Raw genomic sequence first — 56,622 nt, 5'->3', positions numbered from 1 at the left:
GACCCGCAGCTCCATGCCGGGGACGGCGGGGATGCGCAGCGACCCCAGGTCGACCCGGGGCACGCCGTCCTCGGGCGCGTCGGCGGCGTCCCAGGGGCCGGTGGTCTCCTCGCGGTCCCGCTCGCGGACCTGCGGCTCGGGCGGGACGCCCCGCTCCCGCACGCTGCGCTCGATCCGGTTGCGCCGTCGTCCGAACGGCATCTCAGGCCTGCCCCTCTGTCGTGGTGGTGGTCGGCCCGTCGGGGCCGTGCCCACCGGTGGATCCGTGCCCCGCGGTGCCGCGGGTGCTGGCGGGCAGGTCGGCCACCGGGGCGAAGACCACCTGCACGACCGGCTGCACGACCAGCTGGGCCACCCGGTCGCCGCGGCGGAGCCGGATGGTCGTCACCGGGTCGGTGTTCACCAGGTTGACCTTGATCTCGCCGCGGTAGCCCGCGTCGATGGTGCCCGGGGCGTTGACCATGCCCAGGCCGAGCCGGTGGGCCAGCCCGGAGCGGGGGTGCACGAACCCGGCATACCCCTCCGGGATCGCCACCGCCACCCCGGTGCCGACCAGCGCCCGCTGGTGCGGGGCCAGCTCGACGTCCTCGGTGACCACGAGGTCAGCACCGGCGTCCCCGGGCAGCGCGTACGCGGGGAGGACGGCGCCCTGCGCCAGGGTGACCGGGATCTCCAGCGGGTTCGGCACGGGGCGAGGCTAGCCCCGGCCGGGGGCGCGGAGACCGGTGGCACGGAGGTCGGCGAGCACGGCCTCGGCGAGCTGGCCGGTGGCCTTGCGGTTGCTGCGCGCGGCGAGACCGGCGCCCAGCAGCAGCGGCGCGGCCGAGGACACGTTGCGGGCCAGCCGGCGGGTCACCCGGCGGCGCAGCGCGTTGACCCCGGCGCTGCCCAGGGTGGCGATCAGCCCGCCGCCGCCGGGACCGGACTCCACGGCGCGCTGCCGGGTCCAGCTGGTCAGGTAGGCACCGGCCCGGGCCCGGGCGTCGCCCTCGGCGGGCCGGCCGTACAGCTCGTGCAGCTCGCCGATGAGGACCACCTCGACGGCGGCCACCAGCACCGTCTCGGCCCCGAGCTCCAGCGGCAGCGCGACCATCGACGGCGGGGCGAACCACTGCGCGGCGGTCAGCCCGCCGGTGGCCGCACCGATGCCCGCGGTGATTCGGGCGTACCGGGTGACCAGGGCGTCGGCGATCGCGGCCTCGTCCTGCCCGGGGTGGGCGGCCCGCAGGCGGGCGCCGTCCCGGATCGGCAGCCGGGGGGCCGCGGCGTGCAGCAGGTCGGTGAGCACCGTGCCCGGGTGCCAGCCCGAGCCCGAGCCCGAGGCCTTGCCCGTCTCGTCGGTGCCACCGGCGCCGCGGGCCGCGGTGCCGACGGCGGTGACGACGTCCCGGAGCACTGCCCCGGCCCGGCCGCCCTTGCCCGCCGGCTCCTCGCCGTCGGGCCGGTCACCCAGCAACCCGCCCACCGCGTCGGCCACCGACCGCGCGGCCCGCGCCAGCGGTCCGGTGGTCGGCTCCGGCTCGACGGGGCGGGGCGGCGGGACGTCCCGCGGCGGCAGGGTCACCTCAGGCGCAGTCGCGGCAGATCAGCCGGTCGCCCTTGGTGCTGGCCAGCCGGCTGCGGTGGTGGACCAGGAAGCAGCTGGAGCAGGTGAACTCGTCCTCCTGCTTCGGCAGCACCCGGACGGTGAGCTCCTCGTTGGACAGGTCCGCCCCGGGCAGCTCGAGCGCCTCGTTGAAGTCGGTCTCGTCGACGTCGACGGACGAGGACTGCGCCTCGGCCCGTCGTGCCTTGAGCTCCTCCAGCGAGTCCTCGCCGAGCTCGTCGGACTCGTTGCGTCGTGGGGCGTCGTAGTCGGTGGCCATGGTGTGCCCCTCTTCCTTCGTCGTCCGGGCCCTCGGCCCGGGGTGCTGTGTGCCGCCGTCCCGGCCACCGTGGTCTGGGGCCGTCCTGGACGGGTCCCTGCGGTCGGTGCCGCGGGGACTCCGGCAGGGCCCCCAACGTGGCGGACCCCGGGTTTGTGCCCGGACCGGCGACCGTCACACACCGCGGCCGGACCGAACCGGTGAGTGCTGCCGCACAGCCCTGGCGCAGGGGTGTCCGGGGCAGGGGCGGCAGAGGTTACCCTGCGCCGATGACCGCCACCGTGGGTGCTGATCCAGGGGTCGTCGGCCCCTACCTGGCCACCGTCCTCGACGACGACCGGTGGCGCGAGGTGGACGTCGACCTCATCGCCGCGGGCATGTCCAACCTGACCTACGTGGTGACCCCCCGGGGCGGCCGGCCCGAGGACGCGGTGATCCTCCGCCGACCGCCGACCGGGGCCGTGCTGGCCACCGCGCACGACATGGTCCGCGAGCACAAGGTGATCAGCGGCCTGGCCGGGACGCCGGTCCCGGTGCCGCGCACCCTGCACCTGTGCACCGACGAGGCGGTGCTGGGCGCCCCCTTCTACGTGATGGAGCGGGTGGTCGGCGTGCACGTGGTCGACGAGCTGCCCGCCGGCTACGCCGACACCGAGGCCGAGCGCCGGGCGCTGGGCGACGGGCTGGTCGACGTCCTCGCCGACCTGCACACCGTGGACGCCGCCGCGGTGGGCCTGGGCGACTTCGGCCGGCCCGAGGGCTTCCTGGCCCGCCAGGTGCGCCGCTGGACCACGCAGTGGGAGGCGACCCGGGACACCGACCGGCCCGGCCTGGACGCCCTCGCCGCCCGGCTGGCGGCGACGGTGCCGACCACCGCGCGCAGCGGCATCGTGCACGGGGACTACCGGATGGACAACTGCCTGCTGGACCCCGACGTCCCGGGTCGGGTGCGCGCGGTCCTGGACTGGGAGATGTCCACCCTCGGCGACCCGCTGACCGACCTGGGCATGCTCTTCGTCTACTGGCCCGAGGCCGGCGAGGAGCGCGGCGTGGCCCTGTCGGCGGTCACCGCGCTGCCGGGCTTCCCCACGCGGGCGCAGGTCGCGCAGCGGTACGCCGAGCGCACCGGCACCGACCTGGGCGACCTGTCCTGGTACGTCGGGTTCGCCTACTTCAAGTTCGCCGCGATCCTGGCCGGCATCGTCGCCCGGTCGGCCGCCGGAGCGATGGCCGGCAAGGACAGCACCGGCTACGCGGACAAGATCGGTCCGTGCGTCGAGCTGGGACGCGCCGCGCTCGAGGACGGTGCGGTCTGACCCCGGCGACCGCCACTAGGATCCCGGCTGCCCCCGTCCCTCCCCGAGTGGAGCGCAGTTGAGCGAGACCAGCGACCGGCGACCGCCGCGCACCAAGCGGGACCGACGGCCGATGATCCCGGTGATCCTGCTGCTGGTGCTGGCCCTGGCCGCGCTCGGCGTGTGGTGGAACGTCTTCCGGGACGCCGAGGCCATGGCCCAGGACACCGCGGCCGCCTGCAGCACCGCCGCGGAGGCACCGCCGTCGCTGGACCCGACCACCGTCGAGCTCCGGGTGCTCAACGCCACCGACACCGCGGGGCTGGCCCAGACGGTGGCCACCACGCTGCAGTCGCGCGGGTTCGTGGTCACCGAGATCGCCAACGACCCGACCGGCCGCGAGGTCACCGGGGTGGGCGAGCTCCGGTTCGGCGCCCGGGGGGCCTCCACGGCCAACTACGTCGGGCTGTACCTGCCCGGGGCCACGGACTACCCGGACACCCGCACCACCGCGGTCGTCGACGTCGTGATCGGCCCGGAGTACGCCGACCTGGCCACCCAGGACCAGGTCGCCGCAGCCCTCGGCGCCGAGGTGAGCGCCTCCGCCGCCTGCTAGGCCTCCTGCTCGTGCGCCGAGCGGACCAGGTCCAGGAACGGCCCGGCCACCGACGGCGCCGCGGCCAGCACCAATGGGTCACCGGCCCCGAAGCCGGTGAGCACCTCGACCTGCAGGCCCGCCTCGGCGGCCACCAGGTCGGCGGCCAGGTGGTCCCAGGGCTTGAGGTCCAGCTGGAAGTAGGCGTCCACCCGGCCCGCGGCGGCCAGGCAGATCTCCACCGCCGCGGAGCCCCAGCGCCGCACGTCCCGGACCTCGGGCAGCACCCGGGCCAGCACCCGACCCTGCCGGGCGCGGATGTCCCGGTCGTAGGCGAACCCGGTGGCCACCAGGGTGTGCTCCAGGTCCACCGGCGCCGAGCAGCGCAGCTCGGTCCGGACGCCGTCGCGCAGCACCCAGGCACCACCGCCGCGCACGGCGGCGAAGGTCTCCCCGGTGGGGACGTCGGCGACCACGCCCACCTCGACGACGCCGTCCACCTCGGCGGCGATGCAGACGGCGTAGGAGCCCAGCCCGTAGAGGAAGTTCACGGTGCCGTCGATCGGGTCCACCACCCAGCGCACCCCGCTGGTGCCGGTCCGGGAGGCGCCCTCCTCGCCGAGCACGCCGTCGTCCGGGCGGGCACCGAGCAGCCGGTCGACCACCAGCCGCTCGCTGGCCTTGTCCACGGCGGTCACCACGTCGACGGCGGTGGTCTTGCTCTGCACGTCGTCGGCGGCCCCGGCCGCGCCGGCGGCGACCAGCGCGGCCGCCTCCCCGGCGGTGGCGAGGGCGAGGGCCAGCAGCTCGTCGACGAGGGACGCGGGGGCACCGGGTGCGGGGGTGGCGGTCACCCGGGTGATCCTGCCGGTGCCGCTGCGGACACCGACCGCATACCCTGCCCGCGTGCAGGGCTTCGGAGTGGACGTCGGCGGCAGCGGCATCAAGGGATGCCTGGTGGACCTCGATCGGGGTGAGCTCATCGGGGAACGGGTCCGGATCCCCACCCCGCAGCCGGCGTTGCCGGACGCGGTGTGCGACGTGATCGGCGAGGTCGTCGGCCAGTTCGGCTACGAGGGACGGGTCGGGGTGACCTACCCCGGCGTCATGAAGAGCGGCGTGGCCTACACCGCCGCCAACATGGACGCCTCGTGGATCGGCACCGACATGGCCGCCTCGGTCGAGAGCCGGATCCCCGGCACCGTGCAGACCCTCAACGACGCCGACGCCGCGGGCCTCGCCGAGATGGCCTACGGCGCCGGCAAGGGCCAGCGCGGCCTGGTGCTGATGCTGACCTTCGGCACCGGCATCGGCAGCGCGCTGTTCATCGACGGCCACCTGGTGCCCAACACCGAGCTGGGCCACATCGAGGTCGACGGCAAGGACGGCGAGAAGGCCGCCTCGGCCGCCGCCCGCGAGCGCGAGGACCTCTCCTACCCCGACTGGGCCAAGCGGGTCGACCGGTACCTGGACACCCTCGAGCGGGGCATCTGGCCCGACCTGATCGTGGTCGGCGGCGGGGTCAGCAAGAAGGCGCACAAGTGGGTGCCGCTGCTGTCCACCCGCACCCGGGTGGTGCCGGCCGAGCTGCTCAACGACGCCGGCATCGTGGGTGCCGCACTGGCCGCCGAGCAGCGCATCGGGCAGTAGCCGGCGCACCGCCCCGCTTCCGGGGCGGTGCCGTGCCGGATACCCGGGGAGCCGGGGGTGACCGTCGCTACACTGACGGCGCTCCCCTCCGCCACCGGCCCGGGGGACGCGACGCTGCACGGGAAGGAACTCGAGTGCCCGCTGTCAAGCCCACCGCCGAGGTCGCCGAGGCCGGCGCCCGCACCCCCGCGCCCCGCACCGCCGCGGGCAAGCGCCCCACCCGGAGCAAGCCGACCANGCACCAGCCCACCGCCGAGCAGCAGCCGGCCGACGAGCCCCCCGCACCCGAGACCGCGGCCCTGCCCCCCGTCGACGACACCTGGACCGCCGACGAGACCCGCGTCGACGACCTGCCCCACGACGACCGCGCCGAGCCCGTGGCGGCACCCGCCGCAGACACCCACCTCGGCGCCACGGAGCAGCCCACCCGCAGCCGCTGGCGCCGTCCCGCCGTCCTGGTGCCCGCCGGGCTGCTGCTGGTGCTGGGCGTCGCCTACGGCGCCGACCTGCTGGTGGCCGGCGACGACGTCCCCCGCAACACCGTGGTGGCCGGCGTGGACATCGGGGGCCTGTCCCCCAGCGCCGCCGCCACCGAGCTGTCCGACCAGCTCGCCCCGCGGGTCACCGCCGACCACGTGCTGGTCGCCGACGACGTCCAGGGCGTGCTGTCCCCCGCGACCGCCGGCATCACCCTGGACGTCGACGGCACCGTGCAGGCCGCCTCCGGGCAGCCGCTGAACCCGTGGACCCGGCTGGTGTCGCTGTTCGGCGAGCGCGAGGTCGAACCGGTCATCACCGGCGACGAGACCGCGCTGACCGCCCAGCTCGACGCGTTCGCCGAGACCGTCGACCGCGCCCCCGCCGATGCCGGCATCGCCGTCGAGGGCACCACCGCCACCGTCGTCCCCCCGGTGACCGGCCGCCAGCTCGACCGCACGGCCGCCGCCGACGCCGTGACCGAGGCCCTGGCGTCCGGCGGGGACCCGGAGACCCCGATCGAGCTGCCGGTCGACACCGTCGACGTCCAGGTGGACGAGGCGGCCGCCCAGCAGGCGCTGGACGACGTGGTCACCCCGGCGCTGGCCGCCCCGGTCACCGTGACCGGGGACGACGGCACGACCGCCGAGCTGGACCCCGAGGGCATCGCCGGCGCGCTGGTGTTCGCCGCCGGCGACGGCGGCGCCCTGGACGTCAGCCTGGACCCGGGCGCGCTGCAGACCGCGCTCGGCGACCAGCTCGGCGACTTCGGCACCCCCGCCGAGGACGCCCGGTTCGAGGTCTCCGGCGACGCCATCGCCGTCGTCCCCTCCGTGGACGGCACCGGCGTCGACCCGAACGCGCTCGCCGCGTCCCTGCTGCCGGTGCTCCAGCAGCCGGCGCCCCGCGAGGTCACCGCCAGCCTGGGCGCCGTGCCGGCGGACTTCACCACCGACGAGGCGAACGCGCTGGGGATCGTGGAGCAGGTCAGCTCGTTCACCACGAACTTCACCAGCGGTGCCAGCGGCACCAACATCCGCGTGGTGGCCGAGTTCGTCGACGGCGCCGTCGTGCTCCCCGGCGAGACGTTCAGCCTCAACGGCTACACCGGTCCGCGCGGCGAGGCCGAGGGCTACGTGCCGGCCGGTGTGATCAACAACGGCGAGTTCACCCAGGCCGTGGGCGGCGGCATCAGCCAGTTCGCCACCACGATGTTCAACGCGGTCTTCTTCGCCGGCCTCGAGGACGTCTACCACAAGCCGCACAGCTACTACATCAGCCGCTACCCGGCCGGCCGCGAGGCCACCGTCTACTACGACTCGATCGACCTGCAGTGGCGCAACGACAGCCCGACCGGGATCTACGTGCAGACCGAGTGGGTGGCCGGCGGGTCGATCACGGTGACCTTCTGGGGCACCAAGCGCTACGAGATCGAGTCGGTCAGCAGCGACCGGTACAACGTCCGGACGCCGGTCGTGCAGGAGAAGCCCGACGACGGCAGCTGCAACCCGCAGGGCGGCGCCAACGGCTTCGACATCACCGTCACCCGCATCTTCGAGGACCCGGTCAGCGGCGCCCAGATCAGCACCGAGGACTTCCAGACCCGCTACGCGGCCGAGCCGGTGATCCGCTGCGTGCCGGTGGAGGCGCCGGCACCGTCGGGCACCGCGCCGGGCGCCCCGGCCCAGCCGACCGGTCGCCGTCCGTCCCGGGTGGGTCGGCCCTGGCGAGCCGCCTGACCCGTTCGGGTGGGCGTGTCGACACGCCGGGCCCGGCGCTCCTGCACACTGGCCGGGTGGCGACCGTCCTGCCCTCGGGCTCCCCGGCACCGGCCGGTGACCTGACAGGGGACGGCGGGGCCTCCGGCGACGACGACCCGACCAGGGACGACGAACCCGCCGGCCCCGCGGGCACCGCTGTCCCGGTGGCCGACGACGACCCCGCCCGGGACGTCGACCCGCCCGAGCCGCACCGCGGCTGGCGCCCCGGCCAGGTCGTGGCCCGGCTGCCCACCGTGCTGCGGGTGCCCCTGCAGGTGCTCGGCCGGACCCTGGCCAAGGCGTGGCAGGACCGCATCCTCGGGCTGTCGGCCGAGGCGTCGTTCTGGCAGGTGCTGTCGGTCCCGCCGCTGCTGATCGGGTTGCTGGGGTCGCTGGGGTACCTGGGCTCGTTCATCGGGCAGGAGTCGGTCACCGAGATCGAGGACCGGCTCGTGCAGCTGGCCTCGGAGGGCCTGACCGACACCGTCGTCCAGACGCTGGTGCAGCCCACCCTGACCGACATCCTTGGCTCCGGGCGGCTGGACGTGGTCAGCCTGGGTTTCCTGCTGTCGCTGTGGGCTGGGTCCTCGGCTACCGCGACGTTCATGAACACCACGGTGATCGCCTACGACCAGCGCGACGTGCGCGGCCCGATCCGCACCCGGCTGATGGCGCTGGGCCTGTTCGTGGTGGCGCTGGTGATCGCGGTGCTGTCGCTGCCCCTGCTGGTGCTGGGCCGCACGTCCCTGGTCGCGCTGCTGCCCGAAGGCATCCAGGGCACCGCGACCGTGCTGGTCAACGCCGTCTACTGGCCGCTGGTGCTGGTCATGCTGGTCCTGGCGCTGACGAGCTTCTACCACGTGACGCTGCCCCGCCGGCTGCCGTGGCTGCGGCACCTGCTGGGTGCGGCCTTCGCGGCGGCGTTCTTCCTGACCGCGGCGCTGCTGCTGCGCTCCTACGTGGCCGACGTGCTCACCACCGCGCTGCCCTACGGTGCGCTGGCCGCCCCGATCGCCGCCCTGCTGTTCTGCTTCTTCCTGGGCATGGCGATCCTGCTGGGCGCCGAGCTCAACGCCACCGTCGAGGCCCGCTGGCCGGCCGCGCAGCGCCGGCACGACCGCCGCCGTCGCCGCCGCCGCGCCGCCAAGATCGAGCTCGAGGCCCGCAAGCTCGGGCTGCGCTAGCTCACTTCTTCAGCTGGGCGTAGACCTCTTTGCAGGGCTCGCAGACCGGGCTGCCCGGCTTGGGGCTCTTGGTCACCGGGAAGACCTCGCCGCACAGGGCCTCGACCATCGTGCCCATGACGGCGCTCTCGGCGATCTGGTTCTTCTTGACGTAGTGGAAGACCTCCGGCGGCTGCGAGGTGGTGTCTTCGCGGACGTCCGGGCGTTCCAGGGTCTCGGTGCTCACGCCTCCGAGTCTATGACCCGCCCGCTGCCGGCCCGGCTCTCCAGGATGCGGTCCGGGGCGGGCACCTGGTACCGGTTGACGGCGAGCTTCTTCTTCGGCGGCCGGTCGTTGGCCATGACCACGGCGACCCACGGCAGCACGGTGCCCAGGACGGCGAACACGGCCATCAGCCAGATGGTCTGGTAGAACGCCGCAGCCAGCAGCAGGCTGACCATGCGGATCAGCATGGTCACCACGTAGCGCTTCTTCCGCGCGGCGTGCTGGTCGCCGAGGCTGGGTTGCGCCTCGGTGATCAGCACCGGCTCGTTGCGGGGGGATGGCTCCCGGCTCGACGTCACCCCCGCCATGGTGCCACCGTCTGGGCAGCGGGGGGCGGTCGTGGACGGAAATACCGTTTCAGCTGCTGGAGCTCGCTTTCGCGGCCGCCTTGGCCTGCTGCTTGAAGGCCCGGACCTCGGCCAGGCTGGTGGGGTCCACGACGTCGGCGACCGAGCGGCGGGCGCCGTCCGTGCCGTAGTCGCCGGCTGCCTCGCGCCAGCCGGACGGCGTCACGCCGTACTGCTTGCCCAGCAGCGCGACGAGGATCTTCGCCTTCTGCGCGCCGAACCCCGGCAGCTCGCCGACCCGGCGCAGCAGGGTGGTGCCGTCCGGCACGTCGGCCCACAGCTGCTCGGCCCGGCCGTCGTAGCGCTCCACCAGCAGCCGGCAGACCGCCTGGGCGCGCTCGGCCATCGACCCGGGGTACCGGTGGACGGCGGGCGGGCCGGTGAACGCCTCCTTCAGCGCCGCGGGGTCGGCGTCCGCGATGGCCTGGGCCGACAGCGTCTGCACCCCGAGCCGCTGGGCCAGCAGGGCCGGCCCGGCGAACGCGCGCTCCATCGGGAACTGCTGGTCCAGCAGCATCCCGAGCACGAGGGCGAGCGGGTCCCGGCCGAGCAGGTCGTCGGCGGCGGGGTCCTGGGCGATGCGGATCTGCGGCACGCCGGCAGTCTGCCGCACCTCCGTCAGGCGGTGGGCCGATCGGGCCCGCCCGGGGCCAGGGCGTGCAACGACCGGCGCACCGTGGTCAGCACGCTGCCGGCGACGAACAGGTCGTGGCCGGTGCGCTCCCGCTCGGCCCGGAGCTCCCGGGCCAGGTCGTCGACGGCGTCCTGCGCGCTGCGCGCCTGCTCGCGGTCGTCGTCGCGGTCATCGGTCCGGTCGTCGGTCCGGTCGTCGGTCCGGTCGTCGGTCCGCACCACGCCGGCCAGCGCCGCCAACGCGGTCGCGGTGGTCGGCCGCAGCCGGGGGCCGAGGGCGACGTCGTCCCACCCCGCCGCCGCCGTCTCGTGCTCGCGCAGCAGCTCGACCAGGTCCACCACGAGGAACGCGAGGCTCTCCAGGGCCCTGGCCCGTCGGTAGAGCCGGTCGGCGGCGCCGGCGTACCACCGGGCCCGACGGTTGCCCCGGCGTCCCTGGTCGGCGAGGGCGACGGCGTCCCTCATCCGGGACAGCACCGGGTCGACCGACCGCATGCGGGCCCGCCACCCTGCCTCGTCCGGCGGCGACGCCCGGCGCAGGGCGTCGACCAGGTCCTCGAGCTGGTCGGCCAGCAGGTCGCGCAACCGGTCGAGCTCCGCCTGGGCCGGGACCATCGGCAGCGGCGGGAAGGCGGCGGTGACCGCGAGCCCCACGAGTGCGCCGAGCAGGGTCAGCCCGGCGTAGCCGGCCACGTAGCCCACCGGGTCGGCGTCCCCGATGATCAGGGTGAACAGGGCCGAGGTCGGCACCCAGGTGCCCGACGTCCCGAGCGCGGACCACCCGGCCAGCGCGACGCCGGCCGCGACGACGACCGCGATGGTCACCGCGTTCGGGTAGCTGAACCCGTCCACCACCAGGGCGACGGCGGCACAGAGGCCGGTCGCCCCGACCGTCTGGGTCGCCTCCCGCACCGACCGGGCCAGGGTCGCCGACGTGGCGACCACCGCACCGAGCGGGGCGTAGTAGGGGTAGTCCCCCGCCGCACCCGGGACCAGCTGGACGAGCGCCCAGGCCAGCGAGGCGGCCACCGCCGCCTTGACCACCATGCCCCACCGGGGGTGCCTGACCCAGGCCCGCACCACCGAACCCGGCAGACCGTCCGCTGCCACCGACCCATCCTCCCGGTCGGCGGGGAGACCGGCAGCCCCGCGTCGGGCTCGGACATCATCGTGTGCCTGCAGGCCGGGGTGGCCGAGCAGGTGGGCACCGAGGAGTCGCCCCGGGAGGTGGGCACCCCGATCGCCACCGCCCGGCCCCGGTCCGTCGGCTGACCGTCGGGCACGATCGGCGGCATGCGCGCAGTCGTCAGCCGGGTCGCCAGCGCCTCGGTGACCGTCGAGGGTGCCGTCGTCGGCGAGATCGGCGCCGGGCTGCTCGCCTTGGTGGGGGTCGCCCGCACCGACGTCGAGGACGGCGCCGCCCGAGCCCGCGAGCTGGCCCGCAAGGTGCACGAGCTGCGGATCTTCCCCGGCGAGGACGGCGAGCGCTCCGCCGCCGACCTCGGCCTGCCGGTGCTGGTGGTCAGCCAGTTCACGCTGCACGGCGACACCCGCAAGGGCCGGCGTCCCTCCTGGACCGCCGCCGCGCCGGGTCCCGACGCCGAGCCCCTGGTGGACGCGGTCGTGGCCGAGCTGCGGGCCCGCGGTGCGGTCGTCGCCACCGGCGTCTTCGGGGCGTCCATGCAGGTCGCGTCGGTCAACGACGGCCCGTTCACCCTGCTGCTGGAGACCTGAGCAGGAGATCTCGGCCACACCGCGGCGGGCAACGGCGCCCGGACGGGGTATCGGAACCTGCACGTGGCCTGTGAGACGGAACGGTCAGGAACACCAGGGGCGGTCCCGTCCGTTGTGCAGGACGTACCACACGGGACGACGGATCCCGCGGAGGGGCGACCGGCGATCCCGGACCTCCTCCGGCACCGAAGACGCCCGGGTGACGGCCAGCACGACCGGCGGCCATCCGACCCCAGAGGCAAGGACGAAGACACATCGTGACGCTGACGCAGTCCTCCCCCACCGACACCCTGAGCGTGCGCGCCCCGCGCCGCACGCCCGACACCAGCGGCCTGGTGTCCACGGACCTGGTCCGCGTCTACCTCAACACCATCGGCAAGACACCGCTGCTCACCGCCGAGCAGGAGGTCGACCTCGCCAAGCGCATCGAGGCCGGGCTCTACGCCGGCCGGCTGCTGGCCGAGAAGAAGCTGACCCCGGCGGTGAAGCGCGACTACACGCTGCTGGCCGCCGACGGCAAGGCCGCCAAGCAGCACCTGCTGGAGGCCAACCTCCGCCTCGTCGTGTCGGTCGCCAAGCGCTACACCGGCCACGGCATGACGTTCCTGGACCTCATCCAGGAGGGCAACGTCGGCCTGATCCGCGCGGTCGAGAAGTTCGACTACGCCAAGGGCTTCAAGTTCTCCACCTACGCGACGTGGTGGATCCGGCAGGCGATCACCCGGGCCATGGCCGACAGCGGCCGCACGATCCGGCTGCCCGTCCACCTGGCCGAGCAGGTCAACAAGGTGGTCCGCACCCGCCGCCGGATGCACCAGGAGCTCGAGCGCGAGCCCACCGCCGAGGAGCTCGGCCTGGAGCTCGACCTCACCGAGGAGCGGGTCGTCGAGCTGCTGGAGTACAGCCGCGACCTGGTCTCCCTCGACCAGACCGTCGGCGCCGACGAGGACTCCCGCCTGGGTGACTTCATCGAGGACTCCGACGCGGCCGTCGCCGAGGACGCCGTCGCCTTCCAGATGATGAAGGGCGACGTCCGCACGGTGCTGGGCACCCTGGAGGACCGCGAGCGCGACGTGGTCATCATGCGGTTCGGCCTGGACGGCGAGCAGCCCCGCACGCTGGAGCAGATCGGCAAGCGCTTCGGCCTCTCCCGCGAGCGGGTCCGCCAGATCGAGCGCGAGACGATGAGCAAGCTGCGCGCGCCCGACCGGGCCGACGCCCTGCGCGACTACCTCGCGTGAGCCGTGCCGAGACCCCCGACCTGCCGCCCGGCGGGTCGGGGGTCTCGTCGCGTCCCGGCAGGATGACCGCCGTGGTCGATGCCGCCCGCCCCGCCTGGTTGCGCCGCACGCCGGGTGAGCACCGGTGGCCGGCCACCCTCGCGCTCGTCGCCACCATCGCGCTGCCGGTGCTGCTGCCCGACCGGCTGGCCCCCCAGCTCGGCCTGGTGCTGCCCGCGGCCCAGCTGCTCGTGCTGGCCGGGCTGGTCGTGGCCAACCCGCTGCGGATCGACCGGGAGTCCGCCGTGCTGCGGCTGCTGTCGCTGGGGCTGCTGGGCCTGATCGTGCTGTCCACCGGGTGGTCGGCGGTGCTGCTCGTCCGGGAGCTGGTCTCGGGCCGGGACGTCGCCGCGACCACCCTGCTGGCCGCCGGTGCCGGCATCTGGCTGACCACGGTGCTGACCTTCGCGCTGGTCTTCTGGGAGCTGGACCGGGGCGGGCCGGCCGCCCGGGCCGCCGGCACCCACGAGCACCCCGACCTGGTGTTCGCCCAGATGCAGACCCCGGGGCTGGCCCCCGCCGACTGGGAACCCCGGTTCGGCGACTACCTCTACCTGGCCTTCACCAACGCCACCGCGTTCAGCCCGACCGACGTCCTGCCCCTGACCCACAAGGCCAAGGCGGCGATGGCCGCGGAGTCGACGATCACGCTGGTCGTCGTGCTGCTCGTGCTGGCCCGGGCGGTCAACGTGCTGGGCTGACGCCCCTCAGGTGGAGAACATCCGGCGCGGACCGGGGTCCACCCGGGCGGTCGGCGGCCCCACCCGCACCGCGGCGCCGGCCACCACCAGGGACCGGCCGCCGTGCCACGGGTCGGCCGGGCCGACGATGACCGGCTCCAGCGACAGCGCCAGCACCTCGGGCAGGTCGTCGGCCAGCCGGGCGACCCGCAGCAGCAGGTCCTCCAGCGCGGCGACGTCGACCGGCTCGCTGCCGCGGTAGCCGTCCAGCAGCGGCCAGGCGCGGGGTTCGCGGACCATCTCGCGGGCGTCGGTGTCGGTGAGCGGCAGCGTGCGGAACGCCCGGTCGCCGAGCAGGTCGGTGGCCACGCCGCCGACGCCGAAGCTCACCAGCGCGCCGAACGAGGGGTCGTCGACGACCTCCACCACCGTGGTCACCCCGGGGGCGGCCATCTCCTGCACGATCACCGGGTCGTCGGAGGGGATCGCCTCGAACCCGGCCCGCACCGCGGCGGCGTCCCGCAGGTCCAGCCGGGTGCCGCCGAGGTCGGCGCGGTGCCGCAGCCACGGCGCCGTCGACTTGAGCACGACCGGGTAGCCGACCTCCTCGGCCGCGGCCACCGCCGCCTCGGCGTCGTCGGCCCGGCGGGTGCGCAGCAGCGGCACCCCGTAGGCGCCGAGCAGTGCGATGACCTCGTCGTCGGTGAGCTCCCGGCCCCCGCCCTCGGCCAGCGCGCCCAGGACGACGTCCTTCGCCGCGGCCTCGTCGACGCCGGTCAGCTCCGGGACCTCGCCGGCCGGACGGCGGCGCCAGTCGGCGTACTCCGACACCCGGGCCAGCGCGATGACCGCCCGCTCCGGGGTGGAGAACGACGGCACCGACCCGCGGGCGGGCATCCCGTCCTCGCCGCGGACCACCAGCTCGTCGGGGATGCCGTCGGCGGACAGGAAGTTGGCCACCACCGGCTTCTCCGCCCGGGCCGAGATCTCCCGGAGCACCCGGCCGTAGGGCGCGGTGTCGTGCACCAGGGCCGGGAGGTAGACCGCGACGACGGCGTCCACGCCCTCGTCGTCCAGCGCGGCCTGCAGCGCGGCCCGGAGCTCCTCCGGCGGCGCGGCGGTGCCGATGTCGACCGGTCGCTCGTGGGCCAGGGACAGCCCCTGCTCCAGGACGGCGTCGGCCACCAGCACGCCGACGGCGGTCGAGTTGCCGACGATCGCCACCCGGCCACCGGCCGGCAGCGGCTGGTGGGCCAGCAGGGTGCCCACGTCGAACAGCTCGGCCAGCGTCTGCACCCGGATCACCCCGGCGGAGGCGAACAGCGCGGCGACCGACTGCTCGGTCACCGCGACGCTGGTGCCGGCCAGCCCGGCGGTCATGCCCACGTGCCGGCCGCTCTTCACCGCGACGACGGGCTTGGTGCGGCCGACCCGGCGGGCCAGCCGGGCGAACTTGCGCGGGTTGCCGAAGCTCTCCAGGTGCAGCAGCACGACCTCGGTGGCCGGGTCGGTCGCCCAGTACTGCAGCATGTCGTTGCCGCTGACGTCGGCCCGGTTGCCGGCCGAGACGAAGCTCGACAGGCCGATGCCGCGGTTGCTGGCCCGCTCGAGCAGCATGACGCCGAGCGCGCCGGACTGGGCGAAGAAGCCCATCCGGCCGCGGCCGGGCACCCGGGGCGCCAGGCTGGCGTTGAGCCCGACCGCGGGGTCGGTGTTGACCAACCCCAGGCAGTTGGGGCCGACGACGCGCATGCCCGAGGCCCGGGCGGAGGCGACCAGCGCCCGCTCGGCGGCGCGGCCCTCGGGGCCGGTCTCGCCGAACCCGCCGGAGATGACGACCAGGCCCTTGACCCGCTTGCGCCGGCAGGCCTCGACCACCCCGGGCACCTCGGCGGCCGGGACGGTGAGGACGGCCAGGTCGACGTCGTCCGGGATGTCCTCGATGGAGGCGTGCGCGGGCACCCCGGCCACGTGCCGGACGGCGGGGTTGACCGGGTAGATCGGCCCGGCGAAGCCCTGGTCGAGCAGGTGCCGGAGCACCGCGTGGCCGATCTTGCCGCGGTCGTTGCTCGCGCCCACCACGGCGACCGAGCCCGGGGTGAGCAGCCGGCCGATCGACCGGGACTCGCTGCGCTGCTCGCGCTCGTAGGTCACCGCCAGCGCCTGCTCGGTGGGCGCGATCGGGAAGGTGAGGTGGACGACGCCGTCCTCGTAGGAGCGCCGCGCCTCGTAGCCGGCGTCCAGGAACACCCGGACCATGCCGGAGTTCTGGCTGAGCACCTCGGCGACGAACCGGGTGATGCCCCGCTCGCGGGCGGCGGCGGCCAGGTGCTCCAGCAGCACCGAGCCCAACCCGCGGCGCTGGTGGGCGTCCTCGATGAGGAAGGCGACCTCGGCGTCGTCGGTGCCCGGGTAGCGGTCGTAGCGACCGACACCGACGAGCTCCTCGCCCAGCAGCACGACGAAGGCCACCCGGTGGTCGTGGTCGACGTGGGTGAACCGGTAGAGGTCCTTGTCGCTGAGCCGCTTCATCGGCCCGAAGAACCGGTAGTACCGGGTCTGGTCGGAGCTGCGCTCCATCAGCCCGACGATGCCGTCGGCGTCCTCCGGGGTGATCGGGCGCAGGTGCACGGTGCCGCCGTCGGCGGCCACCACGTCGGCCTCCCACCCGGGCGGCGGCACCGAGTGCGCCGGCACCGTCGGGTCGTCGGTCGGGGGGCTAGTCACGGGGGTCGTCCGGGTCCAGGCCGAACAGCGGGTAGGCGGCGTTGCGGGTGCGGGTGACCGCCCGGTCGACCCGGTTCTCGGTGAACGGGTCCCAGTGCTGGAACCCGGTCCACCCGCCCTCGGTCATCGAGCCCGGCGGTTCGATCCGCAGGCCCTTGGACAGCACGTCCTGCGCCCAGGAGTCGGGGATGGCCGTGCCGGGGGGCACCGGGGTGCCGGCGGCCTCGGCGATCAGGTGGGTCCAGGCCCGCGGCACGCAGCGGACCAGGCCGTAACCACCGCCGCCGAGGGTCAGCCAGCGGCCCTCGCTGACCTCGTGGGCCAGCTCGTGCATGGCCTTGTAGGCCGCGCGCTGGCCGTCGACGGTGAGCCCGAGGTCGGCCATCGGGTCCTCGTGGTGGGTGTCGCAGCCGCACTGGGTGACCAGGATCTGCGGGGCGAAGGCCCGCACGACACCGGGGACGACGGCATGGAAGGCCCGAAGCCAGCCCGAGTCGTCGGTGCCGTTGGGCAGCGCCAGGTTGACCGCGGACCCCGGTGCCTTCACCGGGTCCCCGGTCTCCTCGGGGTAGCCGGTGCCCGGGAACAGGGTGAGCGGGGTCTGGTGGATGCTCACCGTCAGCACCCGGGGATCGCTCCAGAACGCGGCCTGGACGCCGTCCCCGTGGTGGACGTCGAGGTCGACGTAGGCGATCCGCTCGTAGCCCTGGCCGAGCAGCCAGGCGATGGCGATCGCGGCGTCGTTGAACACGCAGAACCCGCTGGCCGCGTCCCGCATCGCGTGGTGCATGCCGCCGGCGATGTTCACCGCGTGCTGCGCCTTGCCCTCGTGGATCAGCCGGGCGGCGGTCACCGACCCGCCGGCGATCAGCGCCGAGGACTCGTAGATGCCGTCGAAGACCGGGTTGTCGGTGGTGCCCAACCCGTGCCCGACGCCGGTGGGGTCCGAGGGGGCGCGGCGGACGGCGGCCAGGTAGCCGGGGTCGTGGACCAGGGTCAGCAGGTCCTCCCCCGCCGTCTCCGGCCGGACGACCTGGACCCGGTTGCCCGACAGCACCCCGAGGGTGTCGGCCAGCCGCATGGTCAGGTCCAGCCGCACCGGGTGCATCGGGTGGTCCCCGCCCCAGGTGTAGCCCAGGTAGGCGTCGTCCCAGACGACGCTGACCGCGTCGCTCATCGTGTGGTGCCCGGAGCCGGCCTCATCGCCTGTTCACCCGCGGGACGCTACCGCCCGGCCGGGCTCGTCGCGCCCCCTCGGGGTGGCGGAGCACCCGTACGCTGGGCGGAGACGCCTGCGCGAGGAGCCTGCTGTGAACGACCTCATCGACACCACCGAGATGTACCTGCGGACGATCTTCGAGCTGGAGGAGGAGGGCATCACGCCCCTCCGCGCCCGGATCGCCGAGCGGCTGCACCAGAGCGGCCCCACCGTGAGCCAGACCGTCGCCCGGATGGAGCGCGACGGACTGCTCAGCGTCGAGGGCGACCGCCACCTGGCCCTGTCCGACGAGGGCCGCGCGCTGGCCACCGCCGTGATGCGCAAGCACCGGCTGGCCGAGTGCCTGCTCGTCGACGTCATCGGCCTGGACTACGCCGACGTGCACGAGGAGGCCTGCCGCTGGGAGCACGTGATGAGCGAGGCCGTCGAGCGCAAGCTGCTGACCCTGCTCGGCAACCCGCAGGTCTCCCCCTTCGGCAACCCCATCCCCGGCCTGGCCGCCCTCGGCGCGACCACCACCGACCAGCAGGACACCCTCACCCTGCTGTCCACCTCGGCCACCCCCGAGGGTGCCCCCGTGGTGATCCGCCGGATCAGCGAGCAGCTGCAGGAGGACACCCGGCTGCTCCGTTCGCTGGCCGACCAGGGCGTCCGGCCGGGCATGACCGTGCGGGCCTCGCTGGCCAACGGCGCGGTCAGCGTGGACGGCACGGTCCTCGCGCCCGGCGTGGCCCAGCACGTGTTCGTCTCCCCGGCCGAGGAGGTCGAGCCGGTCCCCGCCGGCTGATTCCTTCGCACGGCTCACGATCTCGCGGCTAGGCTGGCCGCCGTGCCCGAGTCCCCGCAGGTGCCCACCCCGTTCGCCCGCCCGGCCGACGTCATGGCCGTCCCCCGCCTCGGCGGCCTGGCGCTGTCCCCCGACGGTCGCCGGCTGGTCACCTCGGTGGCCACCCTGGCGCCCGACAAGAAGACCTGGCGGACGGCCCTGTGGGAGATCGACCCCGCGGGCACGGCGGCGGCCCGGCAGCTGACCCGCAGCGCCCCGGGTGAGTCCGCCCCGGTCTTCGCCCCGGACGGGACGCTGCTGTTCACCTCGGCCCGGCCGGACCCCGACGCCGGCAAGGACGCCGGCGAGCCCAAGCCCGCACTGTGGGCGCTGCCCGCGGCCGGCGGCGAGGCCCGGCTGGTCCTGGCCCGGCGCAACGGCATCGGCGGGGTCACCGTCGCCGCCGACAGCGGGGACGTCGTGGTCGTCGCCTCGACCACCCCCGGCGCCGCCGACGACGAGGCCGACGCCGCCCGCCGGGACGCCCGCAAGGACGCCGGGGTGACCGCGATCCTGCACGAGAGCTACCCGGTGCGGTTCTGGGACCACGACCTCGGTCCCGCCGTGCCGCACGCCTTCTGGGTGGGCCGGCTGCCGGCCGAGGGCACGCAGCCGGAGTGGCGCGACCTGACCCCGGACGCCCTGCCGCCCAACGGCGCCGGGTCCGACGTAGCGCTGTCGCCGGACGGCCGCTGGCTGGCCCGGGCCGAGGAGGTCCCCGCCGAGCGGGCCTCCCGCCGCAGCCGGCTGGTGCTGACCGACACCGCGAGCGGTGAGACCCGGGTGCTGGTCGACGACCCGGCCGCCGACGTCGGGTCGCCCGCCTGGTCGCCGGACTCGACGCGGCTGGTGTGCACCCGGGAGTCCGAGACCACCCAGGCCGAGCCGCCGGACTACACGGCCCTCGTGGTGGACATCGCCTCGGGCGAGGTCACCGACCTGACCGCCGGCTTCGACCGCTGGCCGTCGGCCCCGCAGTTCGACGCCGCCGGCGAGTCCGTCTACTTCCTGGCCGACGACGACGGCCGGCACGCCGTGTTCCGGGTGCAGCCGGGCCAGGCACCGGTGCGGATGACCCGGGACGGCGCCTACTCCGACCTGCAGGTGGCTCGCGACGGCTCCGCGCTCTACGCGCTGCGCTCGGCGTTCGACCACCCGGCGGCCCCCGTGCGGCTGGACCCGGTGGCCACCGACCAGCAGCCCGAGCCGCTGCCCAACCCGGGCACGATCGCCGAGCTGCCGGGCACGCTGCGCGAGCTGCGCGCCACGGCGGCCGACGGCGTGCAGGTGCAGTCCTGGCTGGTGCTGCCCGAGGGCGCCTCCGCGGACTCCCCCGCCCCGCTGCTGCTGTGGATCCACGGCGGCCCCCTGATGAGCTGGAACTCCTGGTCCTGGCGCTGGCTGCCCTGGGTGATGGCCGCGCAGGGCTATGCGGTGCTGCTGCCCAACCCGGCGCTGTCCCAGGGCTTCGGCCAGGACTTCGTCCGCCGCGGCTGGGGCAGCTGGGGCGGGGCGCCCTACACCGACCTGATGGCCGCCACCGACGCCGCGGTCGAGCTGCCCGAGATCGACGGGAGCCGGACGGCGGCCATGGGTGGCTCCTTCGGCGGCTACATGGCCAACTGGGTAGCCACCCAGACCGACCGGTTCGACGCGATCGTCACGCACGCCAGCCTGTGGCACCTCGACGGGTTCATCGGCGCCACGGACGCGGCGTTCTACTGGGAGAAGGAGTTCGGCGACCCGCTGACCTCGCCGGAGCGCTACGAGCAGAACTCGCCGCACCGGTACGCCGACGCCATCACCACGCCGGTGCTGGTCATCCACGGCGACAAGGACTACCGGGTGCCGATCGGCGAGGGCCTGCGGCTCTGGTACGACCTGCAGAAGCGCGGCGTCCCGTCGAAGTTCCTGTACTTCCCGGACGAGAACCACTGGGTGCTGACGCCGGGCAACGCGACGGTCTGGTACGAGACGGTGCTCGCCTTCCTCGCCGAGCACGTGCAGGGCCGGGACTGGTCACGCCCCGAGCTGCTCTGAGCGGGCACCCGGGTCGCCGGCCCGGGTCAGCAGGTCGCGGACGGCCGCGGGCGGCAGGCCCGCGGCCAGCCCCTGGTCCAGGAGGCGGGCCAGCGCGTAGGTGGGCTGGCTGTCCAGCGCGCGGTCCAGCGCGATGCCGGCGGTCGTGCCGTCCCCGCGCGCCCAGGCGGTGGCGGCCAGCAGCGTGGCCGGGGCGGCGTCCAGCGGTGGCGGCAGCCGCCGGACCAGCTCGGTCCACAGCGCCTCCGCGGCCGGCCCGGTCGGGCCGGTGCCCAGGCCCATCGCCTGGTCGCGGACCTCGAGGTCGGTGAGCGCCCAGCCCAGCCGGGCGACGTCCTCGTCGGTGAGCGGCCGGGGCGCCCGGCTCCCCGCGTCCGCGACGGCGTCGCGCACCAGCCGCCACGACCGGTCGGCCAGCGCCTCCCAGCCGTGCCGGTGCAGTGCGTCGGCCTGCACCGCGCCCACCACGGCGCAGGCCCGGCCCACGGCGACCGCCGCCGGGCCGGCGACCGGGGCGAGCCGGGCCACCAGCTCGGCGCGGTCGGCGGCCACGACCTGGCCGCGCACCACCGCGGCCGCGGCCAGCTCCGTCGTCCCGCCGGGCAGCAGCTGACCGGCACCGGGGTCGCAGCAGGGCTCCGCGCAGTCGTAGTCCCAGCACCGGCCGGCCCGCACCAGGGACGCCGCGAGCAGCGGCACCCCGGCCGCGGCGAGGGCTCCGGCCACCGCGCTCACCACAGGGCGGCCGGGGAGGTCGAGCCCGGCGGTGCGGAGCAGCCGCAGGCCCACCGGGTCCAGGTCGTGCAGGCGCCGGTCGAGCAGGTCCCCGGGGTCGTGGTCGCCGTCCTGCACGTCGGGTGCCTCGGTGACCACCAGGGCGACGACGGCGGCCGGCGGCTCGTGCCCCAGGCGGGCGACCGCCGCCGCGGCCAGCGCCGGGGCGTCGGCGGGGTCGGGCAGGTCGACCCGCAGGGTCACGCCGACCCGGGCTGCGGGGCTGCCGGTGAGGGCGACCAGGACCAGGGACTCCGAGGGCACGAAGCCCAGCAGCTGCGGGAGCGCCGCAGCCAGGTCGGGACCGGTGCCGAGCCGGACGGCGGGGATCTCGTCGAGGGGCATGCACCCACCCTGGCGGCCGTCCCGGCCTCCCGGCGGGGGCCGGCACGACCTGTGGACCGGGGTGCCCGGTGTGGACGGCGGCGGGCAGCGCGCCGGCCGACCTGCTAGTCCAGCGCGTCGGCCTGGTGGTCGAAGGCCTCCTGCAGGAGGTCGCCGAACGCGACCGGGTCGACCGTGCCGCCGAGGCTGGTGCTGACCAGGGTGAGCAACCGGTCGCCGTCCACGGCCACGCCGATCAGCGCGGGCACCGAGATCTGGGCGCCGTCGGGGCCGGTCACCGTGGTCGTGTAGGCCAGCCCGGCCGAGCCGTCGCCGAGGTCGGGGACGTCCAGCACGGAGAAGGTGAGGGTCGCCGTCCCGATCTGGGGCGAGCTGATGGTGGCCTGCGGGCAGGTGCCGGCCGACGCGGTGAGGTCGGCGACCGGGTCGCCCGGCGTCCCCACGGTCAGCAGCTGCGCAACCACGGTCGTGCCGGTGGTCGCCGACTGCGCGGCGAAGTCCTCCAGGTCGTCGACCGAGGGCTGGCTCTGCTGGATCGCCTGGGCGCACGACTCGGGGGTGATCGTGGCGCCGTCCAGGTCGGCCCCGACCGCGGCCCCGGCGCGCACGTCGGCCTCGCTCACCGGTACGACCTGGGCGCCGGGCCCGAACGCGTCCTCCGGGAGGAGGCCGGCGGCCAGCCCGTCGGGGTCGTCGGTCCCGTCCGGGGTGGCGGTGGACTCCGGGGCGGTGGTCGGCGAGGGCGTCGCCGTCCCCTCGACCGTGGAGGTGCAGCCGGCCAGCAGAAGCGAGGCGGCGGCCAGGGCGAGGGGCAGGCGACGCGGGAGGCTCACACCCGCCATCCGACCACGGGCCCCGCCCGGTGGCTCAGCCGAGGGTGTCGGCGGCGTGCTGCTGCGCGCCGGCCAGCAGGGCCTCGAAGGCTGCCTGGTCCGGGACGGTGGTGCCCACCGCGCCGGTGGCCAGGGCCAGCAGTCGGTCGCCGTCGGAGACCAGGCCGAGCAGGGCGGAGCCGCCGCTGACCGGGCCGCCGGACAGCGTCACCGAGACCGGGACGACGACCGCGTCGTCGCCGAGGTCGGGCCGGGTCACGGCGCCGAAGGTGACCACGGCCTGGCCCCGGTCGGTAGCCAGGGTCGCGGTCGGGCAGGCGGCCACGGCGTCGGCGAGCGTGCCGACGGCGGTCTGCGCGGGCCCGCCGGTGCTGAGCAGCTCGGCGGTGCCGCCGAAGCCGACCTGGGCGTACTGCCCGGCGGCGTCGTCGACGTCGGCCGGGTCGCCGAGCGCGGCGCGGGCGGCGTCCAGCGCGTCGGTGCACGTCGACGGGGTGATCGTCACCTGGCCGGGGTCGTGGCCGGCCGCGGCGCCCAGCGCACCGGCCAGGTCGTCGGCGGTGACCCCGGTGACCGTGCTGCCGGGGGCGAACTGCTCGGCCGGCAGCAGACCGTCGGCCAGCGCCGGGGCGTCCTGCGTGGCCGCGGCGGGGGCGACCGGGGGCGCGGCGTCGCTGGTGGCCGCGCCGCAGCCGGCGAGGAGGAGGGAGGCGGAGGCGGCGGCGAGCAGGAGCGGGGTGCGGCGCATCACCCCACGGTAGGCGCTCGCACGGACCTGTCACCCCCGCTGGATACAGTCCGAGCCATGGGACGGTCGCTGCGCATCGCACTGCTGTCCTACCGCTCCAAGCCGCACAGCGGCGGGCAGGGCGTCTACGTGCGGGCGCTGTCCCGCGAGCTGCGCGAGCTCGGCCACCGGGTCGAGGTGGTGAGCGGCCAGCCCTACCCCGAGCTGGACGACGGCGTCCCGCTCACCCGCCTGCCGAGCCTGGACCTGTACCGCGAGCCCGACCCGTTCCGCCGCCCGCACCTGCGTGAGTTCCGCGACTGGGTCGACGTCGCCGAGTACGCAGCCATGTGCACCGCCGCCTTCCCCGAGCCGCTGACCTTCTCGCTCCGGGCAGCGCGGTGGCTGCGCGGGAACCGGTTCGACATCGTCCACGACAACCAGTCCCTGGGATGGGGCCTGCTGCGCACCGGGTTGCCGACGGTGGCGACCATCCACCACCCCGTCGCGATCGACCGCGACCTCGAGCTGGCCGCCGCCTCGTTCCGCCGGTCCCTCACGCTGCGCCGCTGGTACGCGTTCACCGGCATGCAGGCCAAGGTCGCCCGCCGGCTGCCGGCGATCACCACCGTCTCCACCAGCTCGCAGCGCGACATCGAGCGGCTGATGGGGGTGCCCGCGGCGCGGGTCGAGGTCATCCCGGTGGGCATCGACCCCGACGACTTCACCCCGCCGACCGCCCCGCGGGACGCCGACCACGTCGTCGTCACCACGTCGGCCGACGTCCCGCTCAAGGGGCTGGTTCCCCTGCTCGAGGCGGTCGCCAAGCTGCGCACCGAGCGCGAGGTGCGGCTGACCGTCGTCGGGTCCGCCAAGGCCGGCGGACTGGCCGCGACCGCGGTGGAGCGGCTGTCGCTGCACGGCGCGGTGACGTTCACCGGCCCGCTCCCGCAGGCCGACCTCGTCGCGCTGCTGCAGCGCGCGACGGTCGCCGTCGTCCCCTCCCTGTACGAGGGGTTCTCGCTGCCGGCGGTCGAGGCCATGGCCTGCGCGACGCCGCTGGTCACCACCGACGCCGGCGCGCTGCCCGAGGTCGTCGGCTCGCACGCCGCGGTGCAGGTGCCCGCCGGGGACGTCGACCGGCTGGCCGGGGCGCTGGCCCTGGTGCTCGACCACCGGGGTCTGCAGGAGCAGCTCGGCCGGGCGGGCCGCACCCGGGTGCTGGAGAACTTCACCTGGCGGTCGACCGCCGTCCGGACCGCCGACTGGTACGAGCAGGTGCTGGCACGGTGCTGACGATCGACTACGACCAGCTCGACGTCCGGGCCGGGCACAAGGTGCTGGACCTGGGGTGCGGCGAGGGCCGGCACGCCTTCGAGGCCTACCGGCGGGGGGCGGACGTGGTCGCCCTCGACTGGGGCACCGACGAGGTGACGACGACGCAGCACTGGCTGGGTGCGATCGGGGCCGCCGGCGAGGCACCGGTCGGGGCGTCCGCGACCGCGGTGCGCGGCGACCTGCTGCACCTGCCGGTGCCGACGGCGTCGGTGGACCGGGTGATCGCCTCCGAGGTGCTCGAGCACATCCCGGACGACGCGACCGCGTTCGCCGAGATCGCCCGCGTCCTCCGGCCCGGCGGGCGGGTCGCGGTGACCGTGCCGCGCTTCGGGCCGGAGGCGGTGTGCTGGGCGCTGTCGGACAGCTACCACGCCAACGAGGGCGGTCACATCCGGATCTACCGGCAGACCGAGGTCCGGGCGAAGCTGGCCGCCGCCGGCCTGGTGCCCGGGGCCAGCCACCACGCGCACGCGCTGCACGCGCCGTACTGGTGGCTCAAGTGCGCGGTCGGCGTGGACCGCTCCCCCGCCGTGGTGCGGGCCTACCACCGGCTGCTCGTGTGGGACCTCACGGAGCGCCCGTGGGTGACCCGGGCGGCCGAGCGCGTGCTGGACCCGGTGATCGGCAAGAGCCTGGTGGTCTACGCGACCAAGCCCTGGTCGTGAGCCTGCTGCCGGAGGTCCCCGGGGTGCTCGGCGGGGCGGAGGTGGCCGCGACCGTGGCCGCGATCGCCGCCGAGCAGGGGTCCGACGGGATGCTGCCGTGGTGGCGGGGCGGTCAGCTGGACGCCTGGGACTCCGTCGAGGCGGCGATGGCGCTGACCGCGGGCGGGCGGCCGGACGCCGGGGCCGCCGCGCTGGACTGGTTGTGCGCCCGGCAGCTGCCCTCGGGTGGGTTCCCCTCGCAGTGGCGGTCCGGCGCGGTGACCGAGCCCGGGGTCGAGAGCAACCACGCCGGCTACCTGGCGGTCGGGGCGCTGCACCACGCGCTGGTCACCGGCACCTCGGGCGGCCGCTGGTGGGCAGCGGTGTCCCGGGCGCTGGACCTGGTCTGCGCCATGCAGCTGGGCACCGGCGCGATCGGGTGGGCGCTGCGCCCGGACGGGACGGCGGACGACGTCGCGCTGGTCACCGGCTCGTCGTCGCTGCTGCAGGCGCTGCGCTGCGGGGTGGGGCTGGCCGCGCTGGTCGGCGAGGAACGGCCGCGCTGGACGGCGGCGGTGGACGCCCTGCAGCAGGCGCTGTCCGCTCGCCCGGAGGCGTTCGCCGACCGGTCCCGGTTCTCGATGGACTGGTACTACCCGGTGCTGGGCGGGGCGCTGACCGGCGCTGCGGCCCTGGACCGGTTGGCGTCGTCGTGGGACGCCTTCGTCGTCCCCGGGCTGGGCGCGCGGTGCGTCGCCGACCGGCCGTGGGTGACCGGGGCGGAGACCTGCGAGCTGTCGATGGCGCTGGCCGCGGCCGGGCAGACCGACGCGGCCACCGAGCAGCTGGCCGCGATGCAGCACCTGCGGGCCGAGGACGGCGGGGACTGGACCGGCTACGTGTTCGCCGACGACGCGATCTGGCCGGGCGAGCGCACCACGTGGACGGCGGCCGCGGTGGTGCTGGCCGCCGACGCGCTGTGTGGTGCGACCCCGGGAGCGCTGCTGTTCACCGACCCCGCCGGGCTCGTGACCGAGCGGTGAGGGCCGCGCTGTCCTGGTTGCTCCGGGACCGCACCGCGACCGGGGACCGCTGGGTGGTGGCGCAGTGGCCGAACACGTCGGCCTGGACGTTCGTGCTGCTCACGGCCCTGGGGTGGGTGGTGCCGGGCGACCCGGTCTGGCTGTACGCCGGCACCCGGGCGGCGCTGGCCTGGTGGGCCGTCGACGAGGTGGTCCGCGGGGTCAACCCGTTCCGCCGGCTGCTGGGCGCCGTCGTCCTGGTGGTGGCCGCCGTCGGGGTCGCGCAGCGGCTCTGAGGGTTCTCAGGCGGAATCGAGGACGGCGGCCACCGCCTCGACCTCGACCAGCTGGTCGTCGTAGCCGAGGACGGTGACGCCGAGCAGCGTGCTGGGGACCTCGTGCTCGCCGAAGGCGTCCCGGACCACCTCCCAGGCGGTCACCAGGTCGCTCTGCCGGGTGGTGGCGACCAGGACGCGGGTGCTGACGACGTCGGTGAGGCCGGCCCCGGCAGCGCGGAGGGCGACCTCCAGGTTGGCCACGCACCGGGCCGCCTGGGCAGCGACGTCGCCCGGTGCGACGGTGGCTCCGGTGTCGTCCAGCGGACACGCCCCGGCCGGGAACACCAGGCGCGCGCCGGGCGCCACGGTGGCGGCGTAGGCGTACTCGGCGACGTCGGACAGCCCGGTCGACCGGACGAGGTGCACGGCAGGGTCCACGGGCCGATCCTGCCCCGTCGGTCCGCCCGGGTTTGTCGACGTGGCCGATCCGGGCACCCCGCGGGAGGTCCAGAGCGAGGCCGCCCCGCGCCGTCCCTGCGAGGTCGTCCGTGCCGCCCCTCCCCTCCATCGCCGATCGTCCCGTCGCCGAGCTCGGCGGACCGGGCAGTGTCCTGTCGCGCCAGCGGGCCGACCACGTCGAGCTCGACCGGCTGCTGCACGAGCTGTCCGGCACCACCGGCGCCGAGCAGCGTCGGGTCCTGCGCCGCATCGACCGTCTCGTGTTCAGCCATGCGTTCGCCGAGGAGACGGTGCTCTGGCCGGTCCTCCGGCGGGTGCTGCCCGACGGCGAGGACCTGACCACGCAGGTGGAGCGGGAGCACCAGGAGGTCAACGACCTGGTCAGCTCGCTGGAGGAGATGTCCGACGACGACCCGGCCCGGGCGGCGCGGCTCGACCGGCTGACCACCGTGCTGCGCGAGGACGTGCGGGACGAGGAGGACGAGCTGTTCCCCCGCCTGCGCGAGCGGCTGGACGACGCGGCCCTCCGCCGACTCGGCCTGGCGTGGGCGGTGGTCAGCCGCGTGTCGCCCACCCGACCGCACCCGACGGTGGCCCGACGACCGCCCGGCAACGCCCTCTCGGGTCTGCCGCTGTCCGTCCTCGACCGGAGCAGGGACCACTTGGACGCCCTCGCCGACGCCCTCGCCGACGCCCGGGCCGGTCAGCGCCCGGGGCTGGTCGCCCGGACGCTGTCGGCGGCGCTGGCCCGGGCCGCGGGGTGGATCGAGCGGACGCCGCCCGCCCGGCACGGGGACACCCCCGCCACGCACCGCTGACCTCCGCACGGGCCGCCTGTGGTCAGGCGTGGTCGATGCAGGTGCGTGCGGCGGGACGGGCCTGCAGGCGGGCCTCCCCGATCGGCGCGCCGCAGACCTCGCAGCGGCCGTAGCTGCCGTCGGCGACCCGGGACACCGCTGCGTCGAGCTCGGCGAGGCGGGTGCGGGCCTGGTCCAGGACCGCGCCGAGCTGCGCGCGCTCGAAGCCGATCGTCTGCCCCTCCGGGTCGTGCTCGTCGTCGGCGTTGGAACCCCGGGAGGCCTCGACGACGGCCTCGTAGTCCGCGGTGAGCGCCGCGATCTGGGCTCTGGTCTCCGTGCGGGCGTGGCACAGCAGCTCCTCGGGCGTGGTCACCCGCTCATCCTGCCCACCACCTCCGACATTCGCACCAGACCTTGTGGACGAGGCGCTGAGCTGCGGATTCACCTTGCCAGTCCGCTCAGGTGCCGCTAGACTTCGAACACACATTCGAACGGCGCGAGGCGGTGACAGCGGTGCAGCAGCAGGCGGTCGAGACCCGGATGGGGCTGTCGGTGGGCATCGCCCAGGTCGAGGTCTTCGCATCGGCCGCCGCCCGCGCAGCGGTGCTGGAGGCCGAGCAGGCGACCCGCATCGCCGCCGGCCTCGCGCCCGCAGGCGCCACCCTGCGACCGACCCGACTGTCCGAGCTGCTGGTCACCCCCGACACCGGCCGGGCAAGAGTGCACGCGGTGCTGCGTGACGTCGCCGACGCCCAAGCCCAGCTGCACGCCCTGCAGGCCGCGGCCATCGCCCGCCTGGCCGAGCTGCAGCCGGCGCAGGAACCGCTGCCCGGCGCCCGCCGCGATGATCCGGCAGATCGCGACCGTCCCGATGACTGGGTGGCCGACGAGGTCGCCGTCGTGCTGGGGATCAGCGTCGGGTCCGCCTCCTCGCTGGTCGCCAAGCAACGAGCACTGGTCGAGCAGCTCCCCCAGGTGTGGGCCGCCGCGGCCGACGGGGTGATCGACGTACGCCGCTGCCAGGTGCTCGTGGACACGCTGGCCGACCGCAAGCAGTCCGCCGGCGGCGGCCTGGCCGACGACCTGGTGGACACCATTGCCGCTCAAGGCCTCGGCTGGATCGCCGAGGGCATCGGTCCGACCCCGTTGGCCGACCGGATCGGCGGCGCGGTGATCGCCGCGGACCCGGCCGAGGCGGCCAGGCGGGCCGAGCGCCGCAAGCGCAGGCAGAACGTCACCACCATCGGGCAGGGCGACGGCCTGGCCTCCCTGCGGACCGACCTGGCCGACGCCGCCGACGTCGCCCAGGAGATCGAGGTCATCGACGCCCTGGCCGCNAGGCGGGCCGAGCGCCGCAAGCGCAGGCAGAACGTCACCACCATCGGGCAGGGCGACGGCCTGGCCTCCCTGCGGACCGACCTGGCCGACGCCGCCGACGTCGCCCAGGAGATCGAGGTCATCGACGCCCTGGCCGCCACCATGCGCAAGGGCGGGGACGAGCGCGCCATGGGCCAACTGCGGGTCGCCGCCCACCACCAGCTGGTGACCCGCCCCTGGGAGCCCCTGCCCGCCGAGGTCGCCGCCGCCCGCTGGCACCTGACCCTACGAGCCGACCTCGACGACCTCGGCCCGCTGACCAACCCGCCCACAGACCAACCCCCGACAGACGCCGACGACGTGGACGAGGCGACTGACGCCGACGGCGTGGACGACGCGATCGACACCGACCGGCCCGACACGACCCTGGACGGAGCAGCTGCCGGCTCTGGTGTGGGTGCGATCGGTGGGCTGCCGGTGTCCCCGGTCGCGGTGGCCGAGCTGCTGGCCCGCTACGACGCGCTCCTGGCAGTCGGTGCCCGTGGCCGGGTCCAGGGCGGGGACGTGTGGTTCGAGATCCTCGACGCCACCGGCCGACTCCGGGCGATCACCTCACCGGCCGAAGCCCGCGCCGCCCTCCGCCGCGGCACCGGTCTCGGACCACCACCCCGGATCGCCGACTACGAACCGAACGCAGCACAGACCCGGTTCGTGAAAGCGCGGGACCGGCACTGCCGGTTCCCCGGCTGCAGCAGACCCGCCGAGTACGTCGACCTCGACCACGCGATTACCTATGACCACGACGACCCGGCCGCCGGCGGACCGACATGCGTCACGAACCTCGTGTGCTTGTGCCGACGGCATCACCGGCTCAAAACCCATGCACCGGGCTGGACCTTCGCCATGGACCCCGACGGCACCCTGCACGTCACCCCACCCGGCGGACGCACACGCACCACACGACCCGCGGGCATCGCCCAGGTCGACATGTCGACACCCACCAGTCTCGATGTCCTCACCGACCTCCTCGGACCCACCCCGAAGCGGTTCCGCAGCCCAACGCCCGAGCAGCGGGCTGCCAGACGAGCCGCCACCGCCGACCGCGCCCGCCTGGCCGCCGAGATCGAGTCCGAACTCGACGCAGCCCTCGCACGCCGGACCGGCGCGCAGACCGACGACCAGACCGCAGCCGGTGCCGCTGACCAGACCGGAGCAGGGACGTCAGCAGCGGGCGACGACCCCGAGGACGACCCACCGCCCTTCTGACCGCAGGGGGGTACAGGGAGCAGCCCAGCAGAGGGCGTCAGCGCGTGTCAGCGGCTCGTCACCGCGACGTCAGCGCCGGCGCGCACGGTGGCTCCCATGACATCCGACTCCCCCGTGATCGAGGCGCACGGCCTCAGCCTGAGCTACGGGTCCACCCGTGCCCTGGACGGTGTCGACCTCACCGTCCCCGCCGGCACCGTCCTCGGCGTCCTCGGACCCAACGGCGCCGGCAAGACCACCGCCGTCCGCGTCCTGTCCACGCTGCTCCGACCCGACGCCGGCACCGCCCGCGTCGCTGGCTTCGATGTCCTCGCCGACCCGCAGCAGGTCCGCCGCCGGATCGGCCTCACCGGCCAGTACGCCTCCGTCGACGAGGACCTCACCGGCTCCCAGAACCTCACCATGATCGGCCGCCTGCTCGGCCTGCCGCGGCCGGCCGCCCGCGCCCGCGCCGCCGAGCTGCTCGCCGGCTTCAGCCTCACCGACGCCGCCGAGCGCTCCGCCAAGACCTACTCCGGCGGCATGCGGCGCCGCCTCGACCTCGCCGCCAGCCTCGTCGGCCGACCCAAGGTCCTCTTCCTCGACGAACCGACGACCGGACTGGACCCGCGCAGCCGCACCGAGGTCTGGGACGTCGTCCGCCGGCTCGTCGCCGACGGCACGTCGGTCCTGCTCACCACCCAGTACCTCGAGGAGGCCGACGAGCTCGCCGACGACATCGTCGTCTTCGACACCGGCCGGGTCGTCGCCCACGGCACCAGCGACGAGCTCAAGCACCGCACCGGCGCCCAGACCCTCACCGTCCGCCCCCGCGACCGCGCCGACACCGCCACCGTCCTGCAGGTCATCGAGCAGGTCACCGGCGCCGTCCCCACCCTCGACGGCCACGGCACCGCCTCGGTCGCCGTCCGCAGCGAGACCGTCCTGGGCACCGTCCTGGACCTCCTCAGCACCCAGGGCATCGCGCTCTCCGAGCTCGCCGTCCGCCTCCCCAGCCTGGACGAGGTCTTCCTCGCCCTCACCGGCCACGCCACGCAGTCCGAGAACGAGAAGGAGGCCGTCGCATGACCGCCGCCACCGCCACCCCGACCATGAGCGTCCCCGAGATCAGCACCACCCCGAAGCTGCCCGCCCTGCAGCAGTCGCTCACCCTCGCCTGGCGCAACGTGGTCAAGATCCGCCACCAGCCCGAGGCGCTGATGGACGTCAGCCTGCAGCCGATCATCTTCACGGTGCTCTTCGTGTTCGTCTTCGGCGGCGCGATCGCCGGCGACTGGCACGACTACCTGACCTACCTGGTCCCCGGGATCCTCGTGCAGACCCTGATGTTCGCCACCGGCGGCATCGGCGTCGCGCTGAACAACGACATCGCCAAGGGCGTGTTCGACCGGTTCCGCAGCCTGCCGATCGCCCGCTCGGCACCCCTGGTCGGCGCGGTCCTGGCCGACGTCGTCCGCTTCCTCACCGCGATCGGCGTCCTGCTGGCCTTCACCGCCCTGCTCGGCTTCCGCACCACCCAGGGCCTGCCGGCCGCCGCCCTCGCCGTCCTGGTCGCCATCGGGTTCGCCATGTGCCTGTCCTGGGTGTTCGTCTGGATCGGGCTCACCGTCCGGTCGGCCGGCGCCGTCCAGGGCGTCGGGTTCCTGGCCACCTTCCCGCTCACCTTCGGCAGCACCGCCCTGGTGTCGGCGGACACGCTGCCCGGCTGGCTGGCCGCCTTCACCCGCAACAACCCGGTCACCCACGTCATCGACACCGTCCGCGGCCTGCTGCTGGGCGGCCCGGTCGCCGAGCCCCTGGCCTGGACGGCGGGCTGGTCGGCCCTGCTGCTGGTGGTGTTCGTGCCGCTGGCCATGCGCGCCTACCGCCGGCGCGTGTGAGCCCGTGGACCCGCTGACCACCACCCTCGCCCTCGCCGTCCTCGCGGTGCTCGTCGTCGTGGCCGCCTCGGCCCTCGGCGAGCGCCTCGGGGTCGCCGCCCCGCTGCTGCTGGTGGGGGCCGGGGTGGTGGCCAGCCTGGTCCCGGGGTTCCCGTCGTTCGAGGTCGAGCCCGAGTGGGTGCTGGCCGGCCTGCTCCCGCCGCTGCTCTACTCCGCCGCGGTCTCCGTCCCGGCCATGGACCTGCGCCGCGAGCTCGGCGCGGTCAGTGGTCTGTCGGTCGTGCTGGTGGTGCTCAGCTCGGTCGCCCTCGGCGGCTTCTTCGCCCTCGTCGTCCCCGGGCTCGGGCTGGCCTGGGGCGTCGCGCTGGGTGCCGTGGTCAGCCCGACCGACGCCGTGGCCACCTCGATCGCCCGCCGGCTCGGCGTCCCGGCCCGGGCGGTGACGATCCTGGACGGCGAGGGACTGCTCAACGACGCCACCGCCCTGGTCGTGCTGCGCGCCGCGATCGCCGCCGCGGCCACCGGGGTCTCGCTGTGGGGCGTGGCCGGCCGGTTCGTCTGGGCCGTCGCCGGCGCGGCGCTGATCGGCGTGCTGGTCGGCCGGGCCGGGCTCTGGGTGCGGTCGCGGCTGCGCGAGGTCCCGGCCACCACCGCGCTGTCGTTCGCCGTCCCGTTCGTCGCCGCGATCCCCGCCGAGCTGGCCGGGGCCTCCGGGCTGGTGGCCGCCGTCCTCGCCGGGCTCACCACCGGGTGGCGCGCGCCCAAGGTGCTCTCCCCCGGCGCCCGGCTGTCCGACGCGCAGAACTGGTCGACCGTGGAGATGCTGCTGGAGGGCGCGGTCTTCCTGCTCATGGGGCTGCAGCTGGTCGGCATCGTCCGCGACGTGCAGGACGAGCACGCCGGGGTCGGCACCGCCCTGGCGATCGCGGCCGGGGCGCTGGTGCTCACCGTCGCCGTCCGGGCGGCCTACGTCTCATTGCTCCTGCTCGGCCAGCGCCGCGGCGCCGGGCGGACGACCGAGCGCCGGGACACCTTCGCCCGGCTGCACGCCGGTGAGGACGTCGGGCACCGCAGGAGCAGGCGCACGCCGACGGAGCGGCAGCTCGAGCAGTTCCGCACCCGCGTCGCCCGCGCCCTGGCCGACCTGGACCACCTGCTCGCGCACCCGCTGGACGCCCGGCAGGGCACGGTGGTCGTCTGGGCCGGCATGCGCGGGGCGATCACCCTGGCCGCCGCGCAGACCCTACCCGCGCAGACCCCGGCCCGGCCGCTGCTCCTGCTCGTGGCCGTCGCGGTGGCGGTGGGCTCGCTGCTGCTGCAGGGCACGACGCTGCCCTGGCTGGTCCGCCGCCTGCTGCCGGCCACCCCCGCCGGCCCGGCGCAGGACGCACAGCGGGAGGTGGTCCGGCAGCGGTTGGTCGAGGCCGCCGCGACCGCCGGGACCGCCGACCCGGTCGCCGTCCTCACCGCGCAGCGCGCCGCCCTGCTGTCCGAGCGCGACCTCGGGCGGCTGGACTCCGCGGTGCTCACCGCGGCGCTGGCCGAGCTGGACGCCGACCAGATCGCCCTGGAGGTCAGGAGCCGGACGGGCTGACCACCTCGGCCCCCACCTCGGCCAGCGCGGCGACCCGGCCCACCGCGACCCCGGCGGCGACCGCCTCGTCGACGGCGGCCGGTCCCAGCGCGGCCACCAGCCTGGCCCGCAGCCCGGTCGCCAGCGGGTCCCCGCGGTCGGCCCGGCCGCGGACCGCCTCGGCCAGGCCGAGCATCCGCGCCGACCCGGCCGGGTCGCCGGCCGCCTCGGCCAGCACCGCCCGCCCGACGAGCACCACGGCGAGCACCGGCATGTCGCCGCGCTCGTGCATCGTCTCGCGCTGCGCCTGGTCCAGCAGCTCCTCGGCCTCCGCGAGCACCGCCGCGTCCACGGCGTCCCGACCGGCCAGCACCTGGGCGCGCACCGTGCGCACCAACGCGCTCATCTGGTCCGGCCCGCTGCCGCCCCGGCCCAGCCGGACGACCGCGGCGCCGCTGGTCAGCTCGGCCAGCTCGCGGTCGCCGGCGAGCAGGGCCACCTGGGCCCGCGCGGACTCCGCGAAGGCCAGCACCGGCCCGCCCAGTCGGGTCAGATGGACCAGCACGTCGTCCAGCTGCGCCGCGGCGTCCGCCACGTCGCCCGCCGCGGCGCGCAGCAGGGCCACCCGCACCCGGAGCATCGGCGAGTCGTCGGAGGTGCCCAGCTCGTCGGAGCAGCGCAGCGCCTGCGCCACCAGCTCCGCCGCCCGCGGCAGGTCGCCGTCCTGCGCCGCGAGCTGGCCCAGGCCGGCGGAGGTGATCGAGATGCCCCACCGGTCCCCCAGCTCCAGGAACGCCGCGCGGGCCGCCGCGAGGTCCTCGGCGAGGCTGTCGAACCGTCCGTCGTTCTCCGCCGCCAGACCGGTCGCGGCATGGACCACTGCGCGGACCCACGGGTCGGGGTGCGTCGCGGACACGGCCAGCCGGTCTGGCTCGCCGAGGAACACCACGGCCAGCGCCCAGCTGACCACCGCCACCGGCTCGTCGGCGGCCGCGCCGAGCTCGTCGGGCAGCGCCACGACCTCGGCCAGCACGTCCCGCACACCGCCCCAGCCCTGCTCGTCGGCCGCGGCCAGCGCGGCGAAGGTCAGGCAGACCGTCCGCATCGGGCTGGGCGTCACCGGCAGCCGGGCGACCTCGGCGAGCTGCCGCGCGGCCGCCGTCTGCTGGCCCGACAGCAGCCAGAACCAGGCCATCCGGCCGGCCAGGTGCACCGCGGCCTCCCCGCGGCCCGCGGCCACCTCGCGCTGCAGCGCCGCCACCAGGTTGTCGTGCTCGGCCCGCAGCTCCCGCAGTGCGTCCAGCTGGTGCGGTCCCCGCAGCAGCGGGTCCACCCGGTCCAGCAGCGCGCGGCACCAGGCGGTGTGCGCGGCCTCCGTCGCGGCCCGCTCCCCCGCGGCGTCCAGCTGCTCGGCGCCGTAGGCCCGCACCGTCTCCAGCATCCGGTACCGGACGCCGTCCCCCTCGGGTACCGCGGTGAGCAGCGACTTCTCCACCAGCCCGGCGACGGCGTCCAGCACGCCGGGCCCGCAGAGCGCCTCGGCGGCCTCCAGCGTCGCGCCGTCGGCGGGCACCGACAGCCGCCGTCCGACCTCCTGCTCGGCGGCCCCGAGGGACTCCCAGCTCCACTCCACCACCGCGCGCAGGGTCTGCTGCCGGGGCAGTGCCACCCGGCTGCCCCCGGTCAGCAGGGCGAACCGGTCGTCGAGCCGGGCCGCGATCTGGGCCAGGCCCAGCGTGCGCAGCCGGGCGGCGGCCAGCTCCAGGGCTAGCGGCATGCCGTCCAGCCGCCGGCACACCTCCAGCAGCAGCGGCAGCGTCGCCGGGGTGACCGCGAAGGACGGGTCGGCCGACCGCGCCCGGTCGGCGAACAGCCGCACCACGTCGGCGTCGGCCGCACCCGGGTCGTCGGCCTCGGGCACCGGCAGAGGGCCGACCGGCACGAGCGCCTCGCCCGGGATGCCCAGGGCCTCCCGGCTGGTGGTCAGCACGACCAGGCCCGGGCAGGCGGTCAGCAGGTCGTCGGTCAGCCGGGCGACCGCGTCCACCAGGTGCTCGCAGTTGTCCAGGACCAGCAGGCCGCGCCGGGAGGCGAACACCTCGCGCAGCCGCGCGCCGGCCTCGACCACGGTGGGCACCCGCTCCAGCGTCGTCGCGGTCCGCTGCCCGACGGCGGTCAGGACGGCGGCCGGCAGCTGGCGCGGCTCCCCGACCGGCGCGAGCTCCACCCACCAGACACCGTCGGAGGTGCTCGCCTCCCGCTGGTGGGCCACCTCCAGCGCCAGCCGGGTCTTGCCGGCGCCGCCGGGGCCCAGCAGGGTGACCAGCCGCCCGCCGGCCAACCGGTCGGCCACCAGGTCGAGCTCGGCGACCCGGCCGCGGAAGCTGGTCAGCGCCGTCCGCAGGACCGGGCGCTCCGGCTCCTCCTCGCGCAGCACCGCCAGCTGCGCGGCCCGCAGCGCCGGGCCGGGGTCCAGGCCGAGCTCCTCGGCCAGCCGGCGGCGGGTCTGCTCGTGGGCGGCCAGGGCGTCGGTCGTCCGCCCGGCCCGGTGCAGCGCCAGCACCCGCAGCGCGACCAGGCCCTCGCGCAGGGGGTGCTCGGCGACCAGCCGGTCCAGCTCGGGCAGCTGCGCGGCGCCGGCCCCGGCCAGCCGGCGCTCGGCCGCGACCAGCCGCAGCTCGGCCCAGCGGGCGGCCGGTGCGGCGGTGAAGGCCAGGTCGCGCAGGTCGGCCAGCGGCTCGCCGCGCCACAGCGCCTCGGCCGCGGCCGGGTCCGTGGTCGCCAGGTCCTCGAGGCGGCAGGCGTCGACGGCGTCCCGGGGCAGGTCGAGCAGGTACCCCGGCGCCCGGGCCACCAGCGGCAGCCCCGGCACGGCCCGGCGCACCCGGGAGACCACGGCCTGCAGCGCGTTGGCCGGCGCGGCGGGCGGGGCGCCGTCCCAGAGCGCGTCCACCAGCGCGTCGACCGACACCACCCGGCCCGGGTCCAGGGCGAGCCGGGCCAGCAGCGCCCGGGCCCGGACGCCGAGGTCGGCCGGCACGCCGTCCACCCGGACGACGACCGGCCCCAGCAGCTCGACGACGACGGTCATCGGTCGCGGCGCAGGACCCGGAGCGAGCCGGTCCCGGGCAGCTCGGTGAAGTCCCCCGACGCCAGCACCCGGGTGTAGACGCCGAAGGGCGCCTGCCCGCCGTCGGCCGGGTCGGGGAAGACGTCGTGCACCGCCAGCGTGCCGCCGACGGCCAGCTTCGCCACCCAGGCGTCCTGGTCCCGGCGGGCGGACTCCTCGGTGTGGCTGCCGTCCAGGAACAGCAGGGCCAGCGGGGTCGACCACAGCGGCGCCAGGGTCTCCGACCGGGCGACGACGGCGACCACCAGGTCCTCGGCCGGGTGCACGGTCGCCCGGAACGAGGGCAGCGTGTCCAGCTGCCCGGTCGCGGCGTCCACCAGCTCGGGCTGGTGGTACTCCCAGCCGGGCTGGTGCTCCTCGGAGCCACGGTGGTGGTCGACGGTGACCACCTGCCGACCGGTCTCGTGGGCCGCGGCGGCCAGGTAGAGGGCGGACTTGCCCATCCAGCTGCCGATCTCCAGCAGCGGACCGGGGACCGGCACCGCGCGGGCCGCCGCGTACAGCGCGAGCCCCTCGTCGGCCGGCATGAAGCCCGGCGCCGCCGCGGCCGCGGCCAGCAGCTCCTCGGTGCGGCTCACCGGGCGAGCCGGGAGAGCAGCTTGGGCGCCGGCCCGTCGCCCGCGGCCTTGGCGAAGAACGCACCCACCGCGGTCGTCACCGGGACGGCGAGCACCAGGGCGATGGCACCGACCAGCGTGCGGATGACCTCCTCGCCGATCTCGGTGCCGGTCAGCACCACGCCGATCGGGCGGCCGTAGATCTCGATGAGCAGCAGCAGCGGCAGGGCGGCACCGGCGTAGGCGAAGACGATCGTGTAGACCGTCGAGGCGATGTGGTCCCGGCCGACCTGCATGCCGCGGGTGATGAGCTGACGGGCGGTCATCGTCGGGTCGACCTCGTGCAGCTGCCAGATCGCCGACGCCTGGGTGATGGTGACGTCGCCGAGGATGCCCAGCGCGGCGACGGTCAGCCCGGCCAGCACCAGCCCGGAGAAGTCCAGCGTCGGGTCGTAGGTGCCCAGCTGCACGGTGGTCTCGCTGGAGAACCCGGTCAGCTTCGCCGCAGCCACGGCCACCGCGCCCATCACCGCGACCAGGACCAGGCCGAACAGAGTGCCGATCAGCGCCGTCGTCGTCCGGGTGGTGAACCCGTGCGCCAGGTAGAGGACGACGAACATGATCGCCGAGCTGCCCACCAGCGTCACCAGCGTCGGGGACCCCGAGCCGAGGATGCCCGGCAGGATGAACTGCAGCAGCACGAAGAAGGCGAACCCCAGCCCGACCAGCGCGGCCAGCCCCCGCAGCCGGGCGACCAGACCCACGACCACGACGAAGACCAGCGCGAGGACGACGATCGGCGTGGTGCGCTGGAAGTCGGAGAAGGAGTAGCTGGGGTCGCCGCTGCCGCCGTCCACGGCGCGGGTGAGCACGAACCCGTCGCCGACCTGCACCCCGGAACCGACCACCTCCGGCGGCAGGTCGACCGAGACGAAGTCGCCCTCGCCGTCCCCGTCGGTCACCTCGACCACCGCGGTGCCGCAGGTCAGCTGCTGACCCGACGCGGACCCGTCCGAGCAGTCGTAGGTCTCCAGCGACTGCACCGTGGCGTCGGGGTAGGAGGTGCCCGGTGGCTGGAAGGTCTCGGCCGCCTGCTGCGCCCGGCTGGGCTCCCCCGACGGCCACAGCGCGACCAGGCCGATCACCGTGGCCAGCCCGATCGGGACCAGCACCAGCAGCATCAGCCAGGTCGCCCGCCGGCGCCTCGTCACGATCTCCGGGGACGGCGGGGTCTCGTCGGCGGTCGAGTGCGAGTGGGAGTGGGCCGGCACCCGGACAGGCTAGGCGTCTCCCATCTCCGCCCCCGCCAGGTAACCGGCCAGCAGCGCCGCCGCCACCTGGCCGACCGTCTCGTCCCCGGGCAGGAAGCGCGGGGCGTGCAGGCCGGGCCGCCGTCCCGCCGCGTCCGCGGGGCCGCCGTCCACGCCGAGGAAGAGCATCAGCCCGCGCGCGTCGGCGCAGTAGTGGCTGAAGTCGTCGGCGCCGAAGGACCGCCAGGTGTCGTCCACCTCGACCCCGCCGCGGGCCAGCCACGGCACGGCCGCGCGCGCGAGGTCGGGGTCGTTGGCCAGCACCGGCTCGTTGCTCTCGGTGTGCACCTGGGCGGTGCAGCCGTAGGCCGCGGCGGTGTGCTCGGCGACCTCGGTCAGCGCGGTCAGCAGCGCCGTCCGGTCGGACTCCCGCATCACCCGCAGCCCGCCGCGGGCCCGCGCGGTGTCGGGGACGACGTTGAAGCTGCTGCCCGCGTCGAGCTGGGTGACCGCGAGGACGGCGCCCACGGTCGGGTCCACCCGCCGGCTGACCAGCTGCTGCAGGTTGACCACCACCGCGGCCAGCGCGAGGACCGGGTCGTGCGTGGTGTGCGGGTAGCCGCCGTGCCCGCCGTGCCCGGTGACGGTGATCGTGAACTCGTCGGTGGCGGCGTTGACCGGGCCGGGGGTGGCGTTCACGACGCCGGCGGCCAGCTGCGGCTGCACGTGCGCGGCCACCACGGCGACCACCTGCTCCTCGCCCAGCAGCCCGGACTGCGCGATGTCCCGGGCCCCCGAGGGCGCGGACTCCTCCCGGGGCTGCAGCAGCGCCAGCAGCGGGGCCGGTCCACCCACCCGGGCCACCGCGCGGCAGACCGCGACCAGCCCGGCCAGGTGCGCGTCGTGCCCGCAGGCGTGCATGACCCCTCCGGCCGAGGCCCACTCGACGCCGGTCTGCTCCAGCACGGCCAGCCCGTCGAGCTCGGCCCGCAGCGCCACGGTCGGGCCGGTGGCGGTGCCGATCCGGACCAGCCGGCCGGTGCCGGCCACCTCGCGGCCCTCCCCCGCGCCGAGCGCCGCGACCACCGCCGCGGTGGTGTCGGCCTCGTCGCCGGAGCGGCGCGGGTCGGCGTGCAGCGCGTGCCGCAGCTCCACCGCGGCGGGCAGCTCCTCCAGGACGGCGGCGTGCAGGCGCTCGTACCAGCTGTCCAGGTCTGTGCTCACCCGGCCAGTCTCGCCGAGCCCCGTTGCCGGCAGGTCACAGGCGGTAGGCCCGGCGGGCGTTCCCCGACCCGATGAGCTCGGCCACCCGCTGCGCGTCGGCCGCCGTCCAGGCGTCGTCGTCCACCCCTGCGGCCAGGTAGCTCCCCAGGCCGCGGCGGAAGAGCACCGTGCCCAGCAGGTAGAGCTCGGCCAGGCCGAACGCGTCGGAGGAGAACAGCACCTTGCCGAACGGGGCCAGCTCCAGCAGCTCCTGCACCAGGTTCGCCGACCGGGCGCCCAGGTTGTGGGTGGCCAGCCCCACGTCGGCGAACACGTGCCCGAAGACCTGGGCCAGGAAGCCGGCGTTGCGGTGGAACGGGTAGGTGTGCAGCAGCATGATCGGCACGCCGTGCGGCTCGGTGGCCCGCAGCAGGTCGGTCATCAGCAGTGGGTCGCCGCGGTGCAGGTCCGTGTCGGCGTCGCCGTAGCCGACGTGGAACTGCACGGGCATCTGCAGGTCGATGCCGGACCAGACGAGGAACTCGTGCAGCACCGGGTCTGCCACCCGGGTGCTGCCGGTGACAAGCAACCGGTCGGCGGCGGCGACCACCTGGGCGTCGGTGGGTCGCTGCCCGCCCAGGGCCAGCCCGGCGCGGTAGGCGGCGATCGACTTCACCCCGACGGCGGTGGCGCAGCGGCGTCCCAGCTCGGTCCGGAACGCCTCGGGGAACCCGCCGGCGCCCGAGTGCTCGAGCACCTGCGCGGCGACCAGCTCCAGCCGGACGATCTCGTGGCCCCGGCCGCCGGTGAGGGCGGCCAGCTCGTCGGGGGTGGTGATCGGCTCGGGCAGGTAGCCGGTGTCGACCAGGAAGGTCTGCGTGCCGGTCGCGGCCAGCATCCGGCGGTTGACCTCGGCGGCGCCCAGCTCGGCCCGGCGGGCGAGGTAGGTGTCGGCGTCGGTGTGCGGCTCCAGGTCCAGCACCGGCGGGCAGAACCGGCGCAGCGCGAAGCCGATCTGGGAGTCCAGCAGCGAGCCGCCCAGCGCGCTCGGCGCGGCGGCCTCGGTGAGCAGCGACTCGAACTCGGGGCGGTCGAGGTCCCGGGTGATCAGCCCGTGGCAGTGGTGGTCGACGAGGTCGAGCTGGGAGAGGTCCACGGCGGCATCCTCCTACCGTGGCGGCATGAGCACCCCGTGGAGCACCGCCGACATCCCCTCGCAGGCCGGGCGCACCGCCGTGGTCACCGGTGCCAACTCGGGGCTGGGCCTGGCCACCGCCCGGGCGCTGGCCGCCGCGGGGGCGCACGTAGTGCTCGCCGTCCGGGACACCGCGCGCGGCGAGACCGCCGCGGCGGCGATCAGCGGGGACGTCGAGGTGCGCCGGCTGGACCTGGCCGACCTGTCCTCGGTGCGGGGGTTCGCCGCCGGGTGGACCGGTGACCTCGACGTCCTGGTGAACAACGCCGGGATCATGATGGTGCCGCAGGGCCGCACCGCCGACGGGTTCGAGCTGCAGTTCGGCACCAACCACCTGGGCCACTTCGCGCTGACGAACCTCCTGCTCCCGCACATCACCGACCGGGTGGTCACCGTCTCCTCCGGCCTGCACCGCAGCGGCACGATCGTGCTCGACGACCTGGGCTGGGAGCGCCGGCCGTACTCCGACACCGGCGCCTACGGCGCGTCGAAGCTGGCCAACCTGCTCTTCGCCCTCGAGCTGCAGCGCCGGCTGACCGCCGCCGGGTCGACGGTCCGCTCGATGGCCGCGCACCCGGGCTACGCCGCGACCAACCTGCAGTCGCACACCGAGAACCGGCTCAAGGACCTGGCGATGAAGCTGGGCAACCGGTTCATCGCGCAGTCCGACGCCGACGGCGCGCTGCCCACCCTCTTCGCCGCCACCGCCGACCTGCCCGGCGGCAGCTACGCCGGTCCGTCGGGGTTCCAGGAGGGCCGCGGCGCCCCGACGCTGGTCGGCCGGTCCCGCGAGGCCTCGGACGTCCAGCTGGCCCGCGACCTGTGGACGGCGTCCGAGCGGCTGGTGGGCGCCACGGCGGACTGACTGCCGCAGCGGCGTCCTCCGGGGTACGGTCCCTGCGTCGGTAGGATTTCCGGACCGACTCCCGGCGGACCAGGCGGCGCGATGACCACGGACACCACCCAGCAGGCACCCGCGGCACCGCCGACCGACCGGCAGCTCCGGCTGCTGCTGGCCGTGGTGTCGGCGGCGACGTTCCTGGCCAGCCTGGACCTGTTCATCGTCAACATCGCCTTCCCGACGCTGGCGGTGGCGTTCCCGGACGCCGGGTCGTCGCTGGCCTGGGTGCTCAACGGCTACACGATCACCTTCGCCGCGCTGCTCGCGCCGGCCGGCCGGCTGGCCGACCGGTTCGGCCGCCGCCGGGTGTTCCTGCTCGGGCTGGCCGTGTTCACGCTGGCCTCGGTCGGCTGCGCGGTGGCCTGGGACGTGTGGTCGCTCGTCGCGTTCCGGGTGCTGCAGGGCATCGGCGGCGCGATGGTCACCGGGACCTCGCTGGCGCTGCTGCTGCACTCCTTCCCGCCCGCCCGCCGGGGCACCGCGATCGCCACCTGGGCCGCGATCGGCGCCGTGGCCGCGGCGCTGGGCCCGCCGCTGGGCGGCCTGCTGGTCGAGCTGAGCTGGCGCTGGGTGTTCCTGGTCAACGTGCCGGTCGGGCTGCTCGCCGTCGTCGTCGGCCTCCGGGTGCTCACCGAGTCCAAGGACGCCACCGAGCGGCGCCGGCCCGACGTGCTGGGCACCGTCGTGCTCATCGCCGCGGTGGCCGCGCTGTCCTACGCGCTCATCCAGGCACCCGACAGCGGCTGGGCCAGCGCGACCACGCTGGGCTGGGGCGCGGCCGCGGTGCTGATGACCATCGCTGCGGTGCTGCGCTCGGCGAAGGTGGGCCCGCAGCTGGTGCCCGCCCTGTCGCTGCCGCTGTTCCGCAGCCGGCCCTACACGCTGAGCAGCGTGGCGATCGCGGCCTTCTTCGGGGCGTTCGGCGCGATGCTGCTGCACAACGTCTACTGGCTGACCACCGGCTGGGGCATGTCCACGGTGCTCGCCGGCATCGCGCTGACCCCCGGCCCGGTCGTGGCCGCGGTCGCCGCGCTGGCCGGCGGCAAGCTGGGTGCCCGGTTCGGCCACGGCGCCGTCGCCGCGGTCGGCGGGCTGTCCCTGGCGCTGGGCGTGCTCTGGTGGGTGGTGCTGGTCGACACCACCCCGGACTACCTGGTCGCTTTCCTGCCCGGCCAGCTGCTCACCGGGCTGGGCGTCGGGTTCACCATCGCCAACCTGTCCACCTCGGCGTCGGCGTCGCTGCCCCCGCAGTGGCTGGCCACCGGGACGGCGACCTTCAACGCGGCCCGCCAGCTCGGCGCCACCCTCGGCGTCGCCCTGCTGCTGGCCGTCGTGCCGCTGGACGAGAGCGGCGGGCTGGCCGCCGCCGACCGCGGCTGGTGGCTGTCCATCGGGCTGGCGCTCACCGCGTCGGTGACCGCGGCCTTCATCCGGCGGCCGGCGCCAGCCGGCTGAGCACTGCCCGCCACTCCCCCGTCGCCGGGTCCCCGGCCCAGGCGACGTAGCCGTCGGGGCGGACCAGCAGCCCGGGGCCGTCGTCGGTCCGCCGGACGGCGGGCAGCCCCTCGACGTCGGCGGCGCCCCGCGGCAGCACCAGCACGAAGCCCGCGGTGCGCTGCACCTGCGCCAGCCCGGGGACGACGGCGCGCGTGCCGACCAGGCCCGGGCCCGGGTAGCGGATGTCGATCCCGGACAGCTGGCCCGCGCCCCGCCGGACCACCGGCGGCACCCGCAGCAGGCCGCGCAGCACCGCCGCGCGCAGCAGCCGCCCGCGCACCCCCGGCACGGTCATCAGCCGGATCAGCGCACCCGAGGAGCGGAGCACCGCCGTCCCGACCGGGTGCCGTTCGCGCTGGTACCCGTCGAGGCCGCCGCCGGTCAGCCGCCAGCCCAGGCCGAACGCGTCCTGGATGCCGGTGTTCATGCCCTGCCCGCCGGCCGGGGAGTGCACGTGCGCGGCGTCCCCGGCCAGGAACACCCGGCCAACCCGGTAGGCCGGCGCCTGCCGCTCGTCGCTGGCGAACCGGGAGCTCCATCGCACCTCGCCCATCGGCAGGCCGAAGACCCGCTGCAGCAGCCCGGCGACCTCCTCGTCGCCGACCGGCTCGTCGGTGCCGACCTGTCGGCGGCGGTCCCAGCCGATCAGCCGGAACCAGCCGTCGCCGAACGGGGCGAGGAACCCGAAGCCGTGCTCGTCCACGTCGACCCGCAGGTCACCGGGGTCCAGCGGCAGCCGGACGTCGGCCAGCACCACTGAGCTCAGCACGGTGCGCCCGGGGAAGGGCACGCCGATCAGCTGCCGGACGGTGCTGCGCACGCCGTCCGCGCCGACCACGTACCGCGCCCGCCACTCCCGGTCGCCAGCCAGCACCGTCACGCCGTCGTCGTCCTGCGCGAGGCCGGTCACGGTGACCCCGCGCTCGACCCGGGCGCCGGAGTCGACGGCGTGCCGCTCCAGCAGCCGGTCGACGTGCACCTGCGGGGTCATCAGCACGAACGGGAACCGGGTCGGCAGCCCGGACAGGTCGATGCCGGCGTCGCCGACCAGCTGCAGCCGGCCGACCGGCGTGCCGGTGGCGATCAGCTCGTCGGCCAGGCCGCGGCTGTCCAGCAGCTCGAGGGTGCGGGCGTGCACGCCGAAGGCCCTGCTCAGCGGGCTCGGCGCCGCGTGCCTGTCGAGCACGACCACCCGGCCGCCGGCGCGGGCGACCTCCCCGGCCACCGCGCAGCCGGTCGGCCCGGCACCCACCACCACGACGTCGTCCACGGCTGCCTCCTGGGTCATCGACTGATGACTTGGAACCTACCGATCCTGTCAACGGCCGATGACTTACGCTGGTGGCCGTGTCCACGAGCGATGACATGCCTGGTCGGGTCCGCGACGCCGCTGCGACGCAGGCCGAGCTGCTGGCCGCCGCCCGCCGCCGGTTCGGCACCGACGGCTACGAGCGGACGACGATCCGGGCGGTCGCCGGCGACGTCGGCGTCGACGCCGCGCTGGTCATCCGGTACTTCGGCAGCAAGCAGGGGTTGTTCACCCGGGCCGCCGACCTGGACCTGGGCATCCCCGACCTGACCGGGGTGCGCGCCGGCGACCTGTCCAAGGTGCTGGTCGACCGGTTCTTCGCGGTGTGGGAGGACGACGACACGTTCCTGGCCCTGCTGCGGGCGGCGGCCACCAGCGAGGTGGCCGCCGAGGCGATGCGCGACGTGTTCGCCGGCCAGGTGGGTCCGGCGCTGGCCGCGGTCACCGACGACCGGGCGCCGGAGCGGGCGGCGCTGGTCGGCGCCACCGTCCTGGGCTTCGCGCTGGCCCGCTACGTGCTGCGGCTACCGCCGCTGGTGGACATGACCCGCGACCAGGCCCAGGCCTGGCTGGGGCCGACGTTGCGTCACTACCTGCTGGACTGAGTACCCGTCACCAGCTGCAGGAAGCTGCGGAGCTCGGCGACGAGGAGGTCGGGGACCTCGACGGCCGGGAAGTGACCGCCGCGCGGCAGCTCGGACCAGGAGACCAGGTTCGTCGCCGCCTCGACCACGTGCCGGACCGGCCGGTGCAGGTCGTGCGGGAACACGCTGACCCCGGTGGGCACGGTGGCCGACCAGGTGTCGTCGGGGTGCTCGCGGCGCTCCCAGTACAGCTGGGACGACGACCCCGCGGTCCCGGTGAACCAGTAGACGGCGATGTTCGCCAGCACCTGGTCCACCGTCTCGGGCCCCAGGACGTCGGACGCCGGGTCGGTCCAGTCGCGGAACCGCTCGGCGATCCAGGCCAGCTGGCCGGCCGGGCTGTCGGTGAGCGCCGGGGCCAGCGACAGCGGCTTGGTCGCCTGGGTCTTCATGTAGCCCGACAGCTCCTGGGCGTACCGGGTCGCCCGGGCCGCCGCCCGCTCGTCGTCGGGGTCGGCCAGCCCCATCGTCATGGTCACGTGCAGCCCGGCCACCCGCTCGGGCTGCAGCACCGCCAGGTCGCGGGCCACCCGGGAGCCCCAGTCGCCGCCGTGCACGACGTAGCGCTCGTAGCCGAGCCGGGCCAGCAGCTCGGCGACCGCGGCGGCCATCCGCTGGGAGGTCCAGCCGCCGTCCGGGGTCGGGCCGGAGAACCCGTACCCGGGCAGCGAGGGGACGACGACGTGCGCGATCTCCTGCAGGGGCGCGATGACCCGCTGGAACTCCACGACGCTGCCCGGCCACCCGTGCAGCAGCACCAGCACCGGCGCGTCGGCGGTGGTCGACCGGGCGTGGACAGCGTGGATGCGGGTGCCGTCGATCGTCGTCGTCACCTGGTCGTGGGCGTTGAGCGCGGCCTCGTGCTCCCGCCAGTCCCACTCCCCCGCCATGCGCGCGGCGAGCTGCTGGGTGAGCTCCAGCGGGATGCCGCGCTCGCCGTCCAGGGCCTGGTCGGCCGGCCAGCGGGTGCGGGCCAGCCGGTCGCGCAGCTCGTCCACCTCGGCCTGCGGGATCTCGACGCGGAACGGGACGACGTCGGTGTCGGTCATGGGAGCCCCATGCCCGCCCCCCGCCCGGCTCCCCCTGCTCGCCCGGCCCCCGGCTGCCCAGCTCGGCGGCCATCGGCGCCTGGCCGGCCCGCCGCGCCACCGCCGGCATCGCCAGGACGGCGACCAGCCCGGCCAGCAGCCAGACCCCGGCGACGACCGGGAACCAGAACGCGGCGCCGTCGGCGTAGGCCGGGTAGGGGAACACGTTGCGGACGATCGTGTAGCCGAGCACCACGAGCGCGGCGATCGGGATGACGATCTGCCACATCGGCACGCCCGGCAGCTTCTTCTGCACGAACACCAGCCGGATCGCCCCGATCGTGGTGAGCACGTAGGCCACCAGCAGGATCAGCGTGCCGATCGTCCCGGACCAGAAGAAGGTGTCCTCGGCCTGCGCCCCGAAGAACAGCGCGCTGACCAGCACGATCAGCGCCATGACCACGGTCGAGGCCAGGGCGGCGCGGGCCGGCACGCCCTCGCGGTTGACCGCGGCCAGGCCGCGCTCGGACCGGCCCTCGGGCGCGGTGTCCCGGGCGAAGGCGAACACCAGCCGGGAGGCCCCGACCACGCAGGCCAGGCAGCAGCCGAAGGCGCTGATCGCCGCGCCGAGGGTGATGATGTCGCCGATCCAGGAGCCGATGTACGCCGTCCCGATGTCGCCGAGCAGCGAGGGCGAGGCGGTGAACGCGGCCACCCCGGCGTCGTCGGTGCCGAAGGCCATCATCTCCACCGCGGTGACGACGACGAAGTAGACGCCGCCGAAGATCGCAGTCCCGAGGATGGCGCGCGGGATGTCCCGGCGCGGGTTGCGGGCCTCCTCGCCGAGCGTCGCCGCGGCCTCGAAGCCGGCGAAGGACAGGAAGCCGAACACGACGCCAAGGAAGACCGCGGACAGGTCGGTGCCCGGGGCCACGCTGAACACGTCGAGGGTGAACGAGCCGCCGGCGAACGTGCCGCTGTCCGGCGTCGAGCCGCCCAGCAGCCGGACCAGGACGACGGCCACGATCAGCAGGATCAGCGCCACCGTCACGCCCTCGACGGTCAGCAGCACGCTGGTGCCGCGCTTGGCCGGGACCACGGTGAGCAGGTAGGACGCGACCAGCGCGACGGCGACCAGCACGAACGGTCCCCACGACGGCGGGTTCGGCCAGATGCCGACCTGCTGCAGGAACGCCGTCCCGAAGATGCCGGTGGCCGAGGAGGTGACCACGCCGTAGAAGCAGTAGGTGCCCAGCAGGCCGAACCCGGAGAACAGCCCGGCCCGCGGGCCGAGGGTCGCGCCGACGAAGGCGTAGACCGACCCGGCGTGCTGGAAGTACTGGCACAGCCGGACGAATCCGTAGGCCACCAGCAGCACGCCGACCGCGGCGAGCAGGAAGGCCAGCGGCACCGCCCGCCCGACGGTGGACGCCGTCCCCTGCGGGTTGATGTTGGCCGCCATCGACGGCGCCATCAGCGCCACCGACAGCCCGATCGCCTGCCAGACGGACAACGACCGGCGCAACCCGCCCGTCGATGGGGTGTCCCGTACTTCGGCCACTGCACTCTCCTCGCCCAGTCGTTGCGCGGGGCAACGTCGAACCCGTGCGGGGAGTGTGCGGCCTAGACCGTGTCGGTGGTGTTTCCGGCGCGCTGCTGCTTCGCGGCGTTGGCCAGCCGGGCGAGCTCGTCGATCAGCGGCGGGGTGTCGTCGGCGTCGAGCACGGCCCGCACCACCCGCATCCGCCCGGTGTCGGCGAACGCCTCGGCCAGCGCGTCGACCAGCTCCTCGCCGGTGCCCGCGTCGGCGTAGCCCGCCCGGCCCCCGGTGAAGCCGGCGACCAGGGCGCGCCAGTCCCAGGCGGCGACGTCGTTGTAGACCGCCCGCGGCGACTGCAGCGCGCGCTCGATCGTGTAGCCGCGGTTGTCCAGCAGCAGCACGACCGGGGCGAGGCCGGCGGCGGCGATGCTGGACAGCTCCTGCACGGTCATCTGCGCCGCGCCGTCCCCGATCACCAGGACCGGCCGGCGGCCGGGCTCCGCCAGCCCCTGCCCCAGGACGGCGGGCAGCGCGTAGCCGATCGAGCTCCAGATCGGCTGGCCGGAGAAGACGGTGTCCGCGGGCAGCGGCATGCCGAGGGCCCCGTAGTAGGCGGTGCCGGTGTCGGCCAGCAGCGCGGTGCCGGTCGGCAGCACCCCGGCCAGCACCGACCACAGCTGCGCCTGGGTCAGCGGGCCCGCGAGCTCCACGACGGACGCGGGGACGGCGGCCGACCGCTCGAACCGGGGGCCGGTGCGGGCGTCCAGCGCGCGGTCCAGGGCGGCCAGCGCGTCGCGGAGGAGCACCCGACCGACCGGGGTGGCGCCGAAGCCGGCCTCCGCCGCGGCCAGGAACGGGGTGTCGGCGTCCGGACGGCGGTGCGAGCCGAACCCGGTCAGCTCGGCGGTCAGCGCGGTGCCCACGTGCACGACGACGTCGGCGGCCTCGACCAGCTCGGCGGTGCCGTTGGCCAGCATCGCGCCGGCGTGGTCCCCGGCGAAGGCGGGGTGGCCGGGGTCCAGGACGCCGCGGGCGGACAGCTGGGTGACCACCGCGATGCCGTGCCGCTCGGCCAGCTTCGCAAGGTCGTCCGAGGCACCGAACCGCGGCACCAGCTGGCCCACGACGAGCACCGGCCGCTGCGCGGTGGCCAGCAGCTCGGTCAGCCGGGCCTCGAAGGCGGCCAGCGCGTCGGCGTCGGAGTGCGCGACCAGCGGCCGGGCCAGCGGGGCGGCGTCGACCGGGGCCAGCGCGAGGTCCTGCGGGACGGCGAGGTAGCCGGGCTTGCGGTGGGTGACCGCGGCCAGCAGCACGGCGTCGACCTGCTCGGTGGCCCGCTCGGCGGTCACCGTCTCCGCGGCCACGGCCACCTCGGCGGCGGCGCGGGAGAAGTGCCCGAAGTCGCCGTCGGCGAGCGTGTGGTGGATCAGCGCGCCGGTCTGCACGGCGGCGCGGCGCGGGGCGCCGACGACCTGCACCAACGGCACGTCCTCGGCGGCGGCGCCGGCGAGGGCGTTGAGCACCGACAGCTCCCCCACGCCGTAGGTGGTGACCACGACGCCCAGGCCGCGGCTGCGGGCGTAGGCGTCGGCGGCGTACCCGGCGCCGAGCTCGTTGGGCGAGCCCACCCAGGCCGGGCCGTCCACCGCGAGGCCGTCGAGCAGGTCGAGGTTGAAGTCGCCCGGGACGCCGAACAGGTGCTCGACGCCCAGCTGCCGCAGCCGGGTGCCCAGGTAGGCGGCGAGGGTGACGGTGGCGAGGCGCTCGTCCGGGGCACTCATGGTCAGAACGGTGGCCCCGACCGCTGATGTGCGCAACCATCGTGCGACACGGTGCGCACTCTGCCCACCGGAGAGGCCCCGACCGAGAGCGAGCTGCGCACCGTGCACACCCTCGACGCCACCGACGCCCGCATCCTGCTCGCCCTCGACGAGGACCCCGCGGCCTCGACGATGGCGCTGGCCACCCGGCTGGGCCTGGCCCGCAACACGGTGCACGCCCGGCTGCGCCGGCTGGAGTCCGACGGCGCGCTGCAGCAGCACAGCCACCGGGTCGACCCGCACAGCCTCGGCCGCACCCTGCTGGCCTTCATGACGCTGTCGCTGAGCCAGAGCCAGGGCTCGGAGGGCGCCGCCGCCGCCCTGGCCGCCATCCCGGAGGTGGTCGAGGTGCTCGCCACCACCGGGGACGCCGACCTGCTGGCCCGGGTGGTCGCCGTCGACACCGCCGACCTGTACCGGATCACCGAGCTGGTGCTGACCGCCCCCGGGGTCGAGCGGGCGAGCACGTCGATCGCCCTGGTCGAGGTGGTGCCGATGCGGCTGGCACCCCTGCTGGCGCAGCGCGCCGCCGGCTGAGTCGCCGGCCGAGCCACCGGTTGGGGGGTTGTGGTCGGCGTCACGCGCTGGCTACGGTCGGCTCCGTCAGCGAGCTGAACGTTCGCAATACGAGCACGGAGGCAACGATGCCGAGGACCACCGCGTGACCGCCACCCAGGCCCGCCCCACCACCACCCGCGAGGAGCGCACGGTGCTCGCCGGCACCCTCGCCGGCACGACCATCGAGTGGTACGACTTCTTCATCTACGCCCAGGCGGCCACCCTGGTGCTCGCCCCGCTCTTCCTCGCCCCGGTGAGCGACGGGAACGAGGCCCTGGCCACCGTCCTGTCGCTGGCCACCATCGGCATCAGCTTCCTGTTCCGGCCGCTGGGCGCGATCGTCGCCGGCCGCTACGGCGACCGGCTGGGCCGCAAGAAGATGCTGGTGTTCACCCTGCTGCTCATGGGCGGTTCGACCGCCCTCATCGGGCTGCTGCCGACCTACACCAGCATCGGCGTCGCGGCGCCGATCATCCTGATCCTGCTCCGGGTCCTGCAGGGGTTCTCCGCCGGCGGCGAGTGGGGCGGGGCCGCGCTGATGGCCGTCGAGCACGCGCCGCTGTCCCGGCGCGGGCTGTTCGGCGCCTACCCCGGGGTCGGCGTCCCGCTGGGGCTGATCCTGGCCACCGGCGTCCTGCTGCTCATGACCAGCGTGACCACCGACGAGCAGTTCCTGTCCTGGGGCTGGCGGGTGCCGTTCCTGCTGTCCATCGTGCTCATCGGCGTCGGCTACCTGATCCGCCGCTCGGTCGAGGAGAGCCCGGTCTTCCGCGAGCTGCAGGAGCGCAAGCGCGAGTCCTCGGCGCCGCTGCGCGACCTGTTCGCCACCAACACCAAGCAGGTGGTGCTCACCGCGCTGGTCTTCCTGGCCAACAACGCCGCCGGCTACCTGGTGATCGCCTACTTCATCGGCTACGGCACCGGCACGCTGGGCATGGCGCGCGGCCCGGTGCTCACCGCGATCGTCGTGGCCTCGGTCGGCTGGCTGGTGTTCACCCTCTACGGCGGGGCGCTGTCGGACCGGATCGGCCGGGTGCGCACCTTCCAGCTGGGCTACGCGCTGGTGTTCGTCTGGATGATCCCGATGTTCCTGCTCGTCGACACCGCCAACATCTGGCTGTTCGGCCTCGGCGTGCTGGTGCTGTCGGTCGGCCTGGGGCTGTCCTACGGACCGATGTCGGCGATGTACGCCGAGATGTTCCCGGTCGCCGTCCGGTACTCCGGGGTGTCCATCGGCTACGCCCTCGGCGCGATCCTGGGCGGCGCGTTCGCCCCGGCGATCAGCGAGCTGCTGGTGCAGGAGACCGGCACCGGCCTGTCCATCGGGATCTACATGATGGTGCTGGCCGCGATCTCCTTCGCCGCCGTCTCCGTGATCCGCGAGACGCGGGGCGCGGACCTGGGTGTCGACGGGCACTGAGATGCTGACCCGGTGACCGCGCCGCAGTCCCAGACCCTGGACCGGGGCCTGCGCATCCTCGAGCACCTCGCGGCCGCCGGGTCGCCCCGGCCGGTGATGGAGGTGGCGACCGCGGTCGGGCTGCACCGGTCGATCACCTACCGGCTGCTGCGCACGCTGGAGGACCGGGGGTTCGTCGAGCGCGACGACGCCGGCCGCTTCGGGCTCGGGCTGGCGGTGTCGGTGCTGGCCCGCGGGGTGCGCACCAGCCTGCAGGCCTCGGCCACCGCCCGGCTGACCCCGCTCGTGGAGCGGTTCGGCTGCACCGGCTTCCTCGTCGTCCGGGCCGGGGACGACGCGGTCACCCTCACCAGCGTCGAGCCCCGCGACGTCCCCAGCCACGTCACTCGCCGACCCGGCACCCGGCACCCCATCGGCCGCGGCGCCCCCGGGCTGGCGCTGCTCATGCCCGACCCACCGACCGACGACGACCGGCCCGAGCTGGTCACCGCGCGGGCGATCGGGTGGGCGGTCAGCGAGGGCGAGATCATCCCCGGCGTCCGCTCGGTGTCGGCCCCGGTGGTCGGCCCCGACGGCACCGCCCGGGCGGCGGTCGCCGTCGTCCACACCGGGGCGCGAGACGACGCCGAGGCGCTGGGCCAGGCCGTCGTCGACGTCGCGCGCGCCCTCGCCGCGGACCTGCCGTGACCGGCTGAGCGAACGGAACGCTCCGGTCACGCAGGGGCAACACCGGGTCGGGACCCTGGCCGCACCGACCACCAGGGGGACGACGGCCATGGCCACCAGCGAGCTCTCCACCGACCCACCGGCCCGGGCGACCGCCGCCGCGACCGCCTCGGAGACCCTGGAGGACTACACCCTCCGGTTCGCCCCGCGCAGCTACCGCCGATGGTCCACCGGCGTCGTCTCGGTGTCCGCGCTCGGCGGCATCGCCTACCTGGCCGACTTCGCGATCGGGGCGAACATCGGCATCGCCTACGGCACAACGAACGCGCTGTGGGGCATCGGCCTGTTCGCGGTCGTCATCTTCCTGAGCGGCTTCCCGCTGGCCTACTACGCGGCCCGCTACAACCTCGACCTGGACCTGATCACCCGCGGCAGCGGCTTCGGCTACTACGGCTCGGTGGTCACCAACGTCGTGTTCGCGACGTTCACGTTCATCTTCTTCGCCCTCGAGGGCTCGATCATGGCGCAGGGCCTGGAGCTCGGGCTCGGCCTCCCGCTGTGGCTGGGCTACGCGGTCTCGACGCTGATCATCTTCCCGCTGGTGGTCTACGGGATGAAGGTGCTCTCCACCCTGCAGGTCTGGACGACGCCGCTGTGGCTGCTGCTGATGGTCGCCCCCTTCGGCTACCTGGTCGTCAGCCACCCGGAGTCGGTCGGCGCGTTCTTCGACTACCAGGGCGAGAACGGGGACGGCGCGGCCAGCCTGAGCTCGGTGCTGCTGGCCGCCGGGGTCTGCCTGTCGCTGATCGCGCAGATCGCCGAGCAGATCGACTACCTGCGCTTCATGCCGCCGAAGACCGCGGAGAACCGTCGCCGGTGGTGGACCGCGGTCGTGCTCGCCGGGCCCGGCTGGGTGCTGTTCGGCGCGGCCAAGCAGGTGGTCGGGCTGTTCCTCGCCGTCTACGTGATCGCGAACGTCGCCGACGGCGCGACCGTGGCCAACGAGCCCGTGCACCAGTTCCTGGAGATCTACCGGGAGATCGTGCCCGGCTGGCTCGCCCTGGCCCTGGCCGTCGTCCTCGTGGTGATCAGCCAGGTCAAGATCAACGTGACCAACGCCTACTCCGGCTCGCTGGCCTGGACCAACAGCTTCACCCGGGTGACCAAGCACTACCCGGGCCGGCTGGTGTTCGTCGCGGTCAACCTGGCGATCGCGCTGGTGCTGATGGAGGCGAACATGTTCGACTTCCTCAACACGATCCTGGGCTTCTACGCCAACATCGGCATCGCCTGGGTGGTCACCGTGGCCAGCGACATCGCGATCAACAAGTACCTGCTGGGCATCTCCCCGAAGCAGCCCGAGTTCCGCCGCGGGATGCTGTACGCGGTCAACCCGGTCGGCTTCGGCGCGATGGCGGCGGCGTCCGTCCTGTCGATCGCCTGCTTCTTCGGGCTGCTCGGCGAGACCCTGCGGCCCTACTCCCCCCTCCTCGCCGTCGGCCTCGCCCTCGTGCTGCCCCCTGTGCTGGCCGTCGCCACGAAGGGCCGCTGGTACCTGCGCCGGACCGACGACGGCATCGACGCCCCGCTGCTGGACGACGAGGGCAACCCGTCGGACCTGGTGCTGCACTGCCACGTCTGCGACACCGACTTCGAGCGCCCCGACATGGCCGCGTGCCAGGCGCACGACGCCCACGTCTGCTCGCTGTGCCTGTCGACGGACGAGGCCGGGGAGCACGTGCTCCCCGCGCAGGTGTGACACTCCCCGGCATGGACCAGCTCGACCACGCCACCCGGGACGACCGCCGCGCCGCCGCAGAGGCCCTGCTGCCCGAGCTGGAGGACGCCGGGGTCGTCGGCGTCGCCCTGCCCTGGGTGGACACCTCGGGCATCACCCGGGTGAAGACCGTGCCGCTGGCCAAGCTGCCCTCGGCCGCCGCCTGGGGGGTGGGCATGAGCCCGGTCTTCGACGGCTTCCTGCTCGACGACTCGATCGTGGCGGGCCGGTTCGCCGGCTCCGCGATCGGTGACCTGCGGCTGCACCCCGACCTGTCCCGGCTGACCGTGCTGGCCGGGCAGCCGGGCTGGGCGTGGGCGCCGGTGGACCGCTACACCCAGGCCGGGGTGCCGCACGTGCAGTGCTCCCGCTCGCTGCTGCGCCGGTTGGTCTCCTCGCTCGCGGAGGAGGGCTACGAGGTGCGGGGGGCATACGAGGTCGAGTGGGTGGTCGGGCGGCCCGACGGTCTGCCCGACGACCCGGATGCCTTCGTGCCCGCGCTCACCGGACCGGCCTACGGCATGACCCGGCTGGCCGAGGTCAGCGACTACGGACGCGACCTGCTGGTCGCCCTGGAGGAGCAGGGGGTGGCCGTCGACCAGTTCCACCCGGAGTACGCCGGCGGCCAGCTGGAGATCTCCGTCGGCGCGCAGGACCCGGTCGGCGCGGCCGACACCGCCCTGCTCGTCCGGAACACCATCACCGCGATCTCGGCCCAGCACGGACTGCGGGTGTCCTTCTCCCCCAAGGTCACCGCGGACGGCGTCGGCAACGGCGGGCACGTCCACCTCTCGCTCTGGCGGGACGGCGAGAACCTGATGAGCGGCGGCGACGGCACCTTCGGGCTCCCCGCCGAGGGCGAGGGCTTCACCGCCGGCCTGCTGGCCCACCTGCCCGGCCTGCTCGCGGTCGGGGCGCCGTCGGTGGCCTCCTACCTGCGGCTGGTGCCCTCGCACTGGGCGGGCGCGTTCGCCGCCTGGGGGCTGGAGAACCGCGAGGCCGCGCTGCGCTTCGTCACCGGCCCCGACGGCAACCGGCAGCACGCCGCCAACGTCGAGATCAAGAGCGTCGACCTGGCCGCGAACCCCTACCTGCTCATGGCCGGCTGCCTCGCCGCCGGGCTGGCCGGGGTGCGCGCCGGCTCCCGGCTGCCCGACCCGGTGGGCGTCGACCCGGCCTCGCTGAGCGACGAGGGCCGCCGGGAGGCCGGCATCCGCCCGCTGCCCGCGTCGCTGGAGGACGCCGTCCGCGCCTTCGAGTCCGACGAGGTGCTCACCGCCGCCTTCGGCGAGGAGCTGGCGGCCACCGTCGCCGACGTCCGGCGCGGGGAGATCGCGTTGTTCGAGGGCGTCTCCCCCGAGGGCATCTGCCGGGCGGTGCGCTGGAGGCACTGAGCTTTGCTGCTCCCGACCTTGCAGATCGGCAACGGGGACGCGCCGTCCCTCCCCGCGCCACCGTTGCCGATCTGCGATGTCGACGGGCAGGTTTACGACCGGAGCACCCTGAGGTAATCTCCAGTCGTCGCTGGAGATTCGGCGACGAGGACGACAGATCGACCTGCACCCACGGAGGTATCCCCAGATGCTCACCGCGTACGACCCCTTCGGCTCCGCCAGCCCGCTGTCCAGCGCCTTCCGCGCCCTGGACCAGCTGACCTCCCGGGCCGGCACCACCACCGCCCGCGCCCTGGCCGGCATGCCGATGGACGCCTACCGGGTGGGCGACCAGTTCGTCGCCCACTTCGACCTGCCCGGCGTCGACCCCGGCTCGATCGACCTGTCCATCGAGGGCACCACGCTGACCATCAGCGCGGAGCGCTCGGTGCCGCAGCTCGAGGGCGCGGAGTGGTCGGTCGCCGAGCGGCCGTTCGGCAGCTACACCCGGCAGCTGGTGCTGGGCCGCAGCCTGGACACCGACCGGCTCGAGGCCAGCTACCACGACGGCGTGCTGACCGTCAGCATCCCGGTGGCCGAGAAGGCCAAGGCCCGCAAGATCACCGTCTCCCGCTCGGACACCCCCTCGACCATCGAGGCGGCCGAGCACCAGGCCGTGGAGAGCTGACCGTGACCACCGGCGGGCGGGGGCCCCCCCCCCCCCCCCCCCCCCCCCCCCCCCGCCCCCCCCCCGCCCCCCCCCCCCCCCCCCCCGCCCCCCCCCCCCCCCCCCCCCCCCCCCCCCCCCCCCCCCCCCCCCCCCCCCCCCGCCCACCCCCCCCCCCCCCCCCCCCCCCGCCTCCTGCCCCTCACCCCCACCTTCCCCCCCCCCCCTGCCCCCCCGCCCCCCCTCCTCTGCCG

At 75.3% G+C, this 56,622-nt stretch carries 52 protein-coding genes and 1 pseudogene (1 of these 53 only partly in view); 28 read left to right on the top strand and 25 right to left on the bottom strand.

All coding sequences use genetic code 11. The features are described 5' to 3' along the window. The 4 genes in view from LFA75_RS20010 to LFA75_RS19995 are tightly spaced (at most 9 nt apart) and all read right to left on the bottom strand, a layout consistent with a single transcriptional unit that may run on beyond the window. Positions 1-201, bottom strand: the start of a protein-coding gene (locus LFA75_RS20010; RefSeq protein ID WP_225235346.1) for a DUF3710 domain-containing protein. The gene continues 510 nt to the left of window position 1, outside the view; the window shows 201 of its 711 coding nt (coding positions 1-201); it begins with the start codon at positions 199-201; its stop codon lies off the left edge, out of view. 1 nt (position 202) lies between these two features. Beyond that, a complete protein-coding gene (gene dut / locus LFA75_RS20005; protein WP_225235345.1) occupies positions 203-688 on the bottom strand; it encodes a dUTP diphosphatase in 486 nt (161 codons plus the stop codon). A gap of 9 nt (positions 689-697) precedes the next feature. Beyond that, a complete protein-coding gene (locus LFA75_RS20000) occupies positions 698-1,564 on the bottom strand; it encodes a hypothetical protein (protein WP_225235344.1) in 867 nt (288 codons plus the stop codon). A gap of 1 nt (position 1,565) precedes the next feature. Beyond that, entirely contained in the window at positions 1,566-1,865 is a 300-nt protein-coding gene (locus tag LFA75_RS19995) for a DUF4193 domain-containing protein (RefSeq protein WP_225235343.1), read from the bottom strand. A 269-nt stretch (positions 1,866-2,134) separates the two neighbouring features. Between LFA75_RS19995 and LFA75_RS19990 the strand changes: the two genes are divergently transcribed. Continuing rightward, the gene (locus LFA75_RS19990; RefSeq protein ID WP_225235342.1) at positions 2,135-3,181 is read left to right on the top strand and encodes a phosphotransferase family protein; all 1,047 of its coding nucleotides are present in this window, start codon (positions 2,135-2,137) and stop codon (positions 3,179-3,181) included. A 58-nt stretch (positions 3,182-3,239) separates the two neighbouring features. After that, positions 3,240-3,776 (top strand): LytR C-terminal domain-containing protein, encoded by a 537-nt coding sequence (locus LFA75_RS19985; RefSeq protein ID WP_225235341.1) that lies wholly within the window; start codon positions 3,240-3,242, stop codon positions 3,774-3,776. Here LFA75_RS19985 and LFA75_RS19980 read toward each other — a convergent pair. Further along, complete coding sequence (locus LFA75_RS19980) at positions 3,773-4,609, bottom strand: inositol monophosphatase family protein (RefSeq protein ID WP_263639395.1); 837 nt, start codon at positions 4,607-4,609, stop codon at positions 3,773-3,775. The two genes, LFA75_RS19985 and LFA75_RS19980, sit on opposite strands and share 4 nt — an antisense overlap. 52 nt (positions 4,610-4,661) lie before the next feature. Between LFA75_RS19980 and ppgK the strand changes: the two genes are divergently transcribed. The 3 genes from ppgK (at position 4,662) to LFA75_RS19960 (ending at position 8,826) form a co-directional block, all read left to right on the top strand. Beyond that, positions 4,662-5,405: a polyphosphate--glucose phosphotransferase gene (gene ppgK, locus LFA75_RS19970; protein ID WP_225235340.1), complete on the top strand. Its 744-nt coding sequence runs from the start codon at positions 4,662-4,664 to the stop codon at positions 5,403-5,405. Then, positions 5,297-7,621, top strand: coding sequence for a VanW family protein (locus tag LFA75_RS19965; protein WP_455428464.1), 2,325 nt, complete (start codon positions 5,297-5,299; stop codon positions 7,619-7,621). Before ppgK ends, LFA75_RS19965 begins: the two co-directional genes overlap by 109 nt. 56 nt (positions 7,622-7,677) lie before the next feature. After that, on the top strand, positions 7,678-8,826 hold the full coding sequence (locus tag LFA75_RS19960) for a YihY/virulence factor BrkB family protein (protein WP_225235339.1): 1,149 nt from the start codon (positions 7,678-7,680) through the stop codon (positions 8,824-8,826). Between the two features lies 1 nt (position 8,827). Here the strand turns inward: LFA75_RS19960 and LFA75_RS19955 are convergent, their stop codons facing one another. From LFA75_RS19955 to LFA75_RS19940, 4 genes are read right to left on the bottom strand one after another with little or no spacing between them, the layout of a single operon-like run. After that, positions 8,828-9,052: a DUF3039 domain-containing protein gene (locus LFA75_RS19955; protein WP_091249592.1), complete on the bottom strand. Its 225-nt coding sequence runs from the start codon at positions 9,050-9,052 to the stop codon at positions 8,828-8,830. After that, on the bottom strand, positions 9,049-9,390 hold the full coding sequence (locus LFA75_RS19950) for a DUF3099 domain-containing protein (protein WP_225235338.1): 342 nt from the start codon (positions 9,388-9,390) through the stop codon (positions 9,049-9,051). Before LFA75_RS19950 ends, LFA75_RS19955 begins: the two co-directional genes overlap by 4 nt. 58 nt (positions 9,391-9,448) lie before the next feature. Beyond that, the gene (locus LFA75_RS19945) at positions 9,449-10,033 is read right to left on the bottom strand and encodes an HhH-GPD-type base excision DNA repair protein (protein ID WP_225235337.1); all 585 of its coding nucleotides are present in this window, start codon (positions 10,031-10,033) and stop codon (positions 9,449-9,451) included. Positions 10,034-10,056: 23 nt separating this feature from the next. Then, on the bottom strand, positions 10,057-11,181 hold the full coding sequence (locus LFA75_RS19940) for an aromatic acid exporter family protein (protein WP_225235336.1): 1,125 nt from the start codon (positions 11,179-11,181) through the stop codon (positions 10,057-10,059). 183 nt (positions 11,182-11,364) lie between these two features. Between LFA75_RS19940 and dtd the strand changes: the two genes are divergently transcribed. From dtd to LFA75_RS19925, 3 genes are all read left to right on the top strand, one after another. Further along, the gene (gene dtd / locus LFA75_RS19935; protein WP_225235335.1) at positions 11,365-11,805 is read left to right on the top strand and encodes a D-aminoacyl-tRNA deacylase; all 441 of its coding nucleotides are present in this window, start codon (positions 11,365-11,367) and stop codon (positions 11,803-11,805) included. 257 nt (positions 11,806-12,062) lie between these two features. Next, positions 12,063-13,046, top strand: coding sequence for an RNA polymerase sigma factor SigB (gene sigB / locus LFA75_RS19930; RefSeq protein ID WP_318250035.1), 984 nt, complete (start codon positions 12,063-12,065; stop codon positions 13,044-13,046). Positions 13,047-13,108: 62 nt separating this feature from the next. Continuing rightward, complete coding sequence (locus LFA75_RS19925) at positions 13,109-13,786, top strand: hypothetical protein (RefSeq protein WP_225235334.1); 678 nt, start codon at positions 13,109-13,111, stop codon at positions 13,784-13,786. Between the two features lie 6 nt (positions 13,787-13,792). Here LFA75_RS19925 and LFA75_RS19920 read toward each other — a convergent pair whose 3' ends face one another. Both LFA75_RS19920 and LFA75_RS19915 read right to left on the bottom strand, forming a co-directional pair. Next, the gene (locus tag LFA75_RS19920; RefSeq protein WP_225235333.1) at positions 13,793-16,492 is read right to left on the bottom strand and encodes a bifunctional acetate--CoA ligase family protein/GNAT family N-acetyltransferase; all 2,700 of its coding nucleotides are present in this window, start codon (positions 16,490-16,492) and stop codon (positions 13,793-13,795) included. Then, complete coding sequence (locus LFA75_RS19915; protein WP_225235332.1) at positions 16,485-17,669, bottom strand: acetoin utilization protein AcuC; 1,185 nt, start codon at positions 17,667-17,669, stop codon at positions 16,485-16,487. Before LFA75_RS19915 ends, LFA75_RS19920 begins: the two co-directional genes overlap by 8 nt. A gap of 133 nt (positions 17,670-17,802) precedes the next feature. Here LFA75_RS19915 and LFA75_RS19910 point away from each other — a divergent pair, with 133 nt between their 5' ends. Continuing rightward, a complete protein-coding gene (locus tag LFA75_RS19910) occupies positions 17,803-18,498 on the top strand; it encodes a metal-dependent transcriptional regulator (protein WP_225235331.1) in 696 nt (231 codons plus the stop codon). 42 nt (positions 18,499-18,540) lie between these two features. Further along, positions 18,541-20,577: a S9 family peptidase gene (locus tag LFA75_RS19905; RefSeq protein WP_225235330.1), complete on the top strand. Its 2,037-nt coding sequence runs from the start codon at positions 18,541-18,543 to the stop codon at positions 20,575-20,577. Here LFA75_RS19905 and LFA75_RS19900 read toward each other — a convergent pair. The 3 genes from LFA75_RS19900 to LFA75_RS19890 all read right to left on the bottom strand — a co-directional run bounded on the left by LFA75_RS19900 (position 20,557) and on the right by LFA75_RS19890 (position 23,277). After that, on the bottom strand, positions 20,557-21,696 hold the full coding sequence (locus LFA75_RS19900; RefSeq protein ID WP_225235329.1) for a DUF4192 domain-containing protein: 1,140 nt from the start codon (positions 21,694-21,696) through the stop codon (positions 20,557-20,559). The genes LFA75_RS19905 and LFA75_RS19900 overlap by 21 nt on opposite strands. A gap of 104 nt (positions 21,697-21,800) precedes the next feature. Then, the gene (locus LFA75_RS19895) at positions 21,801-22,529 is read right to left on the bottom strand and encodes a hypothetical protein (protein ID WP_225235328.1); all 729 of its coding nucleotides are present in this window, start codon (positions 22,527-22,529) and stop codon (positions 21,801-21,803) included. 34 nt (positions 22,530-22,563) lie between these two features. Further along, complete coding sequence (locus LFA75_RS19890) at positions 22,564-23,277, bottom strand: hypothetical protein (RefSeq protein WP_225236130.1); 714 nt, start codon at positions 23,275-23,277, stop codon at positions 22,564-22,566. Between the two features lie 57 nt (positions 23,278-23,334). Between LFA75_RS19890 and LFA75_RS19885 the strand changes: the two genes are divergently transcribed. From LFA75_RS19885 to LFA75_RS19870, 4 genes are read left to right on the top strand one after another with little or no spacing between them, the layout of a single operon-like run. Beyond that, positions 23,335-24,552 carry a glycosyltransferase family 4 protein gene (locus LFA75_RS19885; protein WP_225235327.1) on the top strand — a complete coding sequence of 406 codons (1,218 nt, stop codon included), beginning with the start codon at positions 23,335-23,337 and terminating at the stop codon, positions 24,550-24,552. Further along, positions 24,546-25,259 carry a class I SAM-dependent methyltransferase gene (locus LFA75_RS19880; RefSeq protein WP_225235326.1) on the top strand — a complete coding sequence of 238 codons (714 nt, stop codon included), beginning with the start codon at positions 24,546-24,548 and terminating at the stop codon, positions 25,257-25,259. Before LFA75_RS19885 ends, LFA75_RS19880 begins: the two co-directional genes overlap by 7 nt. Next, positions 25,256-26,281 (top strand): prenyltransferase, encoded by a 1,026-nt coding sequence (locus LFA75_RS19875; RefSeq protein WP_225235325.1) that lies wholly within the window; start codon positions 25,256-25,258, stop codon positions 26,279-26,281. Before LFA75_RS19880 ends, LFA75_RS19875 begins: the two co-directional genes overlap by 4 nt. Continuing rightward, a complete protein-coding gene (locus tag LFA75_RS19870) occupies positions 26,278-26,556 on the top strand; it encodes a hypothetical protein (protein WP_225235324.1) in 279 nt (92 codons plus the stop codon). Before LFA75_RS19875 ends, LFA75_RS19870 begins: the two co-directional genes overlap by 4 nt. A gap of 6 nt (positions 26,557-26,562) precedes the next feature. Here the strand turns inward: LFA75_RS19870 and LFA75_RS19865 are convergent, their stop codons facing one another. Continuing rightward, positions 26,563-26,976 carry a RidA family protein gene (locus tag LFA75_RS19865; protein WP_225235323.1) on the bottom strand — a complete coding sequence of 138 codons (414 nt, stop codon included), beginning with the start codon at positions 26,974-26,976 and terminating at the stop codon, positions 26,563-26,565. Positions 26,977-27,086: 110 nt separating this feature from the next. On the opposite strand from LFA75_RS19865, the gene LFA75_RS19860 reads away from it, so the two are divergent. Beyond that, positions 27,087-27,815, top strand: a complete 729-nt coding sequence (locus LFA75_RS19860; RefSeq protein WP_225235322.1) for a hemerythrin domain-containing protein — start codon at positions 27,087-27,089, stop codon at positions 27,813-27,815. A gap of 22 nt (positions 27,816-27,837) precedes the next feature. Here LFA75_RS19860 and LFA75_RS19855 read toward each other — a convergent pair whose 3' ends face one another. Then, complete coding sequence (locus LFA75_RS19855) at positions 27,838-28,170, bottom strand: TraR/DksA family transcriptional regulator (protein ID WP_225235321.1); 333 nt, start codon at positions 28,168-28,170, stop codon at positions 27,838-27,840. 167 nt (positions 28,171-28,337) lie between these two features. On the opposite strand from LFA75_RS19855, the gene LFA75_RS19850 reads away from it, so the two are divergent. The 4 genes from LFA75_RS19850 (at position 28,338) to LFA75_RS19835 (ending at position 33,854) form a co-directional block, all read left to right on the top strand. Next, positions 28,338-30,380 carry an HNH endonuclease signature motif containing protein gene (locus LFA75_RS19850; RefSeq protein WP_455428483.1) on the top strand — a complete coding sequence of 681 codons (2,043 nt, stop codon included), beginning with the start codon at positions 28,338-28,340 and terminating at the stop codon, positions 30,378-30,380. 96 nt (positions 30,381-30,476) lie between these two features. Beyond that, a complete protein-coding gene (locus LFA75_RS19845; protein ID WP_225235319.1) occupies positions 30,477-31,448 on the top strand; it encodes an ATP-binding cassette domain-containing protein in 972 nt (323 codons plus the stop codon). Next, the gene (locus LFA75_RS19840) at positions 31,445-32,260 is read left to right on the top strand and encodes an ABC transporter permease (RefSeq protein WP_225235318.1); all 816 of its coding nucleotides are present in this window, start codon (positions 31,445-31,447) and stop codon (positions 32,258-32,260) included. The genes LFA75_RS19845 and LFA75_RS19840 overlap by 4 nt, the downstream gene beginning before the upstream one ends. A 4-nt stretch (positions 32,261-32,264) precedes the next feature. Continuing rightward, on the top strand, positions 32,265-33,854 hold the full coding sequence (locus LFA75_RS19835) for a cation:proton antiporter (protein ID WP_225235317.1): 1,590 nt from the start codon (positions 32,265-32,267) through the stop codon (positions 33,852-33,854). On the opposite strand, the gene LFA75_RS19830 is transcribed toward LFA75_RS19835, so the two are convergent. Genes LFA75_RS19830 through LFA75_RS19810 form a run of 5 tightly spaced genes read right to left on the bottom strand, consistent with a single transcriptional unit; the run spans position 33,835 to position 41,129 of the window. Further along, a complete protein-coding gene (locus tag LFA75_RS19830; RefSeq protein WP_225235316.1) occupies positions 33,835-36,924 on the bottom strand; it encodes an ATP-binding protein in 3,090 nt (1,029 codons plus the stop codon). The genes LFA75_RS19835 and LFA75_RS19830 overlap by 20 nt on opposite strands. After that, a complete protein-coding gene (locus LFA75_RS19825) occupies positions 36,921-37,541 on the bottom strand; it encodes a class I SAM-dependent methyltransferase (protein WP_225235315.1) in 621 nt (206 codons plus the stop codon). Before LFA75_RS19825 ends, LFA75_RS19830 begins: the two co-directional genes overlap by 4 nt. Beyond that, positions 37,538-38,791, bottom strand: a complete 1,254-nt coding sequence (locus tag LFA75_RS19820) for a YibE/F family protein (protein WP_225235314.1) — start codon at positions 38,789-38,791, stop codon at positions 37,538-37,540. Before LFA75_RS19820 ends, LFA75_RS19825 begins: the two co-directional genes overlap by 4 nt. Positions 38,792-38,800: 9 nt before the next feature. Continuing rightward, positions 38,801-39,994, bottom strand: a complete 1,194-nt coding sequence (locus tag LFA75_RS19815) for a M20 metallopeptidase family protein (protein ID WP_225235313.1) — start codon at positions 39,992-39,994, stop codon at positions 38,801-38,803. A 34-nt stretch (positions 39,995-40,028) separates the two neighbouring features. Next, positions 40,029-41,129, bottom strand: a complete 1,101-nt coding sequence (locus tag LFA75_RS19810) for an amidohydrolase family protein (protein WP_225235312.1) — start codon at positions 41,127-41,129, stop codon at positions 40,029-40,031. 25 nt (positions 41,130-41,154) lie between these two features. On the opposite strand from LFA75_RS19810, the gene LFA75_RS19805 reads away from it, so the two are divergent. After that, the gene (locus tag LFA75_RS19805) at positions 41,155-42,033 is read left to right on the top strand and encodes an oxidoreductase (protein WP_225235311.1); all 879 of its coding nucleotides are present in this window, start codon (positions 41,155-41,157) and stop codon (positions 42,031-42,033) included. Positions 42,034-42,114: 81 nt separating this feature from the next. After that, a complete protein-coding gene (locus LFA75_RS19800) occupies positions 42,115-43,524 on the top strand; it encodes a DHA2 family efflux MFS transporter permease subunit (RefSeq protein ID WP_225235310.1) in 1,410 nt (469 codons plus the stop codon). Here LFA75_RS19800 and LFA75_RS19795 read toward each other — a convergent pair. After that, positions 43,496-44,836, bottom strand: coding sequence for an FAD-dependent monooxygenase (locus LFA75_RS19795; protein WP_225235309.1), 1,341 nt, complete (start codon positions 44,834-44,836; stop codon positions 43,496-43,498). The two genes, LFA75_RS19800 and LFA75_RS19795, sit on opposite strands and share 29 nt — an antisense overlap. Before the next feature lie 77 nt (positions 44,837-44,913). On the opposite strand from LFA75_RS19795, the gene LFA75_RS19790 reads away from it, so the two are divergent. Then, positions 44,914-45,480: a TetR/AcrR family transcriptional regulator gene (locus LFA75_RS19790; protein WP_225235308.1), complete on the top strand. Its 567-nt coding sequence runs from the start codon at positions 44,914-44,916 to the stop codon at positions 45,478-45,480. On the opposite strand, the gene LFA75_RS19785 is transcribed toward LFA75_RS19790, so the two are convergent. The 3 genes and pseudogenes from LFA75_RS19785 to LFA75_RS19775 all read right to left on the bottom strand — a co-directional run bounded on the left by LFA75_RS19785 (position 45,465) and on the right by LFA75_RS19775 (position 49,868). After that, a complete protein-coding gene (locus LFA75_RS19785) occupies positions 45,465-46,568 on the bottom strand; it encodes an epoxide hydrolase family protein (RefSeq protein WP_225235307.1) in 1,104 nt (367 codons plus the stop codon). The genes LFA75_RS19790 and LFA75_RS19785 overlap by 16 nt on opposite strands. Positions 46,569-46,743: 175 nt before the next feature. After that, positions 46,744-48,009: pseudogene (locus LFA75_RS19780) on the bottom strand (APC family permease); the annotation flags it as partial. 161 nt (positions 48,010-48,170) lie between these two features. Beyond that, positions 48,171-49,868, bottom strand: a complete 1,698-nt coding sequence (locus LFA75_RS19775) for an alpha-keto acid decarboxylase family protein (RefSeq protein WP_225235306.1) — start codon at positions 49,866-49,868, stop codon at positions 48,171-48,173. Between the two features lie 51 nt (positions 49,869-49,919). Here LFA75_RS19775 and LFA75_RS19770 point away from each other — a divergent pair, with 51 nt between their 5' ends. From LFA75_RS19770 to LFA75_RS19745, 6 genes are all read left to right on the top strand, one after another. Then, the gene (locus LFA75_RS19770) at positions 49,920-50,444 is read left to right on the top strand and encodes an Lrp/AsnC family transcriptional regulator (RefSeq protein WP_225235305.1); all 525 of its coding nucleotides are present in this window, start codon (positions 49,920-49,922) and stop codon (positions 50,442-50,444) included. Positions 50,445-50,568: 124 nt separating this feature from the next. Next, on the top strand, positions 50,569-51,885 hold the full coding sequence (locus LFA75_RS19765; protein ID WP_225235304.1) for an MFS transporter: 1,317 nt from the start codon (positions 50,569-50,571) through the stop codon (positions 51,883-51,885). A gap of 12 nt (positions 51,886-51,897) precedes the next feature. Next, complete coding sequence (locus LFA75_RS19760) at positions 51,898-52,572, top strand: IclR family transcriptional regulator (RefSeq protein WP_225235303.1); 675 nt, start codon at positions 51,898-51,900, stop codon at positions 52,570-52,572. A gap of 88 nt (positions 52,573-52,660) precedes the next feature. Then, on the top strand, positions 52,661-54,310 hold the full coding sequence (locus tag LFA75_RS19755) for a purine-cytosine permease family protein (RefSeq protein WP_225235302.1): 1,650 nt from the start codon (positions 52,661-52,663) through the stop codon (positions 54,308-54,310). An 11-nt stretch (positions 54,311-54,321) separates the two neighbouring features. After that, positions 54,322-55,722: a glutamine synthetase family protein gene (locus LFA75_RS19750; RefSeq protein WP_225235301.1), complete on the top strand. Its 1,401-nt coding sequence runs from the start codon at positions 54,322-54,324 to the stop codon at positions 55,720-55,722. Positions 55,723-55,909: 187 nt separating this feature from the next. Beyond that, positions 55,910-56,389, top strand: a complete 480-nt coding sequence (locus LFA75_RS19745) for an Hsp20/alpha crystallin family protein (protein ID WP_225235300.1) — start codon at positions 55,910-55,912, stop codon at positions 56,387-56,389. Positions 56,390-56,622 lie beyond the last annotated feature (233 nt).

This window comes from Klenkia terrae (genome assembly GCF_900491935.1).
Taxonomy (GTDB): Bacteria; Actinomycetota; Actinomycetes; order Mycobacteriales; family Geodermatophilaceae; genus Klenkia; species Klenkia terrae.
This window is presented reverse-complemented; position numbering and strand designations above follow the sequence as displayed.

Excerpts from the sequence above, each read along its gene's own strand:
- LFA75_RS19745 (WP_225235300.1), top strand. The coding sequence starts at position 55,910 with ATGCTCACCGCGTACGACCCCTTCGGCTCCGCCAGCCCGCTGTCCAGC.
- LFA75_RS19900 (WP_225235329.1), bottom strand. The coding sequence starts at position 21,696 with ATGCCCCTCGACGAGATCCCCGCCGTCCGGCTCGGCACCGGTCCCGAC.
- LFA75_RS19845 (WP_225235319.1), top strand. The coding sequence starts at position 30,477 with ATGACATCCGACTCCCCCGTGATCGAGGCGCACGGCCTCAGCCTGAGC.
- LFA75_RS19840 (WP_225235318.1), top strand. The coding sequence starts at position 31,445 with ATGACCGCCGCCACCGCCACCCCGACCATGAGCGTCCCCGAGATCAGC.
- dtd (WP_225235335.1), top strand. The coding sequence starts at position 11,365 with ATGCGCGCAGTCGTCAGCCGGGTCGCCAGCGCCTCGGTGACCGTCGAG.
- LFA75_RS19805 (WP_225235311.1), top strand. The coding sequence starts at position 41,155 with ATGAGCACCCCGTGGAGCACCGCCGACATCCCCTCGCAGGCCGGGCGC.
- LFA75_RS19995 (WP_225235343.1), bottom strand. The coding sequence starts at position 1,865 with ATGGCCACCGACTACGACGCCCCACGACGCAACGAGTCCGACGAGCTC.
- LFA75_RS19785 (WP_225235307.1), bottom strand. The coding sequence starts at position 46,568 with ATGACCGACACCGACGTCGTCCCGTTCCGCGTCGAGATCCCGCAGGCC.
- LFA75_RS19755 (WP_225235302.1), top strand. The coding sequence starts at position 52,661 with ATGGCCACCAGCGAGCTCTCCACCGACCCACCGGCCCGGGCGACCGCC.
- LFA75_RS19775 (WP_225235306.1), bottom strand. The coding sequence starts at position 49,868 with ATGAGTGCCCCGGACGAGCGCCTCGCCACCGTCACCCTCGCCGCCTAC.
- LFA75_RS19750 (WP_225235301.1), top strand. The coding sequence starts at position 54,322 with ATGGACCAGCTCGACCACGCCACCCGGGACGACCGCCGCGCCGCCGCA.
- LFA75_RS19830 (WP_225235316.1), bottom strand. The coding sequence starts at position 36,924 with ATGACCGTCGTCGTCGAGCTGCTGGGGCCGGTCGTCGTCCGGGTGGAC.
- LFA75_RS19925 (WP_225235334.1), top strand. The coding sequence starts at position 13,109 with ATGACCGCCGTGGTCGATGCCGCCCGCCCCGCCTGGTTGCGCCGCACG.
- LFA75_RS19890 (WP_225236130.1), bottom strand. The coding sequence starts at position 23,277 with ATGCGCCGCACCCCGCTCCTGCTCGCCGCCGCCTCCGCCTCCCTCCTC.
- LFA75_RS19800 (WP_225235310.1), top strand. The coding sequence starts at position 42,115 with ATGACCACGGACACCACCCAGCAGGCACCCGCGGCACCGCCGACCGAC.
- LFA75_RS19990 (WP_225235342.1), top strand. The coding sequence starts at position 2,135 with ATGACCGCCACCGTGGGTGCTGATCCAGGGGTCGTCGGCCCCTACCTG.
- LFA75_RS19915 (WP_225235332.1), bottom strand. The coding sequence starts at position 17,669 with ATGAGCGACGCGGTCAGCGTCGTCTGGGACGACGCCTACCTGGGCTAC.
- LFA75_RS19885 (WP_225235327.1), top strand. The coding sequence starts at position 23,335 with ATGGGACGGTCGCTGCGCATCGCACTGCTGTCCTACCGCTCCAAGCCG.